The sequence below is a fragment of the Rhizobium sp. NLR16a genome, assembly GCF_017948245.1.
GTDB lineage: Bacteria > Pseudomonadota > Alphaproteobacteria > Rhizobiales > Rhizobiaceae > Rhizobium.
Genome location: NZ_CP072869.1, coordinates 288,358 through 344,818, shown reverse-complemented (window position 1 = coordinate 344,818; position 56,461 = coordinate 288,358). Strand labels below are relative to the sequence as shown.

The following is a 56,461-nucleotide window of genomic DNA, read 5'->3' as shown; positions in this document are numbered from 1 at the left end:
CCTTCAGGTTAGGCGCGGCGAGATCTTCTGTATCATGGGACTGTCGGGCAGCGGCAAGTCCACGCTCATCCGGCTGCTCAACAGACTGATCGAACCGAGCCTTGGCAAGATCCTCGTCAAGGGCAAGGACATCTCCGCCCTGAATGCCGCCGAACTCCGCGACATTCGTGCCCGCAACATCGGGATGGTTTTCCAGAGCGTCGCCCTGCTTCCGCACCGCACCGTTCTGGAGAATGCCGCCTTCGGACTTGAGGTTCGCGGCGTCGGCAAGGAAGAACGATACAAGACAGCCCGCGCGGCGCTGGACAAGGTTGGCCTGTCCGACTGGACGACACGATACCCTTCCGAATTGTCCGGCGGCATGCAGCAGCGCGTCGGCCTTGCCCGCGCCATCGCCGCCGATCCCGAGATCATCCTGATGGACGAACCATTCAGCGCGCTCGATCCGCTGATCCGCCGCCAGCTTCAGGACGAATTCCGGCAACTGACCAAGTCGCTTGGAAAGTCGGCCGTGTTCATCACCCACGATCTTGAGGAAGCCATCCGGATCGGTGACCGCATCGCCATCATGAAGGACGGGGTCATCGTCCAGGTCGGTAATGCCGAGGAGATCGTGACCAAGCCTGCGGACGACTACGTCGCCGAGTTCGTTGCCGGGATTTCCAGGATTCATCTGGTCAAGGCGCACTCCGTCATGATGCCGGTTGCCGAATACACGCGCAGCCACCCGAATGTCGATGTTGGCTCGCTGCTCCGCACCACGCCCGAAGCGGATATCGGCGCCCTGATCGAACTGACCATGCAATCGAGCCGCGATGCCGTCGCTGTTGTCGAGGGTGGCAAGGTGGTCGGCATCGTTACGATACGTGGCCTGCTCTGTGGTGTCGCCGGCAGTCCCGCCACCGTGCCCGCTGCGGCATAGATCGGAGATGGTCATGGACACGTCCCTCATCACTGACAGCTTCGACGAGAAGATCGACGATGCGCTGAACTGGATCAGCGACAATGCCTCGTGGCTATTCGACAGCATCCGCGCCGTTCTGGAGGGCACCTATGACGGCGTCCTCTGGCTCGTGCAGCTTCCACCATTCTATGTGATCGCCCTTGTCGCGGCGGCGCTGGGATGGCGGCTGATCAACGTGCCGGCCGGGCTTTTGGTAGGCGTCGCCCTGCTCGGATGCGCGGTGATGGGACTGTGGGCCGAGACCATGAGCACGCTGGCCTTGGTGATCACGGCCACGTTCATGGCGCTGCTCATCGGTATCCCTCTTGGCGTCGTGGCCGGCTTCGTCAAATCTTTCGACAGGTTCGTCGAACCGATCCTCGATCTCATCCAGACCCTTCCGCCCTACATCTACCTTCTGCCGGCGATCGCTTTGATGGGATACGGACCGGCCACGGCTCTTCTGGCGACCGTCATCGTTGCCATGCCTCCGGCAATCCGCCTGACATCGCTCGGCATCCGCCGAACCCCGCGCGAGTTCATCGAGCTCGGGCAGGCAAGTGGCCTGACGCCGTGGCAGATGTTCGTCAAGATCAGGCTGCCCTTCGCAATCCCGAGCGTCATGGCAGGGATCAACCAGAGCCTGATGATGGCGTTTGGGATGGTGGTGATCGCAGGCATCGTCGGTTCCGGCGGGCTTGGCGAAACCATCTACAGCGCGGTGAGAACGCTCGATATCGCCACCTCGATCAACGCCGCCATCGCCATCGTCATCCTCACCATGGTGATCGACCGACTGACCCAGAGTGCGGCGCGCCGCGCCAATGGAGGCAAGTGATGGACCTGGACCTTGTTCGTTTCTCCCCCGGCGCTTACCTCGCCCCGGTCATCGACTGGCTGAACGCCAATTTCCATCCCTTTTTCGACATGGTGACGAAAGTGATCGAGGCCGTTCTGGGCGGCCTTGAATCGAGCCTGCTTTACCTGCCCTTCTACGCGGTCATCCTCATTGCCGTGGTTTTCGCTGCCGTCGTCGTTAATGTTCGCGTCGCGGTAACCAGCGCGATCGCGCTGACCTTCTGCTTTCTGGCGGGCCTGTGGGAGGCATCGATGCAGACGCTCGCTCTGGTGACGGTGTCGGTGTGTATCTCGGTGTTGATTGCGTTTCCGCTCGGCATCCTGGCATCCCGTTACCGCAAGTTCGAGGCGGCCATCCGTCCCGTGCTCGACATCATGCAGACGGTCCCGCCTTGGGTTTATCTCATCCCTGCCGTGATGATCTTCAGCCTCGGCCGCGTGCCTGCCATCATCGCCACGATCGTCTACGGCGTGCCACCGATGCTGCGATTGACGACGCTGGCCTTCAGTCAGGTTCCGAAGGACCTGCTGGAACTCGGGCAGGCCACAGGCGCCTCGCCCCGCGCCATCCTGTTCAAGATCGAAATCCCCGCGGCGACGCCAACACTGCTGGTGGGGCTGAACCAGTGCATTCTTCTATCGCTCGCCATCGTCGTTCTTGCAGGTCTCGTCGGAGCGGGTGGTCTTGGTGCCGAGGTGACGCGCGGCCTGACACGAATGGAAATGGGGCTTGGCCTTCGTGCGGGCCTTGCCATCGTCGCGGTCGCAATCTTCCTCGACCGGCTGTCGCGTGGTGCCCTTCAGCGCAAAGCACCGGCTACGGCCGGAAACTGACATATTCGAAAGGTCTTATCATGCGGCGCAGCTTCTTCTGCATTGACAGCCACACCTGCGGCAATCCGGTCCGTCTCGTTGCCGCGGGCGGCCCGCTTCTTCCGCATCTTCCGATCACTGAGCGCCGGGAACTGTTTGTCCGCGATCATGACTGGGTGCGACAGGCTCTGATGTTTGAACCGCGAGGCCATGACATCATGTCCGGCGCGATCATCTATCCGGCCTATCGCGAGGATTGCGACTTCGCGGTCATCTTCATCGAAGTCAGCGGATGCCTGCCCATGTGTGGCGCCGGCACGATCGGTCTCGTGACCGCCGGCATCGAGGAAGGCCTGATCACGCCGCGGGTAGAAGGCAGGCTTTCCATCGAGACCCCGGCGGGCCGTGTCGATATCCAGTATGAGAAGCCCGGCGAATTCGTGGAATCGGTGCGGATGTTCAACGTGCCGAGCTATCTCCACGCCGCAGACATTGCCGTCGATGTCGCAGGCATCGGGCGCCTGATCGTCGATATCGCCTATGGTGGGAATTACTACGCCGTGGTGGAGCCGCAGGCCGCGTGGTCGGGACTGGGCGGCATGTCCGCCAGCGATATCGTCGATCTCAGCGTCAAACTGCGCGACGCATTGGCCAAGATCTGCGATCCGGAACATCCGGATGACCCAAGGATCAGGGGCGTGCATCACGCTCTGTGGTGCGACACGCCGACCAGCGACAAAGCCGACGGGCGTGGCGCTGTCTTCTACGGCGACAAGGCCATCGACCGGTCTCCTGGGGGTACCGGCACCTCGGCACGCATGGCCCAGCTTCACGGCAAAGGTCGCTTGCCTGCCGGCGAGACCTTCCGCCAGGAAAGCCTGATTGGTACGGTCTTTGAAGGGCGCATTGAGGCAGAGGTCGACGTCGGTCCGTTCCACGGCATCAAGCCGAGTGTCGGCGGCTGGGCACGGATCATCGGCCACAATACGATCTTTGTAGACGATCGAGATCCTTTGGCGCACGGTTTCCAGATCAGATAAAGGCCAAAGCGCGGTGGAGTTGAGATGAAATCGTTGGAGCCAAACGCGCCTGTCGACCGGCTGAAGATCGGTTTCGTGCTCGCGAAATCGTTCACGCTCTCTGCCTTCGCCCTCTTCGTCGACACGCTCCGCCTGGCGAGCGACGAATTCGACAGGTCAGGCCGGGTACTGGCCGACTGGGAGGTGCTCGGCAGCACGCGGCATCTGACAACGTCCAGTTGCGGCGTCAAGCTCGCGCCGACATCGGACTTCGTTGATCCCAGCCAGTTCCAGTACATTGTCGTGGTCGGCGGTCTGCTCAACAACGGTCCATCCGTCGACCAGGAAACGGTCGACTTCCTGAAGAAGGCATCGACAAAAAAGGTCAAGCTGATCGGTGTGTGCACCGGCTCCTTCATCCTTGCCGAAATCGGCCTGATGAAGGAGCACCGGACCTGCGTCAGTTGGCTGCACTACAACACGTTTCGCGAGCGCTTCCCCGACCACCAGGTTCGGTCCGATCGGATTTTCAACCTCGACCGGACAAGGGGCTCCTGCGCCGGCGGCAGCAGCGCCGCCGACATGGCGGCATTGATCGTCCGTCGTCACATCAGCAAGGAAGCCGAGCGCAATGCGCTCGAGGTTCTCCACATTGAAAAGGCGCGAACCGCGCTTGCCATCCAGACCCGCAAGCCGCTCTCCATCGAGTGCAAGGATCCAAGGATTAGGGCCGTGCTGATCATGATGGAGCAGCATATCGAGGGTCGATTGCCGATCGAGGAACTCGCCGCATCGGTCGGGCTCTCCAGACGACAGCTCGAGCGCCTGTTTATGGGGGAAACCAAAAGCTCCCCCGCCCTCGTCTACCGACGGGTGCGGATGGAACGCGCCAAGCAACTGCTCATCAAGACTAAAGCCTCCTTGATCGAAGTAGCGCTCGAAGTCGGCTTTGAAAACGCCTCCCACTTCTCCCGCGCCTTCTCCCAGACATTTGGAAAAAGCCCAACGAGGATGCGCGCTACCGAGTTGAGCTAGCGGGCACTTTGACAATTTGGTGAGATACGTTCCCCAGATTACGATTCATTGATCGCCTTGCAGGGATGCGAAACCGGCGTCCCGTCGCCACATTCGGCTAAGCGCTGAGGAAGATTTGGATACCAGCGACGCAAACAGCACGGTCCTATAACGTCGCAAGGTCGCGCGGCCACATCGCGTTGGCATTCGCTCGGAAGCGACTGAACTACGAGATTTCAATCAACGTGTACAGGACCGGCGATGGAAATAGGTGTTCGCGTCCGGCTGGTTTGGTGTTGTGCAGCTATCTGAAGCTGGCTATTCAGGCAGGCGCGATGGGGAAGCTTTGATGACCACAAATCTCGAGAGGCAGTTCGACACGGCAATGATGTCGATCTACCAGCGGGCCAAGACCGAGGCCAGATACAATGCCAACGTTTTTCTGGGTATGCTGAATGATCGCGGGGGGCTTGCAACGGCGCGCTATCTCATAAATGCCACGTCACCTTCCGAGGGATACACGAACCTTTGGGAGCGCAACAGGCTCGATCTCACCGTGGAGGCACTGGTGCTCGACAACAGCAAGTGGCGTTCGCTCTTTACGGAGAATGAGCTTGCCAAAGCCAGGGCCCGGCTTGTCGCTTATAACTACCAGTTTCCGCATTGAATGCTGAGGCCGTCTCCCTGGCATTGTCACCGCCGCTCAACGATGCACATCCGCAGAATGGGTCGGGATACCGGTTGCCGGGCAAGCTGAAAAGCGCCTGATTGCAGGTCCCGCTTCGACTAGGCCGGGAGATACACGACCTGTCCCTCGGACCGACCGCAACGAGCGTCTTGTCATCGAGGAAAACCAATCCCGGGACCTCGCCCGGAAGCGTCGCGGTGGTTTCGATCTGCTGCACGGCCTGCCCGTCGCGGGTGTCCAGAAGGGCGATGGTGCTTTCATCGGCACCAATCGCAAGAAGCGGGCTTGAAGGCGCAATGGCACAGGCCCTGAGATCCGAATATCTCAGATGCTCTTCCAGATTCCAGATTACTCGGGACCACAGGGCATCGCGGTCGAAGATGTAGCGCCTGATGACGTCGTCTTGCGCAACGGCGAGCAGTGCTGCCCGGGTCCCAGCCGCGGTTTGGGGTCATTGCTGGAGGGGTTCCAGTGGGCGCTTTCGAGCGGTGCAAACGTGATCTCGACGTCGCTCGGCTTCGATTTCCCGAGCTATTGCGAGTGGCTGGTGGAAAAAGGGTACGCACCAGAAGCAGCGACCTCTCAAGCGCTCGAAACCTTCATTCCATCCGATCGGGCCGGGAACATCACCGGGCAATCGTTGGGTGTCGATCGTGGAGAGGTACCGTGGTGAACTCGCTGGCAGGTAAAAGAGCGCTCATCACGGGCGCGGCAAGTGGGATCGGCCTTGATTTGACGACGCACGGCGACGCTTTCGAAATCCTGCCCTGCGATCTAAGCGTTGAGGAGAGGGTGGCCGCCGCGATGCGGCAAGCCGCCGCCGCCAGATTGGCCGGTCTCGATATCCTTGTCAACAATGCGGGCGTCATGGAGGAGGCTCCGCTGGGCGCGATCTCCGCCGCGCAGGTCGACAGAATGTTTGCGGTCAACGTAAGGGGCGCGATCTTCACGACGCGAGAGGCCCTTCCCCATCTGCCTGACGGCGGAAGAATCTTTAACGTCGTGTCGGAACTGGCCTATATCGGCCGCGCCAATGCATCGGTATATTGCGCTACGAAGGCTGCACGTCTGGCGCTTACCCGCTCATGGGCGCGCGAACTTGCGCCGCGCATCCTCGTCAACGCTGTTGCGCCTGGTCCGACCGACACGCCGTTGCTTGGTTTCGAAACCATGGACGATCGTATGCGAGAGATGGAAACAGCAAACCCCCTTGGGCGCATCGGTCGACCGGAGGAGGTCGCAGCCGCGATAGTGTTCCTAACGGGGCCAAGTGCGTCGCTGTTCGTGGGTCAGTGCATTGGCCCGAACGGCGCTGTCATGTTCTGATGCATCGCCAGCGATTGCGCGCGGCGCACAATCTTCGGCTCGGTCTGTCATCTGGTGGTGCGTTTCTAGCGATGGAAGTGAGGTTTGAAGCATTACACGTCAACAGCGCGTTCTCGCGTTTGGGCGGTAATCTCGATCAAACGGAGGAAACCATGGACGAAAGCGGATTGCAAAATTTCCTCAAGAGATTGAGGTCCGGCAAAGCCAACTATATGGGCTGGTCGGGATTGAGTGACCCGATGCTCGTGGGCTACATCGCGCGCGCGGGATACGACGCTGTACTGCTTGATCAACAGCATGGGTTCCACGATACGGCGTCGTGCATCTCGTGTATTTCGGAAGCCGCGCTGACTGGTACCCCCATAATCGTCCGTGTGAGCGTGAATGATTTCGCGCAGGCGGCACGAATGCTGGATTGCGGCGCGGCGGGCGTCGTCGCTCCGATGATCAATTCGGCAGCCGACGCGAGGCGGTTCGTATCGCACGGCAAATATCCTCCACTTGGACAACGTAGCTTTGGACCTGGCCGGGCTATGCAATTGTCTAGTGCAACCGATGACCAAGTATTCGTTCAGTCTGCCAACGGGAATACGTTGGCGATCGCCATGTGCGAGACACGCGAGGCTCTCGATGTCCTCGATGAAATCCTGAATGTTCCCGGCCTCGACGGCGTTCTGGTCGGTCCTGCTGACCTCTCGCTCGCCTTGTGCAGCGGCATCATGGATCCAAACGGAAGCGCAGTGCGGAACGCCACTCTCGATGTTGCCCGCCGCTCCCGCGCGAAGGGAAAGATCGCATGTGCGTTCGCGGGAACCGTTGAACGCTCGCGCGAGCTCGTGCGCGACGGCTTTCAGCTTGTGTCTGTGGAGTACGACGAAAAAGTAATCGCCGACGCGTTCGCGAAAGTCCTGAATGAAGCCAAGCAGGTCTGACTTCGAACCTCTGCCGGGCGCATTGGAATCGGATGAAAACACGATGTCCGTAGAGCGCCACATGCCTGCATCCGCGCCGTTCAGGTGAAAAATCTCGATCCGCTTACTCAAAGGCCATCGCGGTCGCCGTCGCCTGCGCGCCAGGCCGGCCGTCTCGGAAGAACAGGTACGCGTTGGTTTTCACCGCTGAAGCTTACCCCCTTCTATTCGACCCACGCGGGCGGAAAACGGGGAGGGCTGGAAGTCGACCGCGGCTACCGATAATAGGGACTTGATCTGTCTTGGTTCGTGCATGTCGTCCTGCCAGACTCGACCGATGCTATGTGATGGGTCTCTCAAATGTTAGGAGAATGAGACGCCAGAACTATTATTCTGGAAGGCGGCGTAGTCAGTTAGCGCTGAAAGCGCCCCCTATTTCAAGTCTCTCACACACGATCTTTTTCAGGGGTGCTGACCAGCTTCGCGGCGGCGATATTCGCTTTTCGAAGAGCAGAGTTCATCGTTTTCCCAGATGCAATTTCTGCAGCCAACACGCCAATGAACTCGTCACCAGCGCCATGGGTGCTCTCAACAACGATCTTCACGGCCTCAATAAGGATTTCATGGCCTTGGCGGTCTGCAAAAGCGACACCGTCACCACCTGCGGTCACCACGACCTCGGGAAAGACATTCACAAGCTTCCTTGCAGCTTCCAGAGCGCCATCGAGTGTTTCTACGACTGGAACCCCTGACAGCATTTCCGCTTCTATTGCGTTGACGACGAGGATATCGATGAGCGGCTGAAGATCGAACGATAGCGGACGCGCCGGCGCGGCATTGATCAGCACACGGCCGCCGCCTCTTTTTACAGCCCGTGCCGCCGCGACGTTGGCGGCGTCGGGAATTTCGCTCTGCAAAACAAGCAGCGTCGTCCTGTCCAAAAGAACCTGGGCCGCGGCAACATCGCCGTCGCCAAGCGTGAGATTGCTTCCGGAAACGATAACCGCGCCATAGTCTCCCTCCGCGTCGAAGATCGCGACACTCATTCCGGTGGATTGCGATCCATCGCGCCGAACGAAAGTGTGATCAACATTTTTGCGAGCGAGATTGGTGATAAGAAACCGCCCAAAGTCGTCGTCGGCAACCGCCCCTATCATCGCCGTCGCGACACCGGTTCGAGCCGACGAAACAGCCTGGTTGCCGCCCTTACCGCCGCTTTTCGGGTGCCATGATGTTCCCGTCACTGTTTCACCCTTGCGCGGCCGCGCCGGTCCCATCACGGCGATGTCGTAGTGGAGGCTGCCAAAGACGGTAACGAGGGGTGCAGTTGTCATGGGAGTCGATCTTTTCGTTTGGACGTGACGGCGGACATGGTCCGCTCGAGATTGCGTTCGGCAGCTTTGTAGTCACGCTGGGCAACGGCAACGAACACAGCGTCAAGGATGTTGAGCTGCGCGATCCGCGCGGCGGCATTCTCGCCCATCAGAGGAGAACCCTGCGCGGTGGAACAAAGCACCACGTCGGCCGCCTGTGCCAACGCGGACGAGTTGTAGTTGGTGATAGCAATCGTGCGAGCGCCGTTTCGCCGGGCAAGCTGGATCGCCTCGATCACTGCCGTGGTGTTGCCCGAATGGGAAAAGCCGATCGCAATGTCTCCGTCGACCAGCAGCGACGCCGACATCAGCATCATGTGCAAATCATCGAAGACGCTGGCCCGCACGCCGATCCGCAGAAATTTGTGCGACACATCGCGTGCAATCTGCGCGGAGCCGCCCACACCATAGAAATCGCGCTGTTTGGCACGATGGATCAGATCCGCCGCCCTGTCGAACGCCTCCATGTCGAGTATCGACAATGTTTCTTCCAGGGCATTGATCGAGGTGCGAAAAACCTTTTGCACGATCTCCTGCGACGTATCGTCGACGGACAATTCTTGATGCATTTCGGCCGTGGGCTGGCGGTTATACTGGCTGACCGCCGCACGGAAATCCCGATATCCGGCAAAACCGAGTTTCTTGGTGATCTTCACCACCATGGCTTCCGAAACACCCGCATCGTCGGCAATCTGCTTCAGCGATGTGTCGTCGCCGAAGTCGCGCAACGCAAAAACCGTATCGACCACCTTTGCTTCAAGCGGCGTCAGCAAGGGCATCATCATGCGGATGCGAGGGCCGACGGCTTTCGTGTCGAAGTTTTCAGTATTCATTCTCGTCCCCTCGTGGCGCGATCGATCATCATCGCAACGAGGATTATAAGGCCGGTTGCCAGCAGTTGATAGAAGGCCTGGACGTTCATCAACGTGAGGCCGTTGCGCATAGTTCCGAGAATGATGGCGCCCAGGATCGTTCCCAGAATGCTGCCCTTGCCGCCCATCAGCGAGGCTCCGCCGATGGCCGCAGCAGCAATCGCGTCGAGCTCCCAGAGGTTGCCGAGGATCGGTTCGGCAGCGCCTAAGCGCCCGATCAGAATCAGGGACGCAAGAGCTGCAAGCCCACCGGAGATCACGTAAGCCGTGATCTTGGTGCGCGCGATCGGGACACCGGCGACGTAGGCCGCTTCCTCATTGCCGCCGACGGCCAGGAGATATTCGCCGATCGGGGTTTTCTTGAGCAAGACCCAGGCGGCTAGCGCCACGACGGCAACGATCAGAACGGGCATCGGAATACCGAACAGGTTTCCATTAAAGAGCGATCGAAAACCCGCCGGGATGCCGAGAACAGGATTGCCGCCGGTATAGATCAGCGCGAGCGCGCGATACGTGCTCAACGTTCCGAGGGTCACGATGAAGGGCTGCAAACCGACATAGGCAACCAGAATTCCGTTTATGAAACCGCAGGCCATGCCGATCCCGAGGCCCGCCAGGATCGCAAGCGGAACCGGGGTTCCGGAAAGAAGCAGAGTCGCCGTGATGACCGCCGATATCGCAGCAGTCGGGCCGACAGACAGATCGATGCCGCCCGATATGATCACCAATGTCATGCCAAGCGCCAGACAGGCGTTGATGCTCGATTGCTGCAGGATATTGACGAGATTGCGTTCCGACAGGAAGCCAGGGACCAATGTCGAAAACACGGCCATGATAACGACGAGGCCGATCAGCGTGCCGGCGTCTCGCAAAGAAAACGAGAAGCGCGCGAATACGGGCGAAAGTTTCGTGTCGGCGGCGGCCGGTGAATTGCTCATAACGTGTTCCTTTATGTCGCCCACGCCTAGGCGGCCGGAGCTGGCGTGCGGCCAGTATTCGCACCGGGAATGGCATGCGCCACGATGGCGCTTTCTGTGAGGTCAGCACGCGCGATCTCCGCAGCAATCTGCCCGTCGCGCATGACAAGGACACGATCGGAAAGCCGGATAACTTCCGGCAGTTCGGAAGAGACCACCACGATGGAATGCCCATCGGCGGCCAGCGCCTCGATCAGGTGATAGATTTCCGCCTTGGCGCCGACGTCGATGCCGCGGGTCGGCTCGTCGAACAGGAGAATCTGCGATTTGCTTGCCAGCCAGCGCGCGATGATCGCTTTCTGCTGATTGCCACCGCTGAAGAGCCGGATCGGTCTGTCCAACTGGAAAGGCCGGAGATTGACGCGGCGCAGCAGGTCCTGAGCCGTGTTGCGCAACTTGCCGCCCTGAATGATGCCGGCTTTGGAGAAGCTCTCCAGCGAGGCAAGTGCCATGTTGATGGTGACCGAGCGGACGGGAATGATCCCCTCCCGCTTGCGCTCTTCAGGAACGAGGCCGATGCCGGCGGAAATGGCATCGCGGGGATTGCGCAGGTTCACGGTTTTGCCGTCTATATCGATCGTGCCTGCCGTCAATCTGTCCGCACCCGCCAGAAGGCGCAGGAGTTCCGTCCGACCGGATCCGACAAGCCCTGCAATGCCGAGAACTTCACCGCGGTGAAGTTTGAACGACGCGTCCCTGATTTTCGTCAGCGACGAGAGCCCGCGCGCCTCGAGTTTCACCGTCGCGGTCGCGTGTGAGACATGCTGCTCCTGCATCAGCTCACGGCCGACCATCATCGTGATGACATCTTGGTGGGAAGCCGTCTGGACATCCACCGCACCGATAAGCTTGCCGTCGCGCATGACACTGGCGCGCTGGCAGATGCGGAAGACTTCGTCCATCTTGTGCGAGACATAGATAATCGACACGCCACTTGCCGATAATTTTGTTATGACCTCAGCCAGCCGTTCGAACTCACTCGGTGTCAGACTGGATGTCGGTTCATCCATGGCGATGATCCTGGCGCGGTCGAGCAATGCCCGGGCAATCTCGACAATCTGGCGCTGTGCCACCTTGAGCGAAGAGATTGGCGCCGCGGGATCGATGCCGGGTTCGATCATCGACAATGCTTCGGCAGCCCGCCGCTCCTGCTCTCCTCTCGAGACGAACAGCCCGCCAACGGTCGTCAGCGGATGCCCGAGGAACATGTTCTGCGCTACACTCAGATGCGGGACTTGCTGCAGTTCCTGGTGGATCATGGCGATGCCGGCACCACGCGCCTCCATCGGCTTGCGAAAGGAGACATTTTCGCCGTCGACAAACATGGACCCGGAGGTTGGACGAAAGACGCCGGAAAGGATGCGCAGCAGCGTCGACTTTCCCGCGCCGTTTTCACCGAGAAGCCCATGGATTTCGCCGGGCGCGACGTCGAAGGAGACGTCGGACAATGCGTTCACGCCCGGGAAGCTCTTGGATATCGCTTCGAATCTCAGTCTCGGTGTCATTGCGTCACCCTCCCATCGGCAAGAGATGCCGGCCAGAGCGGCCGGCATCTTCGTCAGTTGGCGATCAATTCGCCGCGGCGGCGTCTTCCATCAGCACGGCACGGACATCGACGCCTTCGCCCTGGTATCGAGCGACATTGTCCTTGGTGATAAGCGCCTGCGGCGTGGCGACGACGCGGGGCAGTTTCTGGCCGGCGACAAGGCGCAAGGCGGCTTCAAGCGCCACTTCACCGGTCAGTACCGGGAAGCTGTCGACGGTGCCCGTCAATTCGCCGGCCTTGATCGACGTATAGGCATCGGAAATGCCGTCCGTGCCGAACACGGCAACCTTGTCCTGAAGGCCGGCCGCCTTGACCGCCTCGACGATACCCAGTGCCATCCCGTCGTTATTGGCATAGAACCCGATCAGGTCGGGATGCTGCTGCAGGATGTTGGTGGCGGCGTCATAGGATGTCTGGCGATCCCAGTTGCCCGGAACGCTGGCGACGACTTCGAACTTGCCGCTTTCGCTGATCGTCGCCTTGAAGCCGTCGGTACGCTGGACGGCGGCGTAGACACCGGCCTGGCCTTCGACGATCGCAACCTTGCCGCCATCCGGCCGGTTCTCGACAAACCATTTCGCCACGCGCACGCCATTGTCGCGCTGGACGTTGCCGACATAGTGCTCCGCCTGCGGAATGACCGCATCATTGACGTTGACGACCGGAATGCCCGCGGCCTTCGCCTGTTCGATGACCGGCTGAAGATTGGCGTCGGTCTGCGGCGAGACCAAAAGAACATTGTATCCCTGGGTAATCAGGCCCTCGGCGATTGTCAGCTGGCCGAGTTGGTCGCCTTCGCTCTGTGCTGCCTGATAGACCACCGGCACGCCGGCCTTGTCGCCGAATTTGGTGTAGCCTTCACCCAGCGAGCGCCAGTATTCGTTGGTCAGCGTCTTGGAAACTGCACCGGCCTTGGTACCTTCCGGCAGCTTGGGAAACGCGCCGAGCTTGGCTTCGAGCTGCGACCAGTCCATGCGATCCTTTTCGGTGTCGGAGTTGAGTGGCGCAAGTTCCTGCGCGACGGCGGCGCTGAACAGGAAACTGGCAACCAGACCTGCGGCAACGGTCGTCTTCAAAAATGTCTTCATCGGTTCCTCCCGAGTGTGAAATTCACACGCCGTCCGGCGTGCTGCGGTGATGGAGTTCAAGCCCCCGCGCCAAGCATCGCTTCTTGAATGATGGACTGGGCGGAAACGGCATCCTGACGGTCAATCGCGCCAGACAGGCGATTGTCCTGCTCAAGGCGGTCCACGACATCAAGCATGCGCTTGACAGTCTGGATGTTCACCTCGCATTCGTGGACCGGATCGAGTCCGGTCATATCCGGGAATGTGTCGAAGTAGATCGCGCCGTCATAACCGTCCTTGCGGATCTGGCGCAGCAGTTCGATCGTCTGTTGTGTGTGAACGGCGCCGACCATCAGGCCATCGTCACGCTTGGCATAGCCGTCGTTCAGGTGAACGCCGAGAATACGGCTGTAGCGCGCTATCAGCGCCGCCGCGAAGGCCGGCTGCTCATCGGCATAGAGCACATGAGCGAAGTCCAACGTCACACCAAGATTGGGGAGGCCGACTTCCTTGATGGCCAGCAGCGTTGTGGCGCAGTCAGGCATCAGGCTATAGGAGCGCGGCTCGTTCGGCTTGTACTCGATGCTGATCTGGCAATCGGGATCATGCTCGCAAACTTCACGAATTCCAGAAATTTCGTGTTGCCACAAGGTTGCATAGTCGGCCTGGAACGCGTAATCGAATCCATCCTGCCCGAGCCAGATGGTCATCAGATTGCTGCCGGCCTCACGGGTGGCGTCGATGCCCTTCTTCGTCAGGTCGATGGCTTCACGGCGAACCGCTGCATCAGGGTTGGTGAAGGCGCCAATCTTGAAAGCGGGATTAGTGTAGTAACGCATCGCAAAGCCGTTGATCGCAAGGCCCATGTCCCCGATCTGCCGCGCCAATTCGCGCGGGTCTTCGGAGACGTGATCGGGATAATTGAGATCGAGATCCGTCAATCCATCGACCTTTGCAGCACGGGCGACCATCTGCTTGACACTTGGCTTCCCGGAAAGATCAGGCCATTCGGCCTGCGGCCGGGAGGCAAAGGAGTTGAGGCGGGTGGCGAATTTCAATGGGGTCACTGGACTGGGCTCACATCGTTTGGCGTTGCAGTTTACTTCACATAATAATACAATATTGTAAAGTTATGAAATGTTGTGCGGCGCACCATTTCGCGGATCGGGCTCGCCTTCTGTCGGCTACGGGCGCCACGCTATTTCACGGCGCCCGCCGTCAGGCCCTTAACGATGTAGCGCTCGAGGAATATGCCGATGAGCACGAGCGGCAGAATGGCGGCACTGGCGATCGCTGCCATGGACCACCAGTTGATACCCTGCGATCCGGTCTGGCTTGCGACCATCACCGGCAGCGTCTTGGCATCGGTGCTGGTCAGAAGAGCTGCGAAGAAATACTCGTTCCAGCAGAGAATAACGGACAGGATGAATGCCGCGACCATGCCGGGCAGTGCGATGGGCAGCACGATCCGCAGGAACGCGCCCCAGATCGAGCAGCCATCGACAAGCGCCGCCTGCTCCAGCTCCAGAGGGATCGTGTCGAACTGGTCGCGCATGATCCAGATGACGATCGGCAGGACCATCAGCGTGTAGACCAGGATGAGGCCGACAAGCGAGTCCAGCAGCATCAGTTGCTTGTAGAGAACCAGGAATGGCATCGCGAGCACGACCGGTGGCAGGATGAGCTGTGACAGGAAGAAGAAGGAGATGTCCTTGTTGCGCATCCAGAGAAATTTGTAGGAGAACCGGCTGAGGCCGTAGGCCGCGAGCGATCCGAGGACGACAGCGAGAAGCGAGGCGCCCGCCGACGCGACGATGCTGTTGAAGAACCGGCGGATGAACTCGTCACGGACGGTCGATTGCGCAAAGATCGTGTCGGGCGACAGGCCAAGCGAACGCCAGCCTTTCCAGTCCGGCGTAAAATCCACGAAGGGAATGAGGTGGCCCTGGGTCACGTTCACGGCGGTCTTGAATGACGTCGTCACCGTCCAGTAGATCGGAAACAGGGAAACGAAGGCCCAAAAGACCAGGGCGGCGTAGATCAGCATGCTACGGGTCATGAAGCTGGGCAGCGCGAAGCTGCGACGTGCGGGCGCTTTTGGACGTATTGCCCCATGTGCTGTCGACATCGTGTCAGCCCTCAGTTTGTTCTTTGCATCCATCGGCTTGCCCCTTTCAGGATAAGCGCGACGAAAATGATGATGATGACGAGATAGACTTCGGCGAGCATGGTGCCGTAGCCGACATTGGAACGGTCCCGGTATTCCCGAAAGATGAAACTCGAAACCGTGTCCGTCGCGCCGCCCGGGCCGCCTGCCGTCACATTAATGACGATATCGGCGAGTTTCAGCTCGAATATGATGCGCAGGATCAAGGCGGTCATGCTCACCGGCAGCATCAGGGGGAAGGTGATCTCCTTGAACGATTGCCAACCGGTGGCGCCATCGACCCGTGCCGCCTCCTTGATTTCTGCAGGCAATGCCTGCAGGCCGGCCAGCAGCAGAACCATCATGAAGGGAATGGAGACCCACGCATCCATGGCCATGATCGACAATCGCGCCAGCCAGGGGGTGGAGAAGAAGGCGGGATTGTCCCAGCCCAGATAGCGCGCCAGCGTCGCCGCGGGACCGAAACGGTACTCCATCAGCGACTTGCCGATCATCCAGCTGACGGCGACCGGACTCAGCATCAACGGCAACAGAAAAGCGACACGGAAGAACTTGCGTGCCTTGATCTCTGCGTTGAGCAGAAGAGCCAGGCTGAAGGCGATCGCATATTGAACGAGAACCGCCAGAACATAGTAGACCATGTTCAAAAGCGCATTCCAGAAATAGGCATCCGCCAGAAGCGTGCGCAGATTGTCGAGACCGTTGAAGCGTCGTCCCTCGACCGCACTGAGGTTCCAATCGGTAAACGCGATGTAGAGGCCGAAAATGGTCGGAAAGATCACCATGGCGACGGTAAAAAGAACGGCCGGGAGGACGAAGGCCGCGCGCTCGCCCGCCTCACCGCGGATCATCACCTGGGATACGCCGAAGACCACCGCCCAGATAAGATAGACGTAGAGCAGAGGGCGCCAGCTCTCAAAGCCCAACGCGGTGACGCCCATGGCATCGAACGACTGAAGCGCCAGGACCACTAGGAAGGTGATGGTCGCGATCGCCAGCAGAGCCTTGCCGAGCAGGACATGCTTTCCGGCGGGAGCAGCACGGCGCGCTGCGAACGGTTCGTTTGTAACCAGCGTCATTGAGTGAGACATGGCAGCAGACCCTCACGGCCGAAGTTTGAAAATCGTCTCTGCGGTTCCGGCGACACGGGAGAATCATGCCGCCGGACCCCGCGGGGAGCCATGAGGCGATTGACCTCAGGCTCAGACGCCGAGCGATGCATTGTAGAGGGCTATCTGCTTGTCGCGGCCCAGCTGATCGGTGATCTTCTCCCAGGCAACGGCAATCGCATCCGCCCCCTCCTGGGCTGTCATCTGGCCGGCGAACACCTTGGCCAACTCGTCTTCCGCGACGCTGTAATACTGGAAGATGCCGGGGATGCGCGGCTCGATGGCAGCATTGGGGTGGTTGTACGAGTTCGACTGCGAGGCGAGGTAGTTCGAGATGAAGGCCTCGTCGTAGCCAGCCTCGACCCATTCCTTGGTGTCGAACTGGCTCTTGCGATAGCACTGGAAGCCGGACGGATATGCCGCCATCCACAGAGCCAGGTCCTTACCGCCGAGATGGGCCGCCGCGCTCCAGGCTGCCTTCTTCTTTTTTTCGTCGCTGTCGACCCGGGCCATGACGTAGACACCCCATCCGAGGTAGGCCATATTCGGTGCGTGATTCGGACCGCTCGGCAGCTCGTCCCAGTGACCGGTCTTCGAATTGTAGACGTCATCCGAACCAGGCAGGATATCGAAGGCGACAGTGTCGCCGATCACCGACGTGTCGCTGGTGCGCGCGCCCGAGCCGACATCGCCCCACCAGGAAACCATGGATCCGGTACCAGCCAGGAACTGCTGGAAGGCGGTGGTGCCAGGGTCAGCATTGAGCTGATCGCCAGACTCCGACGGCAACGCGTCGATCACGTCCTGAATGGCCCGGACCCAGGCCGGGTTGTTGATCCGCGGCTTCATCGTATCAACGTCGAAGAGCCAGGCCTTGTCGTCCGGATGCTTGGCATAGGCGGTGGCGCGGCTGCCGAGGAAGTAGAAGCCGAACCCACCCCAGGCTTTCGGCGCATCGAGGTAGCCGATCGCTTCCATGCCGCCAATGGTCTTGCCCTTGAGGAATTTGGTGACTTCCTGAACCTTCTGCCAAGTCTTGGGCACGCCCCACTCGCCCTTATGCCCCTCGTCCTTCCAGGCCTTTGCCAGATTGGCATCGGTAAAGTAGTCGGCGCGGTAGTTGAAGTTGTGGCAATCGCCATCGACCGAGATGCGATACGTCTTGCCGTTCCAGGTTCCGACCGGCGCCTTGAGATAGTCGACATAGTCGTCCATGTCGATCTGGGCCTTGACCCAGTCCGGCATCTCGGATGCGAGCCCCTTGCCGCAGACATCGCCTTCGAAAGGCGCCCCCATCTCGAGGATGTCGAAATCCACTGTTCCGGTGGCGATGGCCTGCTGGAGACGCGGATTATAGTCTGCCTGCGCCAGGTCGATCCAAGAGATTTTCGCACCGGTATAATCTTCCCAGGATTTCAGGAAGCCGCGGAAGATCACATTGTGAAGATTCTGGTTGTTGAGCCCCATGAAAGACAGTTCGACGCCAGCGAATTCACCCTGCTTCACGCTGCTCTTGGTCGCGCCGAGGCACAGTTCCCCGACCTTTTGCCAATCCGCATCAGTCGGCGACCCCTTGCCGATGCCGGGAATCTGCAGGATCTTGCTGCGCAAGGACGCGTCCTGCGCGCTGGCGCTGCCGACAGCACCGAGAATGGTGCCGGCGGCGGCAAGAGCCCCCAGACTAGCGCCGGTCTTCAAAATGGCGCGGCGGCTCAGGCCGATCGCCATCATTCTCTCGAAATCACTGACTTTCATAATTCACTCCTCCCGTTGAACAAATCACCACACGTGATGGGTATCGGCCGAGCCCCTGCGTCGCAGGGCATCGGCGAAGCGCTTTCAATCGAGCCGCAATCCGGTTTTCAGATCGAAAAGATTCGCGGATGCCGGGTTTGGCGTCATTGCCATCGGCTGGCCGGATCGGTCCTCCACCCGGTCGCGAAAGACCCCGATAACCTTCTGGTTGCCGATCTGGGCAAAGACCTGCGTCTCCGATCCCGTCGTTTCCACGACAGTGATGTTGGCCGTCACTTCGCCGCCAAGCGCGAAATGCTCCGGCCGGATGCCGTAGAAGGCGGGCCGGCCATCGGAGCCTTCCGGTGCGCGAACAAGCGGCAGGCGGACGCCGTCGTCGGTTTCGAAAAGGGGTGCCCCGGACGTCCGGATGTGGCCTTTCAGCAGGTTCATCGACGGCGAGCCTATGAAATCGGCAACGAAAGTATTGGCCGGCTTGTCATAAAGTTCGAGCGGTGAACCGATCTGCTCGACGCGTCCGTCCCGCAGCACCACGATGCGATCCGCCATCGTCATCGCCTCGACCTGGTCATGGGTGACATAGATCATCGTGGTCGCAAGCCGCCGCTGCAATTCCTTGATCTCCGCGCGCATCTGCACCCGCAGTTTCGCATCCAGATTGGAAAGCGGTTCGTCGAACAGAAAAACCTTTGGATCGCGCACGATCGCCCGTCCCATGGCGACACGTTGTCTCTGCCCCCCGGAGAGTTGACGCGGATAGCGTGCGAGATAGGGAACCAGATCAAGAATCTCGGCCGCTTTTCTCACACGGCCGTCGATATCCGCCTTGGCCTCTCCGCGCATTTTCAGTGCGAAGCCCATGTTCTCGGCGACGGTCTTGTGGGGATAGAGAGCGTAGCTCTGGAACACCATCGCAATGTCGCGATCTTTTGGCGGCAGATCGTTCACTACCTGGCCGTCGATGCGGATATCGCCGAATGTGATCGGCTCCAGCCCCGCGACCATGCGCAGAAGTGTGGATTTGCCGCAGCCCGAAGGACCAACCAGAACCACGAACTCGCCATCGGGTATTTCCACCGAAACCCCATGGACTACGGTCAGGCTTCCGTAGGCTTTGCCGACGTTGACGATATCCATGGATGCCAATGCGAATTCCTCCCTATACGTCGCGCTCCCCACGACGCTTGATCGTCCCTCCAGAAGGCGGCGGCGGGGCGTCCCATCCAGCAACACCCCGCCGGCCGGTCCGCCCTGGGAGGGACATCATTCGGCTAGAAACTTCACATAATGACTCCATAGTGTAAAGTAGTTTATCCCCGCATCCAAAATATTTTTATGCTGCCTCTCATTCTCCGAGTTTTGCTCCTGTTTGTTCCTGTAATAGCCGGTGATTCCCCCTAAATGCCGAATGACGACCCCCTGCTCGACGTTAAAGCATGATTTGCAAACATCACGACGTACGTATACTCTGTGAAGAAAACCACTGCGGCCAAGGGAGGCACCAGGTGCTAAAAGGAATCGATCTGGTCATCAACGCTGAACTGATCCATGCGTTGATGCTGATGGGGCACGGGGACCAGCTGGTCTTGTGCGATATCAACCATCCCGCCCAGACCATCGCCCGGCACACCACCTACGGCCGCCTCATTGACCTCTCCGGCTGTGGTCTTGAGCGTGCAGCGGAAGCGATCCTAAAGCTGTTTCCGCTCGACACATTCGTCGACGCCCCCGTGAAACGGATGCAGGTTGTGGGCGACCCGGAAAAGCAGATGCCAATCTTTTCCGCGATGCAGACGGTTGTCGATCGCGCGGAAGTGCGGCCGATCAGGATGGACGCATTGGAACGCTTCGCATTCTACGAGGCGGCACAAAACTCGTTCGCAATTGTCAGAACCTCAGATCCTGGTCCGTACGGATGCTTTATTTTCAGCAAAGGTGTCATTTAGTCGAACTGACCGCCTTGAACCAATTCGAACTACCGACCGGCACGAAATTTTGTAAGGTACTGAAACACATCCATTTCCTGGTAATTCGAATGACCCATGGTTTTGACGCAACGCAGATTTTAGGATGATGCTCTCGACAAGCGATCGCGCCCCTTATGTGCGCTTAGTTTTCGGCTCGACCATAGCCCAATTGTCGTAAGTTCTCCGCCACCCGCCCTTCGACCGCAAGCGCATCTTCCGACCACAGTTCTGCGATCGCGTCCAATACGCGGTCGAGCTCCCATGGTAGAACAGACCTGCCCTCGATTTGTGTGAATGGTCCGTCAGATTCGGTTAACAGGCGATCACGGGGGATCATTTTGACGATATCCCGGCCCTTCTGACCATAGATCATCCCTGGTCCCACGCTGAACCAACAGCCCATGGAGACGGCGCGATCCAACTCTCGCTTTGTCCCCGAAAACCAATGAAGGATTGGTGTTCCTGCGCCTTTGTGCGCTTCGAGTGCATCCAATACCTGCGTGGCCGCCCGCCGACTATGAATAGTCATTACACGACCGCCCGCCTGGTCGCATAGATCTAAAATGCGATGAAACACCCGCTTTTGCGTTTCCCAATGGGGTCGCAACTCGGGTGAGCCGTCTAACCCGATCTCCCCTACGTATGTGGCTGATGGCAGGAGTCTTTCAAATAAGGGAAGTTCGCCATGGCGTTCATGTGCAATCTGCGGATGCAGCCCAAGCGCCGTTCTGATCCGCTTTGCCTTATGTGAAAGAGCGAGCGTGCCTTCCCAAGCCGAGGGCGTGTTAGTGACAGAGAGAACATAGATATTCCGGTTCACGCAGGACTGCGTGATCGCAACAGGATCCGGGTACAGATCAAGATGGCAATGGAAGTCAATCACTTAACACCATATAGTCGATGCAGCTCACCAAGTTCGTTTAACCCTCGATATAGCATGCCGCGGACACCGTTACGATCACCAATATCCGGAGGCGACAAGGTGTCGCCAAGCCACCGATCGAGGCCGTCAGCTTTCACCGAAGCCAACGCTATGGCAACGGAACGAACATCATCGAACGACGCGTGGTCTTCATCATCCTTTCCCAAAGGCTCGTAGACGTAGTCCGTCGTATCGCGCTTCGTGTCCCATGCGACGAATGCTGCCCGTCTCACTTGACAGGGAACGCAGCGACCGCAGTGCCGGTAATTGAACCGCTGAAAGCGCCCACAGCTGGTCGAATGCGCGGCCTCGGTCTGAAGGAAAATCTGGTCCTTGCATTCGATAAGCATTTCGCCCTTCGTTTTTTGGGCATAGGGATTTTCGATCTTCACGTTGAGGCTTGCGGCATCGAGGATCTTCTGGAACCGCGTTAGGAAGACAGGGTGCGCCGTGCGTGTGCTCAGGCTTCCAAGCCGGGAACCGGTGAGCGGCGGATTGATCGCAATGAACCCATTTTCGCAAACGTAGAGCGGAGCTGTGTTGCCTTTTGCGTATTTCTCCAGCGATGTAGCTACCACCACGCCAAAGGTCAAAAAGATCAGAGAGCGCGCTCGCTGTGACGTTTCCTGCGCGGTGGGGGAAGTCGCAACGTGATTGAGCTGCAGGTGCTTCGTCAGACCAATTTCCTGTGCGAAATCCCGTTGCTTCAGACCGTCCCCTCGAACGTTCTGGCTGACTGCCACCGGCTTCAATCCATCACGAGTCAGATCGATAGCGCCAACGAGACTGTCCAGTCCGCCGGATAACAAGACGACGCAGTCTTCTTTCAGTACCGAAATCTTCCTTGGCGGAGCGGGTAAAACGCCGCCGTCATGAAACCGAAGCTTCCAGCGGTCCGTTGTCAGGAACGCGAGCGCCTGCCGAAATTCGTCGGACATCGTATTCCAGAAAGCTGGGTCGGAAACGGCGACGTCGAGTTCAATCTCTCTAGTCCAGCCATCGGCGCTGTCATCTCGCAGTACCGAAAGGTCGGCGGTGATGATTGAAAGTGCGATCGAAAGCAGATCCCATGCCCGTCGATGGGGGTTCAGTCCCTTTCGCCGAAGCTCTGCCTTGACGGCTTCACCCGCACTTGCCTCCGAGGGGATGCGTGGCTGACCATACAGGACAACACGCAGATCGCCTTCTTCCAATGGAAGCTCGAACGATCCAGGTCCACAAACGAGCCTCATTCTGCGTATCCCTCGAAAACCTGAAAGGTATCCCGTAGTGCATCTCTAACCACCGCGGCGATACGGTTCGAGTTTACGCTCTTGCCCGCCGCTCTGAGTTTGCGAAAGGAAGCAGCTACGGTCTGTTTGATGTAGTCACGCACCTGTTTTAGGCGACTAAGAGCCATTGTGGCGGTGGGCGCTTTCTCGATGATTGTTTTTCCGACATCGAGTTCGAACCGACGAGCAACATCCATTGCGGTGAAACGCTCGATGGCGAATTCACGCTGTTCCGGTGTCAGGGCAGCCAAATCGGCATCAGGGTACTTCACCAAGAGATCCGAAAGCGAGTCCTTGATGGCGGTTCGTTCGGCCTCGGCGTCCTGAGTGCCATCGACGGGTCGAACCGCTTCGACGACAGCATCCATCACCTCGTTCGCGGTGCGGCCCGCAAGAAGCGCCGGATCCAGCGCACTGCCTGCGGGCTGTTGCCCCATAGTTTCGAGGATACCGCCGAGTGCACTGGCGGTGGCAACGGTTCCACCAAATCTGCTGGTCGTCGTCCTCGATCCGCCGTAGCCGTTACGCACGTAGTTACCCAAGCTGCGGCGCATATCACTTAAGTTTCCGGCCTTCGCAAATTCTCCAAGGCTTCGGCGGGTACCAGCGAACCGGTGACCGGGCGCGAGAGGGGCCGCTGGTGGCGGCACGTTAGGCGCAACGGGTTCGTTGGGAGCGGCATCTACCGGCTCCTGCTCTGGCGGATTTAGATCTGGAGCGGGGTCTAGCGGCGCGTCCGGTGGTTGGTCACCCGAAGGCGGATCTTCCGCCGGTGGCGCGGGGGTCCACGCGGGCACCATGGGGACGCCTCCCTTGGGTCCGTTACTCGATTGAGATGTCCCCATTATTGTTCGGCCTTCTCAATCGCTCTTTTGACCACCAGCGGCACACCCGTGCGCTTCCATTTCTCGAAAACGCCGTCCGCCCAAGGCTGGTCTCCGATTTTCGGAACGATCCCCGGGGTAATCTGCGCCGGTGGACGATCGTTCAAAAATGCCGCCAATCGTAGTCCTTGCTGAGGATCGGCTTTCGCAACCGCTAGGCAGGCTTCCAGGATAGCTGGAACTCCCCATTCTTGTTCTTGATGAGCACGGTCCAGGAGACGATCCATAATGATCGAGGTTTCTACGCGCGACACGCGTGCCAATTTGTCGACCAAGGCCGCAGCCATCTCAGGGTGGGTGAGCATTGCGGTCAATATTTCGGCCGCTTCGGTGGTTAATCTGTCACCGGGCGTTATGAGCGGCGCGTGCTCGCGGCTGACATACAAAGCGCCCAACAACTTCGCATCGTGTAGCGGCGGAGGCAAAGCCAGCCATTCCCTCGAGAAAGGAGCATCCCAGGGCGCGGCAAGGCTTAGGTCTTTTCCTTCTGTGGCCGCTTCTTCCCAATCCTTCAGGAATCTGGGTTTGCCGTCATCGTCTTGGCTAACGGCCTTCAATAGTTCGGCGTAAGCCAACGGGCTACCGAGACGTTCGAACAGGAGAAGCTTGGCGAGGACCGCCTCATCCACGCCGACGCCCTGAGCATTGGAGATCGCCATGCGGATAGAAAGTGCATTCAGGAAACGCTTGATCAGTCGGGGATTACCGACGATGCCCGAGGCAGTCGTCATGATAGGCGCAAGCCTTTCAGCCGTATCAAAACGTCCGATAAGATCTGCCGGTATGTTCTCGTGGAGTCCCGTTACATATGCCTTATCGACGCGCGCGCCCTGCCACGTCTTTCGCAACTGATCGATTATTCCAACCCGCAGCTTTTCCTTTACGTCGTCCTTCAAGTCGCTGTTTTCGATGTAGAGCAACATCATGTACGCGCGGACTTCCTGCGTTCCCAAGGGAGGAACGCGGATAGGCACCTGGATCAATTTGTCGAAGTAGCTCGTTACAAGTAGATCGTCGGGAACGCCTTCGAAATGCTTGCGGACGGCGTGTTTGATCATGTCGTTGTCGGCCGCGATGACGAATGCCGTATTTTTCAGAAACAGGAACAGCCGTATGGCCTCAAGGGTCGAGATCGTCGTCTCGGGGAGGCAACGGTCAAGGTCGTCGATCAACACGACAAGAGTTACCCCAAGCTCCTCAAGGGTCTCCTCGAAATTATCCCTGAGGGCTTGGATTTCCTTAGGAGGTGAGGTTTCCTCTGTCGGATTGAGAAGCCCGGAGGCAGCACTTGCCACCTCACCCGCTTTCGATTTGGCGTCTTCGATTAGTTTTTGGTCGACGGAACCACCTAGAAACCGCTGCCCCAGCCCCCACACTTCGCCGATGAGCCCAGTTGGAGGCAGTCCCATCGACACCGCTATCGCCGAGCCGGCAGCGAGCTTCATTGCACGCAGCCAGTTCACGCGTTTGATGAGCGCCTTGGCCTTGTCTACTCCTCTTTCGCGCGCTCTTGCTTCCTGCTCTAGCTTCGTCGCGATGACGTCCATCAATGCGGCGCGAGCGTCGTCATAACCTTGGTAAAGCCAAGCATTGAATTCGACGAAGACGAAGTCCTTCTCGCCTTCTTTCCTCTCTCGGTTAGCGAGGGATGCTTGGGTCAGTTTTATCATGGAGGATTTTCCAATGCCCCATGATCCCGAGACACCGATTGAAATTGGGCGCCCCCGCGCCTGGACGATGATTTCCGCTACGGTGTCGGCCACTCCCGAAAAATTAAGGAAGTCTCTTTCAGTCTCATTATCTGCCCACATTCAAGGCCTCCCACGTCGCGCCTATCGATAGTAAAACCATCGCACCGAAACGTTGCGCCGATGATTCGCGTTACCCTAAATTTGCAACGTATTGTTCGCGCCAAAGCTGTGTCAATTTGGAATTCTTGCGTCGCTGGAAATAGGGAAGTCGATGTATATCGAGAAAGTCAAAATCAAGAACTTCAAATGTTTCGAAAGCTGGTTCGAGGTCGATTTCAATCAGGGCGTCAATATCATTGTTGGTAACAACGAAGCCGGAAAGTCCACACTGCTTGAAGCTATCCATCTATGCCTGACGGGCATGCTGAATGGGAAATACCTGCGCACCGAACTATCTCCCTATCTTTTCAACCGGAAGGTCGAGCGGGCGTATCTTGACAGCATCGCCGCGAAAAAACCTATCGATCCGCCGGAGATCCAGATCGAGCTGTTTTTCGGCGGGGATAGCGATGCGTTGGAAGATCTTCGCGGAAACGGGAATTCCGAGGAAAGCGACAAGGCTCGCGGCCTTCTCTTCTCGATCGAGTTTGACAAGAAATATGACGGTGCCTATGCCGAGCTGCTAAAAAGCGGGGAGATCAACTCGTTACCCTTGGAATTCTATCAGGTGCAATGGTCGGAATTCTCCCGCCAACCGGCCATGGCCCGCACCGTTCCTATAAAGTCGGCCCTCATCGATTCTACGAGCACACGTGTGCAGAGCGGTTCGGATATGTACATCTCCCGCATCGTCAAGGAGTTTCTAGACGACAAGGAACGTGTTGCGATATCCCAGGCCCATCGCAAGCTGAAAGACGCCTTTAAGGCAGATGGCAATGTCGGCGCCATCAATGAAAAGTTGGCGGAAGCGGCGAAGATTAGCCGAAAAAAGGTCAGCATTTCGGTCGATATGTCCTCCCACAATGCCTGGGAAAACAGCCTTATGACGTATATTGAGGATGTGCCTTTCCACTATATCGGCAAGGGCGAGCAGTGCATCGTCAAGACGCGTCTCGCGCTGAGCAGCAAGAAGAATCGCGAAGCGACCGTACTGCTGATCGAGGAGCCGGAAAACCACCTGTCGCACTCGAAGCTCAACCAGCTCATCAGCGATATCAGCACCGACAAGAGCGGCAAACAAGTCATCATGACCACGCATAGTAGCTTCGTCGCGAACAAGCTCGGACTGGACCATCTGATACTGTTGCGGGAAGCGAAGGTCACTCGGATCAAGGATCTGGACGCGAGCGACTTCTTCCATAAGTTGCCTGGTTACGACACCCTGCGTCTTGTGCTGTCGCAGAAGTCGATCCTTGTGGAGGGCGATGCGGATGAACTGGTCGTCCAACGGGCCTACATGGATGCCAACGGGGGAAAACTGCCGATCGACGACGAGATTGATGTCATTTCGGTCGGGCTTTCGTTCCTGCGTTTTCTTGAGCTGGCGGTGGCGCTGAAGATCCCCGTCGTGGTAGCGACCGACAATGACGGGGATGTTGCTGCCCTAAAAGAGAAGTACGCCAAATACCAGGACATCGATCATATCAGAATCTGCTACGACCCTGAGGTGGACAAGGGCGATCTCGTCCTTGGCAAGAAGTCCTTTAACTACAACACTCTTGAGCCGAAACTGGTCAAAGCGAATAACGTTGAGACTTTCAACAAGCTATTCGGCAAAGTCCGTGGTCTTGATGACCTTCATCGTTACATGAAGAATAACAAGACCGAGTGTGCGCTAGCAATTTTCTCGGCAAAAACGAAAATCAATTATCCGAAATATATCCTGGATGCGATCGCCAAATGATGGGCCCGAATAAGCTCGTTATTGCTGCAGCAGGCTCGGGGAAGACCACCTACCTCGTCAGGCAGGCGCTTACGATTGAACAGGAGCGGGTCCTGATCACCACCTATACGGAATCGAACGAAGAAGAGATCCGGCGCAAATTTTTCGAAATCCATGGCTCAGTTCCGGGCAACGTGCATATCCAGACCTGGTTTAGCCTGCTAATCGAGCACGGCATCAAGCCCTTTCAAGGCAAGCTGTTCGATTGGGAAGTTGCCGGCATGCTTCTGGTTTCGCAGAGATCCGGTTTTCGCGGTCGTGACCGGCAAGACCGCCCCGTGTATTGGGGTGAAGAAGATTTCCGGCGCTGCTACTTCGACCGTCGAAATCGCGTCTATTCGGACAAATTGGCGAGGCTGGTGATGCGATGCAACGAGGCAGCAGACGGCGCCGTCATCGAGCGGCTTTCCCGTATTTATCCGTTTATTTTCGTGGATGAAGTCCAGGATCTTGCAGGCTACGACCTCAACATTTTGACCGCTCTCTTCAAGAGCCCTTCTAACGTCGTCATGGTAGGTGATCCCCGGCAGGTCACCTACGTCACTCATCTGGAGGCTCGTCTTAAAAAGTATAGGGATGGGGGGATTGCCGACTTCATTCGGGCGGAACTTCCCCGAAAAGTCACGTGCGATATTGATGTGACCAGCCTCATGGCATCGCATCGCAATAGCACCGCGATCTGCGAACTATCGTCGAAGCTCTATCCAAAATTGACGGCAGCGACTGCATGTAAATGCGCCGACTGTAGGCAGCCGGTCCCTGATGATGCGGGTCTCTACATCGTCCGACGTAACGATCTGCCACGCTATCTCAAGACCGGACGACCGGTACAGCTGCGATGGAGTTCCGCCGTTAAGGTTGCATCTGCAGCACTGCCGTCGCTTACGTTCGGACGCTCCAAGGGGCTCGGTTTTGACCGCGTCATTATCTATCCGACGAAAGAAATGATGGACTGGCTGAAGGGCGCCCAATCGGCGTTGAAAGCCGAAACCCGTGCAAAACTCTATGTTGGCCTAACCCGCGCAAGGCATACGGTAGCGGTGGTCCATGACCTTGCCGATGGTGAAGTCGTTCCAGGATTCACATTGTTCCAGTAGCGAAAATTTCCGAAAATGCACCCTTCATAGATCTATTATTTCATCCTTGGCGGTGGGGCATCATCTTCCGATGATGCCATTTTTCTACGTGGCTTCGTTGAATTCCCGATACAGCTCGATTGTGGGCAGATGTGCATCGATAGTCTCGCGCACCTTCGCGGCCATCGGCAGGTTGTTTTTCTCGTTTTTCCACACATCCATAAACCGTTCGACCGTCTCGCGTGCTGTGTCGAGGACCAGCTTTTCGGACAGCGCCGACTTGGCTGCCAGATGTGCAAGCTCATCCTTGGATAGCTCCGCCATTCTTTTCGTGCGTGAAAAGTTAAGCGCCGCCGTATCCTCTCCCTCGATATAGGGGATGGTCGATAGCAAATCGTAAGCCGGCGAGAGCGCAGGAGTGCGGCGATCGGGGTAGATCAGAGACCAATTTTTCAGATGCATGTCACCATTGCCGATCAGTGTGCTGAAGACCAACCGGCGGATGAACTCCGCCACGTCGGCCGTGCTCGTCTCGATGCCGAGGACGCGGGCGATCATCCGGTAATTGCCCTTGCTGTACTTGTCATCCGGCTTCACGCCGAACACTTGCGCAAAATCCTCGATGTGTACCGGGCCCTCCGGTGTACGGTCGAAACGTCTAATAGCGAGCGCTTGCCCATGCAGTTCGCCCACGCCCTGTGGCAAGCCGCTAACTGCATCCAGCTCGACCAACTGGATCTCCGGCACGTCCATGCCCATCATGCCGGCGATGGTCATCATTGAGAATTCGTTTTCTGGCACGCCGCTATACTGCTGGGAGGGCAGCTTTACGATCCATGATCCACCTGTACCCTCGGCCGGAATAGTCAGGCCACCTCCCTTCGTGGTGTTCTTGAAGGCCGAGAATTTCAGCTGCACCCCGGCCAGCGAAAAGCGCAACGCATTCGGTCGCGCTTCGACAGAAGCCTGCTCATCATCAGGCGGCAGGTCATCGCCGTCGGAGGGGTGTACCGTTACCGCACCAGGCAGGTCGCGGCCGAGCATCCAGAGCAGGAAAAACTCCCGCGTCTGTTTTACGCCGGCGCGCTCGGCGAGGTATTTGCGCAACGGGCCTTCCGGCAACAGGTTCGAAAAGAACGGCGGGACCACCATGTTATACGGACGGAACTTCGTAACCAGTGCGCCGAACGGGTCCTTGAATGACAGGCTGAGTGTGGGCCGCTTCTCGTCTTCGATATAGGCCTCGTTGAATGCGAAGATCGAGCGGCCATCCTGCAGGTTCGTCAGGGTGGCGACTGGTTCGCCGTTTAGCTTGACATCTAGCACCGTGACTTTAGGCATCGTCGTCCTCATCCAGTGCGTAGGCCGAGCGCGGGACCGCGTCATCGCGGTCGCGATGCACTGCGGCGTTGCGCAGCTGTCTTATCTCGCGCGCGATTGCACCCATTTCTTGCCGTGACATCTTATCGGCCCGGGAAGTCTCCAGGCGCTCGGCTGCGCGCTTGAGCATGTCCAGCTCGTCAGGGGTCAAAGGCAAATGCCGAAGGAGGGCCAGGCTATCCTTGAATATGTCCGCGTCGGCCCTTGTTCCAGCCCCATCGCCGAACTGCGCCAACCATCGCTCGAGACGAGCCACAAGTTTGCGCTGGTCGGATGTAAGGACGTCATTTGACGTCGAGCTGCTATCGAGGATATTGCGGATCGCCGGCATCAGCTTCTTTGGCGCAAGTACGATCTCGAGGTCGAGTGCACGCGCCACATCCACCAGGCTGCCTAGTCCGGGCTCCATCGTGCCCCGTTCGATCTGGGAAATATGGCTTTGCGTCAGGCCCGAACGTGCGCTCAGCTCACGCTGGCTTACTTTCTGCCCTTCCCTGGCAGCGCGTAATTGCTGCGTTATATGCTCTGTCTTGTATGCCACGATCATTATCCTGCATCACATGATACCGTCTATACAAGATAATATATAGAAAACTCCGCAGAGGAGTGCAACATTGATATACAGAACCGCATCGCTCAGATGGTTTATATATAATCATATATCGGCGCAACGATGCAGGCTCATAATACGGATCTAGCCTCTGTAACCACCCATCAGGATGCGCAACAGATCGGCCTGTGCAGACCCTGCCGGCATCGTATCCGCTGTGAAAGGGACATTGATATAGGCCTGCCCGTCAGGTTGCGGCTGGCAATGCACGCCGAATTCCTCGAAAAGCTGGAACCCGACCGCACCAACATCGATCAGTGCATCATAGCTCGGCCAGCCCCAACGCGTATCCCATAGGCCGCGCAGCTGCTCCACCAGCCGGCCGATGGCCCTGACAAAAGCCTGATCCTCGGTCGGCAATTCGGGCGCTACCTCGCAGAGGGTGTCGTATTCGTTCATCCCGTCCAGATGGCCGAACAGGTAGGATGCGATCCGCAAGGGCTCAAGGATGACGATACCGACTTCCTCAAAGACCCGCACCACATTACCATGCAGGCGATAGGACCGGATGGCATCGCGCGCCCTGCTACGGCAATCCTTCAGCCGGACGGCCAAATTGTCGCGGAAACGGGCTTCCTCGTTGACCGCGAACCCCGCCGACAAACGGCAGACTGCATATTCACCCCAGCAGGCTTCGGCGAAATGCTGCTCGTGATCGCGGATGAAATATCCGGTCGGCGGACGAAAATGGATGCCAGGGAATTGGTCCTCGCGAAAGGCGTTTTCTTCGACATGCGCGCATTCATGGGCGATGATGGCAATGGCCGTACGGAAATCCTCTTCGTCGCGATCGGCCTCCTCGAGCACAATCGGGCATACCGGACCCGCCGACAAAACGATATGCGTCTTAACGGCGTCGCCACGCATGACCACGATACTCTTTCCGACGCCGGCCAAGTCCTCGTCATTGGTACGGCTCAACGGCGCCAGCCCTTCGACGCCGCGATCGAGGTCACGCAGCGCCTCGTCGTAATCGACCGCTACGGTCACACCGTCGAGCGCGCTGATATCGATATATTCCCCGACCTCGCGCAGAATGTGGAACATCTGCTGCCCGAGGCATTCGGCGCCGTACTGGTTGGTGATGCCCCGTACCGTCACCTGGATCTGCGGAAGCGTGGAGGCAGGCACCTCTTGTCGCGGCGTGTCGCTCGTATCCATATTAGCCCCTCACTCCGCTCGCCTCATGCGGTTTCACCCAGCTGCGCCTGCCCGCCAGCGGCAAGCACCTTATAGCGGGCATGCAGGTCATAGAATGCTTCGTCGCCCACCATGGTGGGTATCATGCGCACAAGGCTGAAGACGCACAGCAAAACGGCGAGGCCGAGTATGTTCAGCGTCTCCTGCAGCTCGTCTTCCTCCAGCAGAGGATCGAGGCTGAACAATGCGGTCCCGTCCGCCAGGAACGAACGATGCCGTAATAGCGAGCTGTAGGTGACATGTGCCGTGTCGGCGGAGATCTCACGATACATGTGCGCCATGCGCGGGAACTGGCTGTCCTTGCTCAGGTCACTCGGCTTTAACTGCGCGCCCTTCTTGTCATTCAGGAATTCCTGCAGCAGCTTACGCGACCCGGCATCAAGGTCCGTCTGCATGTCCTTAAACGCCTTGGCTCTCGACCATTTACTCTTGGCTTCGTCATCCTTGAGCGCCTGCAGATAATCAGGCTTGCGGCGCGCCGCATCCATATGGATCGCGCATTCGACGACCTTGCGGCAGGTACTGCGCACATCGAGCACCTTATCATGCTCAGCGAGCAACAATGCCGTGTCGAACAATGTCAGGGCACGGGCGAACAGCGCGAATTTCACGAACAGCAGTTCGGGCTCTTCGCTTTCCGGCGCATCGAAGCTGTCCACGTCCGCGAGCTTCGACGCAGCCATGCGGAAATCCCTCATCCATCGCAGCCATGCTTCATTTATCTGGGGCTGATCATCATTCATGCGATTCTTCCTGGTTGCCACCGGTACGTGCGGAGTCAAATAGCTATCCCGGAGGATAATCCCACCGCCAAATGGTTCAGCGGAATGCGATGCGACTATGCGATAATCAGGAAGTCGGAAGCCGTCAGCACCAAACCTTTGTCAGAGAGGCGAACTGGACCGCAGCAGCCTTTCCGTACTGTCAGCCTCATACTGGAGAGCACCCGTGTCTTTATGTGGCCATTCCTACATCGTGGCGGACGTGAACGGAATGCGGAAGCCGCAATTACCGTGCCCGTCCCATTGGAAGAAGAAGCCACCCTCGCCCAGCACATCGATGATGATCTCGCCGATCGGTGCGAATTCGCTTCGATCTTCCCATTGCCCGTACCTGGACCACAGTTCTCTTAGCGCGGTGCGCAGCCTTTCGAAAAACGGGGCGAACCAATGCCCTTCCAGCGCCCCGCGGACCGCAGGCACATCGTCTATCGTCAAGCCGTGACCGTCCATATGGCCGAGCAGATAGCTGCCGCTCGTCATCAGGTTCTGGTAATACCGCACGACCTCGGAGAGTATTCGGTCATGGTCGTGATCGGTGCGATAGCGCGGGATACATTCGTTTGCCCGGTTCATCGTCTCGTCGAGATGGGTGATGAATGCATTGGTGTAATCCTGCAGAGGATCTCGGCCGAACGGGGCTGCGATACGGCACGCCGCATACTCATCCCAGCAGGCGTTTTCGGCCTGCCCTTCGCAGGCATCTGCGGCATCATCGTAGATTTTTTTTAGCAGCGTATCGGGGAACGCCTTGTCAGTCGTCATGGTGAGTTCGACATGTGCGCAGTCATGAGCGAGCAGATGCAGGGAATGGGCGTAATGCTCATCTTCCTCGTCCTGCAGTGAATAGATATAGGCAGCGTTCAGTACCAAATGCGATTTGAGAATACCGTCTCGAATGACGCTCGGCGCCATCGCAACGCCTTCGACCAGCTCGGAACTGGGCGTTAGGCGGTGGTCCGTTTCATATCCTCTATCGAGTGCGAGAAGCGCTTCCTTGTAATCGACGGCGATAGTGATGCCGTCCAGCCGCTCGAGATTGATGTAACGGCTCAACTCCCGCACATAATTGCCGACGCAATAGGCGAGCTTCTCTCCTGCTTTTTCTTCCATGCCTTGGACTGAAATACAAATGCTGGGCACGGTGATCGGTCGCTCTTCCTCGATGATCTCAGTCATGCTTCCTCACGCTGCCTACAAGTGCGTCTTGGCCCAGACCAGCGCGGTCAACGCCCCTGCCCTTGCCTCTTCCACGGATGCGAATTCCTTGTTGCCGCTGCGGGTCGCACCGTTCTTGCGGTTCGTTACCACCACGCCAAAGCCTGCATTTTTGGGGAATACCGTCAGATTATACCCTTCGGTGTTGATGTAATCATTGCCCTTGGCCGACCGTTTCCACGAGCGCTCGGCCCATGTCTTACGGCGTTTGGCGAGGCTCCTTAATCCCCTCTCCCGTTCTTTCGGACGGGCATAGTCCTCTTCCATATGTTCGGCACAGACGCAGCCAACGGCCAATGATTCCGTGGTCTGGCCGTGCTCCATATAATGGACGTAGCGGATGTTGACGCTTTCGCACATTTCGCAAAGCTGGGAAGGCTCACCCAAATCCTCGATCCCGACACATGACCATCCCTTTTTGGGCACCCCAGCTTCGGACCATTTGCCATGACTCGTATGATCCCTGGTCATCGCGTCCACTCAATCTTGACCTCTATTTCACGATACTGAGCTTTGAGCGTCGGACTTCACTACCCTCATTGTCGGTACCGTGCTGGGGCAGAATACAAAATAAAAGTCGTTCGACCTCAGTCATTGGAAGCGATAGCTCATCGGCAACGTCCACGAGACTTTTCCGCTCCGCCCAAAGCTGGGATAAAACCTTCCCCCATAGCACAGACGTTTCCCTGGGGATGCCATCAGGTTCGCTCGTGCGATAACCGCGTTTCCCAAGCTCGATACATATGGAACGGTATTGCCATTCGGAGAGCATGGGTCTGGTAAGATGTGCCAGTCGGTATGCCAGCGCCATTGCCGAGACGCGCCACCTTTTCTTCGCCCGTAAAATGAGATCAGCCGTTATAAGACGGGGCATTCTGACCCTAACGTCTTCCTCCGGCATTAGAAAGGCGGAAGCGAAGCGGTTTGCCTCCACCTCGGCCGTGCGTGTATCTTCGTCCGCACCTGAGGTTTGGCCATGCCTGTGCAGGACCAAATGGCCCAGTTCGTGAGCCGCATCAAAAATACTACGCTCCGCCGATTTGAACGAATTCAGAAACACATACGCTTTGTCATTTTGCCAGAACGAGAATGCATCGACATTTGCCGTGGTTTCTTCTAGCCCCAGGACGCGGATGCCTTTGGCCTCCATCAGTTTCATCATGTTTGCGATGGGTTGGTAGCTGAGGCCCCAGTGCTGGCGGAGAGCATCGGCGGCAGCTTCAGGTGTCAATTCCGGGTCGAAATGCGGCAAATCCAACGCCGGTAGATTGTATCGATTTTCAAGCCACTCATAAACTTCGACCCCGTTATCGCCTGCCGAGAGGGCAGCGTTTCGTTCTTTCGCGGTCATGCTCGACAGGCTTCGAAAGCTGACGATTTCTGCTGAAAGGAGTGCCGGGTCTTCCTTGAAGAAAAACTGCACGGGATAACCGAGAACCTCTGCGAGTTTCTCAAGTGTTCCAGAATCAGCCTGGTTCTGACCGGTTTCAAGCCGCGTGATTGTGACCGGCGATACGCCGGCCTTTTCTGCCAGTTCCTTCGCTGTCAGCTTCTGCCGTTTTCTGGCGAGGCTGAGTCTCTTTCCATTGAACATGATTGTTCGGCTTTATTTTCGACTGACGACGATATCCAGATCCGGATCGTTGGTCGGTTCATTGATGCCAAAATCGACCGTGTCCAGATCGCCACCCTCAATCAAAAATACGCGATCGATACAGCGAAGGAATTGGCCATTCTTCACCACAGGTAAGCTGAGTTCCATTGCGCCAAACTGATCGACCATCAGGTAATATGTTTTGTGGTCTCCATGAAACTTGACCACGCTGATAGGGAGGTCGATACCGGCAGCTTCAAACATATCGCCACAAGCCACGCGTTCGGAGCCAGCGCCTTTTCGAGACCGCGCTTTAGGATCCGCTTTGCGGCAGGCTTGATTGACATTTGCAAAGAGAACTCGAAGCTTGAGGACATCATTGCGGATGCCTTCCACACCTTCCTCGCTAAAGATCTCCCAATTTCCACCGAGGTTTTCGGCTCGAAGGCCCTTCACTCCGTCCATATACGCGAACATGCCGGCGGCATTGGTGGGATGCAATGGTGAGGCAGTAGCAGCAGCAGCAAGTGCGTGATGACCTGCCGCGATCAATTTCTCACGCTCAAGTTCCAGACGAGCAAGGTAAAGGTCGCCAATCTCAGGATCAGTGATTGTCTCTGGGCTGATATTTTCCATGCCGCCTACTCATGTTAATTTTCTCAACCTCATTTGTGGAGGAAAAAATTAACATGGTCAAGCTAGAAGAATGAACTCGGCTAATTCACAGGACGCCCCACGCCCGAAACCTCCCCCTCCCCGTCATCTCGCGGAGCCCGAGCTCGCCGACAATCCGCCGCGCCGCCTGCGGCGTCACCCCGAGCGTCTTGGTGACCGTCCCGGCATGAACGAGCGGCGTCGCCATGACGAGATCGACAAGCTCCGGCAGTTTTGAAGACGTTCGTCTCCCCTGCAGCTTCCGCGCCATCATTTTTCGCGCGAGCGCCAGCCGGTCGTGCTCCTTCAGCCCGATCTCGGCGGCAGCGATCAGACCGTCGGCAATGGCCAGCAGCCGGACTTCTCGGCTGCGATGCCGGCGCCGGTCGACCGGGATGGTTTTCAGGCCGAGGTTGATCGCGGTGAGATGCGCGCCGGAGGTGATGCCGGCCTGGCGCAGGATCGAGGCAGCAAGGTGCCGGCCGAGCCAGGGCGCGTGTTACAGCACGTCGAGCGTATTCCAGGTATCGAGGGCGACGATAGCCTGCAGCACCGGCGGCAGATTCTCGGCCTGGCGCAGCACGGTTTGCCATTCCTCCAGCCGTGCGTCCTCGTCCCAGTCGAGGTCATAGGCGAGCGGGTCGCGATCCCGGGACCGACCTTTCGGTGCGACCGCCTCCTTCAGCACGGCGTCCGAGCGCGCCAGCACCGCATCGATGGCAGCCAGCTCGGCGTCGAGGACGCTGGCGTCGTCGCTGTCCTCCCTCTCCCCTTCCCCGGCCGCATCGGCCTGTGCCACGGCGTCTTCGCTCTCGGCCGCGCCATCTCCAAGATGCTACAGGCCACGCCTGCCCGGCAACGACGTTGTGGCGGCGCAGGCTGCGGAGGCCGTCGGGGCTGAGCGCCCAGCCGGACGGCTGTGCGGCAATGCGCCGGCGGGTGCGCATGACATCGCGGGCAATGGTCAGTTCGTGCGTCGGCGTGCGGATGTCGTGGCTGGCATCGTGCAGGACGAGGTCCTCGAGATGCACGAGTTCGCCGTCGATCCACAGCGAGGCGCAGGCATCGGCGAAATGGGATCGTTCGATCCATCCGCTCCCGACCTCCGAACGAGAAATCCGCTCGTCGAGACGGGCAAGCGCGGTTGTGGCTTTTACTTTGTCATTTCAAAACGCAAAATGTTATAAGCCCCGTAGGCTTAGCCGCCGAATGGAGATCAATTTTTAACTAACGATTTCAATGAAGGGCTGTCAACGGGCGGCTGCACAGGAGATCGCGGGAAAGGCCGCGGAATAAACTTGGCGCAGAAATCCAGACCCTGCGATAGCGGCTGAGTTCATTTCGACTCTATGCATTATGAGAAGGACAGATAATGGAGAGAGTTTTCATTGTGGGAAACGGCGGAAGTGGCAAGACCTGGCTGGCCCAGCAGCTGGCGCAAAGGCTCCGATATCCAGTATTCCATCTCGATGACTTTCATTGGCTGCCGAATTTCGCCGGAGAGCGCCCACGCGATGAACGCAATCGATTGGTGGCCGAGGCGGCGGATGGTAACTCGTGGATCATGGAGGGGATCTATGGTTCGATACTGAGGCAGGTGCTTTCGCGAGTGACAGCGTTGATATGGCTCGACATCCCCGACAGTGAATGCATCGCCAACCTTATACAACGTGGTCAAAGCGGTGGCGGAACCGACGAGCAGTTCGAGGAACTGCTAGAATACACGCGCGGTTACCGTCTTCGGAAAAACCATATAAATTCCTTCGATGCCCACGAACAGTTTTTCGAAGGACATTCTTTACAGAAGTTGAAGCTGGGCAGCCGCTCGGATGCTACAGCCTTCCTGGCGACCGTCTGAAGCGCATACAGGCCGGCCTGTAGCGAAATTCCCCATAGCTGCTTCGTCACAGGTTTTGTCGCATAACCTCACCTTGAAGTCAGGTTTTCCGGCAGCAGGTCGAGTAGTTAGTGATTTCTGTGGAGACCGTTGATGGCAGATGAGATCGATATAGAGTTATTTCGACAGCTTGAGCAGGAGTTACACAGGCCAGATATCCGCTCGTCCCGGGAAGCTGTCTCCGCGCGGCTTGCGGACGATTTTCTGGAGTTTGGCAGTTCTGGAAGGGTCTATGACAAGCATCTCACTATCAATTCCCTAGCTCAGGAAGTGCCTTCAGATCGTGTCACGTTGCCGGAGGTTCGCGATTTTGCCGCCCGGATAATCGCCAAAGATGCGGTATTGGTGCTGTATCGCAGCGTGCGGCAGGCGGATGGTGACCTTGCCGAGAGAACAACCCTCCGAAGTTCCCTATGGAAGCTGATCGATGGCCGATGGAGAATGGCCTTCCATCAGGGAACAATCGTGCCAACAGCTGTGCTTCGTTCAGCTCCTGCTATTCCGGGACGCAACGTTCTCCTTCGAACCGCCACCTTTGGTGACATCGACGCCCGCCTCGCCCTCGGGAACGACCTCGAGATTTTTCAAATGTTTGGGATTAGCAAGACGGCCGTGAAACCCATGAGCCGGGAAAAGGCAACAGGGTGGGTCCAAAGCATAATCAGCAACCCGTATGCCTGGGTAATCGAGGTGAATGGTAAGTTTGCCGGCGAAATCAGGTTGGACAGGGTGGATCGAACCGACAGGCGAGCGTCCATGGCAATCGGGATATATGATGCAAACATCCTCGGCAAGGGATATGGGAGCGAAGCTATCCGACTACTTCTGCAATACGCTTTTGCTGACTTGGGCCTGCATCGCATCAGCGTTCGCGTGCTCGCATACAACAAACGGGCAATACGCGCCTACGAGAAATGCGGTTTCATGATCGAGGGGCGGGAGCGGGAAGCAGCTTTTGTCGACGGATCATGGCACGACGACTTAATAATGGGAATTGTTGATCGCGAGTTTGTGAGGCAGCCATCTTCAACTCCCCACTGATCTAAACGCCGCCTGGGTATGGAGGGAGATGTTTTGATTGAGAAAGCCCTAATCTACGCAACTACTTCCCGGGGGCTTCTGGTATTTGACGAACCCGATTTCCCTGAAGTTCCCCTTCAGGTACCGGGAGGCACAGTCGAAGTCGGGGAGCAGATAATTGATGCCGCCCGCCGCGAATTCGGCGAGGAAACCGGACTGGTTGATCGAACGGGGTTTCGGCTGTTGGGAGACAGCCATCGCATCTTCGAGAGAGACGGGCAGCTTCACAACCTTCATCGCACATACTTTCATTTGCCGCTTGAAGAAAATCTTCCTGAGACCTGGACCCATTTCGAGGCCATGCCGTCCGGCGGCGGGACACCTATTTTGTTCCGGTTTTTCTGGATCGACATCGCTCTAGCGCAGGCGCGCCTTGACCTTGGCTCGGGAGAGATGCTGGATCGACTGCCGGCGATAGATCGCTACGATCTCTCTCTTGCCGAGAGCGCCGACGACCAATCAGCTTATCATCGGCTGCGGCGGACGGTGCTCTTTGAAGCCAGAGGGCGGTTCGATTATATCCCAGATGGGCCGGAGGAGATCAAAGAGCGAAATCTTTCCCTGCTTTTCAAGCTTGATGGGCAGGCAATCGGGACCGTTCGTCTCGATCAGAAGCCAGATGGAAGTGCAATCGTGCGTCTGGTGGCGATAGCACCTGATTTACAAAGGCGGGGTCATGGAACAGCCCTTTTGGAGCGGGTTGAACGCCTGGCGCTTGAACGCGGCATCAGGGAACTTCTCGTGCATTCCGCTCCCGACGCAGTCGGATTCTATGAGAAACTCGGCTTTTCAGCTTTCGAATTCGAAGCTGGCAATTTCAAAAGTGTGCAGTTGCACAAAGCGATCCAGTGATGCGCTCTGCCGCTCCGGGCTTTTTGCGAACCTTGATCGCTAGGATGGGTGATGGTCGACAGTAAGCTGGAACTGTTGCTCCTGCATGCGCTTCCTCTGGACGGAACCATGTGGGCCGAGCAGATGGAACTCCTGCCGGGAGCGACCTACGCCCCAACTCTCTATTCATTCTGTCAATCGGCGCGGAAAGTTGGCTCTGACTCACTTTTGATGAAATCAAGTGCTGGCTGATGTTGGTTTCACACAAGGAATCAACACCATGGGCCATTCGCTCCGACCGTCGACGCTCGTCCCTCGCGGCTTTGTAGTCGACAATACGGCCATTGATGACGACGTAATGTTGATCGCAGTCCGGTCGACGAGCAAAGCAAGCCTTTGCCCGATCTGTGGAACAAGGTCGGAACGAATCCACAGTCGATATCAACGACGTCTGGCTGACCTGCCCTTGGTGGGAAAGCCCGTTCGGCTTGTCATTGAAGCGCGCCGGTTCCACTGCGATGCAGTGTTGTGCGGCCGGAGAATCTTCGCCGAGCGCTTCGACGGGGACATTCTCGCGCCTTCGGCGCGGCGAACCGCCAGGCTCGACCACATCGTCCATCATCTCGGGCTTGCACTGGGTGGCAGGCCAGCGGCCACCTTTGCCAAGCGGCTGTGTTGCCGGTAAGCAACGATACGCTGCTGCGCGTCGTGCGACGGCGCGGCAGTCCGCGCTTTGTCCCGCCGACCGTGATCGGGATCGACGATTGGGCGTGGCGACGTAACCAACGCTATGGGACCATCATCTGCGATCTGGAACGGCGCAAAACCATTGCTTCAGACGCTGCACGAAAAAGGACTTGAGGCCGCGTGGTGCGAGTTTTGGAAGCCTCTATTCGCGAACGAGGTTTTGCCTGGAGCAGTCGAGAAGGCGAAGCGCATCACTATGCGCCAGTCTTTGGAAGACGTGGCGCAGGGGGTCACGATTTTTCATACGCGCCCAAGCCGGGATGACATTCTCTCGAGTTTCCCAGGACCAGTGGTTGTTGTCACCGGATCGGAGGATGTTGCTCCGGGGCTCAATACCAGCAGAAAACAGACAAAGATGGCTCAACACGGCCGTCTGCATGTTATCCCGGATTGCGGTCACTACGTGCCGATGGAACAGCCGGAGGCGATCAATTTGATTATTCGCCAAGTTTTGGAGACCGCTTGACGAATCAGGGGCCGCTGGACATCTTCGTTTCGGCGTGGCCTGCGCCTAACCTCCCAGACCTTCCCCAGCATGGTCTTGAACGGAGGCAAAGGGACTTCCGTCTCGGGCCGCTTGTCTTGGTCCGATCGTGCCGGATGGGTTGCTGGGGAACTGCGTCCGGGACGTGAAAGGCCAGATCATGACCCAAAACGGAAATCTCAAACGTCGTGTGCGTGCCCGTGCTGCCAAAACCGGCGAATCTTACACCGCAGCTCTTCAACATATCCGCCAACCTCCGGACGAACCTGCGATCCGTTCAATACGGATGGCTGTAGCCCAAACATCCCTGTTCAATGATCCTCGTGACGTTTCGGCGCTTCACGCCAGTGGAACGGAGATGCGTCGCCTTATGCGTGACGCTCATCAGGCCGGGGCTCGCCTCTTACATTTCCCGGAAGGGACAACGTGCTGGCCACATAAACGGATCATGTCCGAAATCGGACCTAGAGAAATCGGGCCTTCCGATTGGAAGCGCTTCGAATGGGGTGCTTTGCGCGAGGAACTGGAAGCGACCAGAAGACTTGCAAGCGAGCTTAAACTTTGGACGATATTCGGTTCCGTCCATCAGCTCACCTCGCCGCACCGGCCGCACAACAGCCTGTATGTCGTTTCCGATCGTGGGGAACTGGTGACGCGCTACGATGAGCGCCTGTTATCAAACACGAAAATCTCGTTCATGTACTCGCCTGGTAAGAAACCCATAACTTTCGAGGTGGATGGACTGCGCTTCGGCTGCGCGCTGGGCATGGAGGTGCACTATCCGGAAATCTTCGTTGAATACGAGAACCTTGACGTCGATTGTGTCTTGTTTTCGACTGCAGGGGAGACTCCTTCTAACGCTCCGGCATTTGCAGCAGAGGCACTCGGGCATGCCGCAAGTAATACCTATTGGGTCAGTTTTTCCACCCTCGCACCTCAGAGCACGACCGCTCCCTCAGGCATTGCTTCGCCGGATGGTCAGTGGGCCGTGCAGTGCCCTATGACAGGATTACCTGCTATTGCTATCGCGGATCTCAAAACCAACCCGCAGAGTCTTGCGCGGCCGTGGCGGAGAAAGGCTCGCAGCGATCTCTACACTCCTCACCACATAGAAGGTGATTCAAGAAGTGATGACAGAAACCTATTTTAGCTGATCATCGATGATCGGGGCCGGCCTTCGGCCCCGACAACATGTTCATGTCGCGGAAATCCTGAATTTCAGACGCCGCAAAAGGCAGCTATAAAAATCAAGCAAATGTCGGGACTTTTGCGACAGGGGAGCGCCGGCCTCGTACCACAAAACGGGCTCTCGCCCAGCCTAAGATTGACAAGTAAAAAGCGTCTGCGCACAATCGGTGCTCGGTGGATACAGCCTGCTGCTTGCGCCCCGTCGGGGTACGGTGAATGTATCGGGCCACTTATGGCTCCCTTTGCCCGAACGAACGGGTCAGCAACGCAAGCCCCTGACGCTTTCCGTTCGTTTATGCAAAGGATCATCTCATGCGCGATTTCCGCGATGCCAAAGCTATGGCGAAAACGCTACGTGAAGCGCTTCACGCAAAATCTATCACCTTCACCAACAGTGAGAGCCAGGAGCTCGTTGCTCGAATTCTTGGCTATCGAGACTGGAACGTATTGGCCGCAAGGATCCAAGCGACCCAGTTGTCTGGGACCTCGATGAAGGCTAACACGCCTTTTCCAGCCGGGGCGGATATTCCGATCGTTCCTATGCGGGACATGGTCCTGTTTCCGCACATGATCTCGCGGATTTTCGTGGCGCGGGACAAAACTCGGCAAGCCGTGGAACACGCTCTTGTCGGTGATCGGCGGGTTGTCGTTGTCGCCCAGAGGCGTAGTGACGACGATCGTCCCAGCACTCTTGATGCCCTCCATCCGGTGGGCGTCGTAGCGAACGTGGTCGATCGCCAGACACAGGTGGACGGGGCTCTCAAGGTCACCGTCTGTGGGCTTCAGCGAACAGGCATCATTCGCCTTACCGATGGCGAGTTCCTGGCGGCAGAGGTTGCGCCGATTGAAGAGCAGGGCGGCCAGTCGACGGAGGCAGCCGCTCTTTCGAGTGCGGTTCTCGATGCGTACCAGACTTACGCCGAGGTCGATTTTTCCGCGCTTCCCCCGGGATCAAAAGCTCGCTTTGGCCTGCCTTCGATCGGCGATCCGGGCCTGCTGGCCGACACAGTCGCCCCTTTGCTATCGACCAATGTCGAACAGAAGCAACAACTTTTGGAAACCCGTGACGTGGTGACCCGTCTCGAAAGACTCATCGAGTTGATGAGCGCTGGCCGCCCCAAAGCTGTCGCATAAATACTGAATTTCGGATGCTGCAGAAGTCAGCTATAAAGTTCGAACAACCGTAAGCATCCGAGCAGCACCGCCTTGAGAACATAGGATGAAGATGAATCTGTCGTTTTGTCGCTGTGAACAGGCATAAGGATAGTTTTCGGACACCGGTGAGCCGGCTTGAAATCATCGACACGGGTCGTCGGCGGCGTTTTACCGCCGACGCGAAGCTCAAGATTGTCGAAGAGGGCTTCTCTGGCGACGGTCGCCAGGTTTCCGCAACGGCGGAGAAGCATGGAGTTTCCCGCTCGCAATTTATCGCTGGCGTCAGTTGGCGCAGGCCGGCGATTTCCGCGGAATGCGGATTGAGGGGTTCGTACCGGCGTTGATCACGCCGGCAGTAGACGCTAAGGCTTGGCTCGCCGATATCTTGCTCGCATCGCCGACCTGCCTGCTTCTCGCCTCATGGACCTGCTGCTCCGGAATGGAAGCGCCGTCGCCAGGAAGAAGACGCGCGTCATCAGCAGGCAGCCTGAATCTTATGATGATAGAGGAGAGAGAATGCTGAAATCGGATCTCGATGCAATTCTTGCAGAGCTCAGTGCTCGCGAACCGCTCTTTCACCATCGGGAGCTCGGCACCAGTCGCGAAGACCTGCTCAAAATGACTGACGATGATTTTTGGGAGATCGGCGCAAGTGGTAAGGCCTATGACCGCAACTTCGTCGTTGAAAACCTTTTGGAATTCTACAAAGGACCCGAACCGAAGGGCTGGTTATGCTCGGACTTCTCCATCCGATTGCTTGCTGATGGGCTCTACCAGCTCAACTACATTTTGCAGCAGGAAAATCGACGAACACGCAGAACGACGCTTTGGCGAAAAACGGCAGAAGGCTGGAAGATCGTTTTCCACCAAGGGACAGTCATGACCTGACAGACTAAAGCTTATGTCTCATGTGCTCTTGCCACTCAGACCTAACATCACGCGCGTCTTTCAGCCGCGTGGCTGCTCGGATGCTTACGAACAACCTCGGGATTTTTGCGACGACAATTTTTCTCTTGAGCCGGACCCTGCGTCATACCGTAAGGAAGATTCCTGAAGGAGTTTTCAATGCTCGGACGCGGTAAAGAGGTTTTGCTGACGGCCCATGAATGCGCCAGCCGGATCGGCTTGAGCATACGGGCACTTCGGCTCTACGAAAAACATGGTCTGATCTCGCCTCGCCGCACCTCAAAACAGTGGCGGCTCTACGGAAGCGACGAGGTTACCCGGCTGAATGAGATAATAGCCCTAAAATCCATTGGGCTTAGCCTTCGAGATATTTCGAAATTTTTGCGCGGTCAGCCCACCGATCTTGGTCAAATTCTCGACCTGCAACGTGATGCACTGGCGGACACTAGAAGCCGGGCGGAGCGAGGGCTGATTGTAATTGAGGCTTTGCAAACAAAAATCCGTTCTGGAACGCCTGCGTCGGTAGACGACCTTATGACTCTCGCAAAGGAAACAAGCATGGCTGAACCGTTAAAGGATACTGTGGCCTGGCGCCGCTACGAGCAGATGCGCCCGCGAACTGAAATTGCCATCGATACAGCCTTGTACGATGAATATGCGGGAGCTTACGAAACTGCTGATGGGACACTTTCTATCGTGTCCCATCGCGATGGGGGGATTTTCTACCGGATTGTCGGGCAGTCGGATATCGAGATTTTCCCGGAAAGCGAGACCGAATTCTTCATGAAGGTCCTACCCGTTCAAATCACATTTGAGCGCGGACAGGACCAACGGGTGCAACACCTGCGCCACCATCAAAATGGTTTCGAGGATCATGCGTTCAAAACAGACCTTGATCAGGTACGGAATATCGAAGACGCTGTACAGGAACGCATCCGAGAGCAAAAGCCGCTGCCCGAAGGCGAGATCGTCTTGCGTGATGTGATTGAGGAGCATGCTCGAGGTGAGCCCGACCTCGATAGAATGTCGCCCGCTTTAGCTGTACTCGCAGAGGAGCAAAAGGACTTCATTCAGGCCGAATTGGAAAAAGCAGGAAAACTGAAGCACCTTTCATTTAAAGGTGTTTCGCAAGTCGGCCTGGATATTTACGACGCTGATTTTGAGCATGCAACGATCGAATGGGGCTTTGCTCTCACTCATAGAGGCCGGATAAGCCACCTTTATCTTCGACAAACGCCCTAGACAGCTGCGGCCTTGTCGCGAATATACTAACTTTTGATCCGGAAGGGGTTTTGAGGAAAAGCACCGTCGCTTTGGACTAGAAATCCGTGTCTATAGCCAGTTGGCAGCAGCTTCTCCGTTACATTGATGATCGTCCAATGTGCCGCTGATGCTGCCCAATCCGCCATGTCAGTCTTGCCATTCATCCTTCCCGAGCTCGCAAGCGCCGTCTGTCTCGCGACCGCGTAGGCGGCGATTTGCGCCGGAGAGCAAGTGGACAGTCCATAGCCTTCGGCAAACACTGACAGGCGTCGAACCTGTTCTGCTCCGGTGTAATCCGGATTGCCGAGGTCAAGCCAAGCGAAAGCGGAGTAGCCCAGGTCCCATAAACGCAGCCCGGGCGCAATCGTATCAAAATCGATGAGCCCGAAGGGAAGATCCTCATAGAAGACCGCGTTGGGAGGTCCCCAATCATTGTGACATATAACTTCCGCATTCTGTTGTCGTGCAAGCGGCGACTGCGCGGTTGCATCGTGGAAGCGGCGCAAAAGTGACGCGGCTGATCGAAGCTGAACATCGGAAAAGTGGTCTAGATCAAGCGGAACATCACCTGGCAAGAAGCTTAGGATTTCGCGATCGCGTTCGTCGATCCCCAAGAACCGCGGAGTACCATCGAAGCCGATATTTTCCAGTTGCCTCAGTAAATCATGGACATTCGACCGATCGGCCGAGATTGGTCGGCGCACGGTATCGCCGACGCGTACTACTCCGGCAGTTATACGACCGCCGACCAATGGAAGTTCAATTTCGCTCATAATCTGACACTATCGCAATTGCCCTAGAAGAGAAACCGCGTGCTATGTCATCCGATTGGCCACTTTCGCAAATGTCGGGTCGCGAAACTCTGACTTTTGCGAGAGATTTTTCTCTGAGCTTTCAGCGCGGACGATTTTGTCGCGAAACTTAGCTCATATACTCACCCCCTCTGGCGCTTCCCACAGAACGCAGGGAGCAGCAAGACCGTTGCGTCTTGCCATTACAAAACGCCCACATGCGGAACCTTCGCCTGCCTGTTCTCTCACGAAGCCCGAGCTCCTGGACCAGCAACGGTTTCGCTGGGGCATTTACTTTCTCATTTCAAATCGGAAATTGTCATACATGCGTTAGGTTTAGGCTTAAAATGGGCATCGACTTTCCGCTAGCGATTTCAATGAAGCACCCTTGCCAAACCGATTGCACGATCGAAGCTTGCCCACGGCGCGCCCGACTTCAGGCGAGCAGTGGTCAATGGCGCGTCGCGTCGCCCGCGAATTGGACAAGATCCTCGATGGCGGCGACCCAAGACAGGTTGCCGTTGCACGCGCCGCGGCTGAACTGCGGCTGACCACACGACAAATCTACAATCTCCTTGCGCGCTATCGCGCCGATCGCACGGTGACGGCCTTGCTGCCTCGCACTGCCCTCAGTCGTCGCAAACGGCTGCCGGAACAGGTGGAGGAAATCATCGGCACGACACTTCGCGAGCGATGGCTGACGCTCGAACCGACCCCACTTGCTCCCGTGGTCGATGAGATCCGCGCGCGGTGCGAGGAAGCTGGCCTTGCCGTGCCGTCTTATGTGACAGTCGCCCGGCGCATTCCGGTGCTGTTTTCGCCTGAAGAGATCGCGAAGAAGCGATCGGCCAATCCAAAGCACTTGCTGCGGCTGAAACCGCGACCCGGCTACATCCACGCACCGCACCCGCTCGCCGTGTGCCAAATCGACCATACGCCAACCGACATCAATTTCGTGGAGGTGGTCGATGGCGCCGGTATGTTCATCGGCCGCCCTTATCTGACGATCGTCACCGACGTGGCGACTCGCTCCATTCTCGGCTTCTGCCTCACCCTGGAAAAGCCGTCAGTTCTGTCCGTCGCGCTTTGTCTCGCCCACGCCATCTGCCCGAAAGATGCCTGGCTTGCGGCCCACAATCTCAACCATGTCTGGCCGATGTTCGGTCGGCCGCGGCTGCTCGTCACGGACTCGGCAATGGAGTTCAAAGGATACGCCTTCCAACGCGGCTGTGACGATTACGGGATCCGGATCCGCTATCGCGATCGCGGCTGCGTGCATCACGGCGGGGTTGTTGAGCGGCTGCTCGGAAAGCTCAATGCGGTTCTTGCCACTTATCCCGGTTCGTCGGGGCGCTCGGTCGCCCACCGCGACGAATATCCGTGCGAGCGGCGCGCCTGCCTGAGCTTTTCTGACCTGGAACGCTGTATCGCGCTCGCGATCATCGATCATAATCTCCAGGAAAGTTCCAAGACCCTTAAGGTGCCGCTGACTGAATGGCAACGGAATAGCACAGAACTGCCGGATTTTGGCGACGATCCGCAACGCGTCCTGCTGTCGTTTCTGCCGGGGACGGAAAGACGGCTGTCACCGCAAGGGATCAGCATGTTCGCAATGCACTATTATTCGCCGTGGCTGGGCATCTTGGTTCCCGAGCGTGACCGGCTCGAAAAACTCGAAGTGCGATACGATCCGCGCGACATCAGTCACGTCTACGTCCGTGACCCGGAAACAAGACAGTTTCGGCCGGTCGAACGACGCGATGGCCAGCTCACGCCCCAGACGCTGTGGGAACATGAGGCTGAGCGCGTCCGTCGGCGCACAATCAATCAACGGTCACACATCGAGAAGGTGGCGTTCCGCCGCGAGATCGCAGCCATAGCGGAGACCGCAAAGTCTTCAAAGCGCCGGCTACGCGATGCCGTGCGCAACGCCCATGCCGCTACGGCGGAAAAACCTTATGCGGTCATGCAGCCGCCGATGCCTCCTCCCGTAGAGCATCCCCCGCGCCAGAAGCGCCGGCTGCCGGTGGAGGATTGGTAGCCATGGCGGATCATTTACTGGAGCATGTCCGGCCTTATCTTGACCGTGATCAGGAGGAAAGGATCGCCTATATCCGCGCGCCACGGTGGATCGGGCATCATGTCGCCCAGGCCAGCCATCGGCGACTGACCGAGCTCTTGAAACGGCCTCCGTCCTTGCGAACCCAGGGCCTGATGTTGGTTGGGCCCTATGCCAACGGCAAGACGATGATCGCCGAGCGGTTTGCCGTCGAGCACCTCAGAACCGCACCCGAGCAAAAGGTATGGATGGTCCAGACACGCGAAGGCGCCGGCCTCGGCCATTTCTATGCCAGCATTCTGCAGGCGCTGCGCGCTCCCGGCGGCGATATGTGGGATGTCGGTCGCAAGGCGGAGCAACTCGACCACTTGCTGGCCAGCCTCAAACCGAAGGTGCTGGTTCTCGACGAGTTCCACAATGCGCTGCGGGGCCGTGCCCGCGACGTCGAAGCCGTTTTTGCCTTCCTGCGGCGGATCGGCCGCCAGTACGACATTTCGCCAGTGCTCATCGGAGAGGTAGCCGTTTGCGACTTTATCAATGCGACCAGCGAGATGGCGAGCCGATTCGATCTGATAGCAGTTCCTCGATGGCAATATGACGAGACCTATTTCATGCTCCTCGACAGCCTCGAAGCCGCTTTGCCGCTCGCAAAAAGCTCGGATCTGTCGAACGAGGCATTGGCGCGGCGGATATTCGATCTGTCTGAAGGCTTGATCGGCGAGATCGTCACCGTCGTCACCCGGGCCGCCATCGCCGCGATCAGATCAGGGAGCGAACGCATCAGCAAAGCCAGCATCAGCGAGCTGCGCTACGTGCCGATCTCGCAACGGCGCAACTCGGCCCTGCGTGAGAGCCTTCTATGAGAACGGTCAACGCGCACGCGCCGGCAATCAGCATTCGCGAACGGTATCATAACGTCGCTGGTGACCGGTGGCCGGTCACGGTGATGCCGCAGCCGGAGGAATTACTATCGAGTTGGCTGCATCGGCTTGCCTACGCCAACGGAGTACCTCCGAAAGCCTTTGCTCGTGTGCTCGGGCTTAGTCCAGGAATGTGGTCGGCAGCCCTCGATCTAAAGCTCCCGGCCGATATCGCAAACCTGCTGCACGCCAAAACAGGTGTCGCCCCCGATCAGCTCGCCGTAATGACGTTGTCGCGAGATCTGCCGGGGCAACTTCTGTTGCCGCTGCGCTGCAACCGGCATCGCGACGGTTCTGCTTGGCTGCAGTTCTGCAGCCGCTGTTTGACCGAGGATGCGCAGCCATATTTTCGGCGTCGATGGCGCCTGGCCACACGGGTTTCATGCACACAGCATGGCTGTAGGTTGCGCGACCGATGTCCGTCCTGCAACGGCTGCATTACGGTTTTTGACCAGGCCGGACTCGTGCCGCAACACTATTGCGTCGCCTGCGGCTACGACTTGCGCCGCGGACCGGTTCCGTACATCAGCCCAACGACGAGGACGCTCGATCGATGCATCGACAATATCTGCAGTCTGGAAGCAATTGGCCACTCCCCATTTGGCCCTGCGCTCATTCGTCGCCTGCTGAACATGCCCAGTGCTGCTGGCGGCTACTACACGACGATGATGCTCTCCAGTCTGTCGACAGCGGCGCGGACATACTGCGCTGAACGTCTCAGCAGCCCAAGTGAATGGTCGGTGGATTATACTACGGATGATGAAAAGGACCGTAAAGCACGCCGTTTGCGTCGTTCGATCCCGCCGACGAGTGATCACTCTGCCTGGATCGAGCTGCTTGCGAACGCACTTGGACGAAGAAGAGGACGGCCGGTTGTGTCAGAGGGCAATGAATCGGGCATAAAGCTTCTGGATTTGCTCGGCGCCTATGCCAGAATGAGCCCGGGTCCCGGCCGTCGCCTGGTGCAGGACCTGCTTGGAACATAACGAGGCTTGCAGACCATCGTCACTCCTCCAGAACGTCACTCTCAGGCGCAGCGGTCTCGGTCTGCTCCAATGCCTGCCGGCTGAGCAGACCGGCATCCTCCAATCGCTCAAGGTCGGGCAGGTCGCGCAGCGTCTCCATGCCAAAGCTTGAAAGAAAGTGCTTGGTCGTCACATAGGTGTAGGGCGCCCCCGGCGTCGGGCTGCGAGGGCCGGATGCGATAAAACCCGCCCCGCGCAACGCGCCGATCATGTCGCGTGACACCTCCTTGCCGAAAATCTTCGACAGTTCCGTACGGGTGACAGGCTGGAAATATCCCACCGCCATCAGCACCATCGCCTCGAATTCCGACAGTGGTGCCGCGCCTCCCCGCGTCGACGCCGACGAGGCGCCGATCGTCTCTGAAAACCGCACCCGGGTCCGATGCTGCCAGCCGCCGGCGACCGACACGAGTTCATAGGGCCGGTCGCGCAGCTCCTCCTTGAGATCGTCGATCAGCAGGTCGATGCTGCAGTCCTTGCCGACCACTCGCGCCAATGTATCTCGGGTCACCGGCTCGGCGGCGGCAAAGATCACCGCCTCGACCCGCAGCATCCACTCCCGCCAGCGTAGCTCCGTCGGCAGGTCCTCCAGCTCGCGATCGAACAGCAGCTCGTGTGGATCCTTGTCCTGCCGGCGCCTGGTTTTCGCTGCGCTCTGTCCCGACATGCTCACAACCCGTAAATCCGGAAGGACGAGCGGCCCGACAATTCGCGCGCCGCCCCAAAACCTTCGAGCCGCTCGAACAATCGCGTGCTGGCCCACCGCGAAAGACCCGCGCCCGGTGCGGAAGCCGGGATGGCATCTTCATCGAGCAGCTTGCGGATGACTGCCGCGGCACCCTTGGTGCGGAGCTTCGGCGCGACTGCGAGAAGCTGGTCGGCCCGGCGGGCGATTTCCGATGCGGAGCGTATCGTTGCGCGGGCACCGTCGACAACGGCGAGGCAGACAGCCCGCGGGAAAGCCGGATCGCCGGGACGCACCCGTCCCCTGCCCCCGATCGTCCGGAACGCCGGTCCATACCGTTCGGCCATCAGCAGCGGCAGGGAAAAGGGCCATTTCAACATCGCGGCGATCAGCACGTCAGCCAGCGCCCAGGCCAGCCCTTCAGCATCCGGGCGGTCGGCATGAATAGCCGCAATCAGCTCCGCCGCGGCGAAGGGCGCCGGGCGGCCACGCTGCAGCGCGGCGTCGGCATGATCGACCGCAGCGGCGAGACGATGGTCCCAGGCCAGCCCCATCAGATCGGCCAGTTCGGCGACGAGCTTCGACGAGAAGCCGGGTTTTCGCGCGACGAGCCTTTTGTAGGCCGAAAACACCTTGCCGGCGGGACCGGGATCGTCGTCCACTGCGACGAGCAGCACGGCGTCACGAAGCGCCCTCTCGTCCTCGGTTCGGCCCATCAGGCGCACGGCGGCCGCGGCGCATTTCAGGGCCTGGCGGGACCGCCAGCAACCGGACCACGCCGGCTCCGGGCGCACGAGATCGTCAAGTGATTTCAATGCGATGCCAGCGGAGAAGGCGGCGTCCGCTTCCGTCAGCTCGCGCCCGCGCGTCACGGCCCACTCCGGCAGCCGGGGTGGCCAGATCAGGGTCATCGATGTTGGCGTGACGGGCGAATCCATGCGAAAGAGCATAAATCATATGTGCAGTTTAAGCCAGCAAGTTCGCGCCAAACCGCACGCCATGTCGTAAAGCAAAAACGAACGATAAACTTCCATTATCGTTCATTTCTGTCATTATAGTGTAATGACGCAAATCATCGAGCAAAACAGCGAAATTCACGTCGAGGAGAGTTCTGCTCCGCCTCTCAGCACAGCGGCCGACGGTGACATTTCCGCGCCGCACGCGTCGGCCGACATCTCGATGACCAATTCCGGGCTCCCCTCCCCTCTTCCGAAAGCAGGCATCGCATTGCCGGCCCACCTGGAGCAGCTCGCCGATCGGGCGCGGGGTTACGTCGAGGCGGCCAGCTCGGCGAACACGCGGAAAGCCTATGCCTCCGACTGGAAGCATTTTTCCGGCTGGTGCCGCCGGCAAGGGCTGGAGATCCTGCCGCCCAACCCGCACACCGTCGGCCTCTATATCACTGCCTGCGCTTCCGGGGCGGCGATCGCCGGCCGCAAGCCGAATTCGGTCACGACGATCGAGCGACGGCTATCTGCCATAACCTGGAACTATGCCCAGCGCGGCACGCCGCTCGACCGCAAGGACCGCCATATCGCCACGGTACTTGCGGGCATCCGCAACACCCATGCCGCCCCTCCTCGCCAGAAGGAAGCGGTACTTCCCGAACACCTGATCGCCATGCTCGAAACGCTGCCCCGCGGCACGCTGCGGGGCCTGCGCGACCGGGCGATGCTACTGATCGGCTTTGCCGGCGGGCTGCGGCGCTCCGAAATCGTCGGGCTCGACGTCGGTCGTGACCAGACGAAGGACAGCCGCGGCTGGGTCGAGATCCTAGACAAGGGCATGGTCGTCACGGTCCGGGGCAAACGCGGTTGGCGCGAAGTCGAAGTCGGCCGTGGATCCTCGGACGCCACCTGCCCTGTCGTTGCGCTGCAGACCTGGCTGAACCTCGCACGGATCGCGCACGGTCCCCTCTTCCGGCGAGTCACCGGTCAGGGCAAGGATATCGGCCCTGATCGACTGCTCGACCAAGAGGTCGCGCGCTTGGTCAAGAAGGCGGCATTGGCTGCCGGCGTGCGCCCCGACCTTACCGAGACCGAGCGTGCGGAAAAGTTCTCGGGCCACTCGCTGCGTGCCGGCCTCGCCTCCTCGGCTGAAGTCGACGAGCGCTACGTCCAGAAACAGCTCGGTCACGCGTCTGCCGAGATGACCCGAAAATATCAGCGGCGGCGAGACCGGTTTCGGGTGAATCTCACCAAGGCATCCGGACTTTGACAGGCCCCTGCCCTGCCCGAGATGAAGTCGTTATGTCAAAATTGGGTGCCGAGTTTTCAGCTTGGCGCTTCAATTGAAATCGGGAAGTAAAAGCCACACCAGCATCGAAAGCCGGCCGCATCAGCGCTGTCATGCTGATTTTCGAGATATCGTAAGCCATTGAAATTATGGTAAATGATTTCTTACACGAACTCTATATCAATGTTGCGGTTCCTCACATGGTATGATCGCGAGTTGTTGCGCTAACCATCGATAATTATAGGTTATCGATGGTAGTTGATCTGGAGTCGCAAATCAGCAATGTCAGCCGTCCTGGATGACCGGAAACGCCTGGTTTTCCGGCCTTTTAGGCAAATTTCGGCGAGGTTCGGCGGAAACGTCTCTGCTCTACAGACGACTCCGAGCAGCCCTCCCCTTCCGATGAGCTGGGAATTCTCCATCCGCTTCAAGCTCAAACGGGCCTTCGTGGTCGCCCCCTCCTCGGATCTCTCTATTTTCAGCCGTTTCCGCCGCAGATGGCCACCAGAGCGCGTTTCACGCTGGTCACGGCCCGACGCCCGTTCGGCATCCCTTTTCGACTCTGGTGGGGCTGCATTGACTCCATAAAACACGCTTGCAACTGGTCATTTTCTCACGCATTCCTTAACTGTACAAAGCACCGTAAAATCGCGCGAGAAAATCATGGCAAAACGGCAAGCCGCCAATCCAGCGCCGGCCCCCAAACGTCTTATCGGTTATGCACGCGTCTCGACCGACGATCAGGTCCATGATGCGCAGATGGACGAGTTGCGCGCCGCCGGCTGCGAGCGGATTTTTCAGGAGCACGGATCCGGTGCGTCACGGGCCAGACCGGTTCTGACGAGACTCCTCGTCGAGCTCGCGGCTGGCGACGTGCTTGTCGTTGTCCGGCTGGATCGCCTCGCCCGCTCAGTCAGCCATCTGTTGCAGGTGATCGAGGACCTTGAAGAACGCGGCGTCCATTTCCGATCGATCCGCGATCCCATCGACACGTCCACCCCCCAGGGGATGTTTTCTCTTCAGGTTCTCGGAGCTGTCGCGCAGCTCGAACGGGCTTTAATCGCCGAGCGAACCAGAGCTGGCATAAAGGCGGCAAAAGCGCGTGGCAAGCTGCCGGGCAATCCTGGACTTCGAGAGCGGCGGCCAGAAGCGATCAAGGCGGTGTCGAAGGCGCGAGACAAACTCTATCTCGACGAGTTGATCTCGTCCGCCCAAACGTGGCTGCCGATGGTGCGGCAACTCCGGCCTCAGCACAGCTGGGACAATGTCGTCCGGGTGCTAAATCGCCGGGGCCATGACTGGACGGTGGAACGCCTGCGCCGCGCGGTGCATCGGATGGTCCGCGAGAAGCTTGCCGACTCCGAGCTTTTGGGGCGCTCGCCCCGTCGTGCCCCAGAGGATCACCTGATGAAGCTCGTTGCAGCGATTGCCATTGCTGATCCAGATCTGAAGCTGCGCGATATTGCCGCCCAACTGGATCAGATGGGTGAGCGGCCGGCACGCGGTGGGCGCAAATGGCAACCGTCCTCTGTTCGCCACCTGCTGGATGAGGCACATCGGTTTGGTCTCATCCGTCATTGAGGGCACGGAGCATCAACTTGCCGATTGCCCGGTTTCTTGCGCGCCTTGTTTTGGACGGCAGAGATTTCCAGCCTTCGCTTTCGACAATGCCGCGGGCCAACTGCCGGTACTTGGTTTCCGCACGTAGATTTAGAACTGACGCCGCCCGCGTTGGTGGAGGTACCGGATGATACTCTGGGACCGGCCCGCGCTCGAATTGCCGAAAGGCTTCGCGAACGGAGGCAGAGAGTAGAGCCTTCTTGGCGGTCTCCTGAAAGAGGAGGTCTGAAATAGCCGTAATGGTCACGGCTCGCCATGCCGGTGGAAGGCTGGCCAGCGGCGCCGCGCCTGCCGTAACTGACGGCCGTTGACCATAAGGCAGCGATAAACCCGGCGCGGCGATGTATGGTATCCCTTCCGGCCGTAGCGACCAGAGGAAGCGGCTTGCCGTCTCGGTGCATTCAAACTCCGACCCGCCCTTGCCGATGGCCTCGCCTACTAACGATACGACCTGCAGCAAGTCTGTTTGATCGCGGCGCTGGAACCGCCGCGCCCAGACGACCGCATCGCAATCACGGCAAACCAGTCTAACAACACCATCAGGCGTAGACCGAAACTGAAACAGACAGCTGCGGAAACATCCGCCGCAGTTAATCTCGAGGCCAATTCTGTGCCGGGGGCAGACCACTGCTTCGACGCATGGCCACGATTGGCGGCAGTAGTGGTCCCTCCCCTCCTCGGCATCTTCGTCCAGGCATGCCGGACAAACGCCTCGATGCGCCGCATCGCTGACGAAAGACGCTCTGCTGCGCCCGGTAGCCTTCAGAGACAGTTGCTCCAGATCGACTTGCCGCAGGCGACAGGCAAGCGCCCATAGACGCGGACTGGTCGGTCGGAATGTCGTGATTGAAGAATTGTGTGTTCGAGCCTTCCGAAAGTCCACTTATCCGGTTTCCAACCTGCCGGGGTGAGATGGTTGGAGCAATGGCTCGCCACCCGCCAACAACAGCTGAGAAGCTTATCCTCAAAGGGCCGTCGGGCAATAGCCAGCAGCCGCACCGGTCTCACTGGGTTGCATGTCGCTGCAGGCCGCCTTCAGTGCGCCGCGCCATCGGCAACCAGCGGCAGGACAAGGTTGTCACCGTCGAAGCTCTCAAAAGTGATCGTCTCCTTCCCATTTCGGACGGCTTCGACCGCAACTGTCTCGATCAGGCGAAAAATTCGCACCGTGAAGCCATCGGTCATATCCAGAACTTTGCGGCGAACCGCTGCGGTCCCAAGCTGAGATGACTGGCGCAGAGGCATTATGCTTTCGAGACTTGCGAGCAACTGTGCAAACTGCTGTGTATTTGACCACCGCTTAAGGTGAAATGCTTCAAACCTCTCCGCGAGCTGAGGATCCGTCAACAACGCCTGACGGGCGAGATCGGTACCGGCGCAGGTCAACGGGACTTTCAGATCGTTCGCCAGAAAGCGAATGACGTTGAGGAAGACCCGTTGCTGCCGATACGTCCCGGTCAGCAAGGCATGGATCTCATCGATGATCAGCATCCGAGTGCGGCAAGTGGTCTTCAGACGGAAGGTCTCGTCTCCGCTTGGACCCGGTGCGCTCATTGCATTGAGGCGTTCGCCGTATACATCGCCTTCGACGGGTTCGGCCGGCATCTGCATCGCCACGACCGGCATGCTCGTCACCCCGGTTCCACGATCGGAGATGGGCTGGTGATCGCGAAGAAACTTTCGGATGATTTTTGTCTTTCCCATGCCGATATCGCCATAGAGAAGCAGACAAGGCATTCGATCCCGCGGCGGATAGGAGAGCAGATCTTCTAGCCGCGCCAGTGCAGCCCTCGCATCGGCTGTTTCCTGCCAACGATCTGCACGGATCCAGCCGACTCGTTCTTCAATCCCCACCTCGGCATACTGGCGATAGGCTGGCAGGAGGTGGAGATATTCCGTCATGACCATTCACCGATAACGGTGCCAAATCAAAGAAATCGATTTCGTCG

54 protein-coding genes and 3 pseudogenes (1 of these 57 cut by a window edge) are annotated in these 56,461 nt (G+C 58.2%); 28 read left to right on the top strand and 29 right to left on the bottom strand.

The window, feature by feature from the left end; all coding sequences use genetic code 11:
* The 9 genes from J7U39_RS28655 to J7U39_RS28615 form a co-directional block, all read left to right on the top strand.
* A protein-coding gene (locus J7U39_RS28655; RefSeq protein WP_168254693.1) for a glycine betaine/L-proline ABC transporter ATP-binding protein crosses the window boundary here: on the top strand, nucleotides 1–922 show its 3' portion. The gene continues 170 nt to the left of window position 1, outside the view; 922 of the gene's 1,092 nt are visible here — the last part of the coding sequence; its start codon lies beyond the left edge, outside the window; its stop codon occupies nucleotides 920–922.
* Between the two features lie 13 nt (nucleotides 923–935).
* Nucleotides 936–1,781, top strand: coding sequence for a proline/glycine betaine ABC transporter permease (locus tag J7U39_RS28650; protein WP_168254692.1), 846 nt, complete (start codon nucleotides 936–938; stop codon nucleotides 1,779–1,781).
* On the top strand, nucleotides 1,781–2,635 hold the full coding sequence (locus J7U39_RS28645; protein ID WP_085739312.1) for an ABC transporter permease subunit: 855 nt from the start codon (nucleotides 1,781–1,783) through the stop codon (nucleotides 2,633–2,635). Before J7U39_RS28650 ends, J7U39_RS28645 begins: the two co-directional genes overlap by 1 nt.
* 20 nt (nucleotides 2,636–2,655) lie before the next feature.
* Nucleotides 2,656–3,654, top strand: coding sequence for a 4-hydroxyproline epimerase (locus J7U39_RS28640; protein ID WP_168300939.1), 999 nt, complete (start codon nucleotides 2,656–2,658; stop codon nucleotides 3,652–3,654).
* Nucleotides 3,655–3,678: 24 nt separating this feature from the next.
* On the top strand, nucleotides 3,679–4,668 hold the full coding sequence (locus J7U39_RS28635) for a GlxA family transcriptional regulator (RefSeq protein ID WP_168254690.1): 990 nt from the start codon (nucleotides 3,679–3,681) through the stop codon (nucleotides 4,666–4,668).
* Between the two features lie 328 nt (nucleotides 4,669–4,996).
* Nucleotides 4,997–5,314: a hypothetical protein gene (locus J7U39_RS28630; protein WP_168254689.1), complete on the top strand. Its 318-nt coding sequence runs from the start codon at nucleotides 4,997–4,999 to the stop codon at nucleotides 5,312–5,314.
* 349 nt (nucleotides 5,315–5,663) lie between these two features.
* The gene (locus J7U39_RS28625) at nucleotides 5,664–6,008 is read left to right on the top strand and encodes a hypothetical protein (RefSeq protein ID WP_168300890.1); all 345 of its coding nucleotides are present in this window, start codon (nucleotides 5,664–5,666) and stop codon (nucleotides 6,006–6,008) included.
* Nucleotides 6,002–6,661 (top strand): SDR family oxidoreductase, encoded by a 660-nt coding sequence (locus J7U39_RS28620; RefSeq protein ID WP_210633118.1) that lies wholly within the window; start codon nucleotides 6,002–6,004, stop codon nucleotides 6,659–6,661. Before J7U39_RS28625 ends, J7U39_RS28620 begins: the two co-directional genes overlap by 7 nt.
* Before the next feature lie 152 nt (nucleotides 6,662–6,813).
* Complete coding sequence (locus J7U39_RS28615; RefSeq protein ID WP_210633117.1) at nucleotides 6,814–7,593, top strand: aldolase/citrate lyase family protein; 780 nt, start codon at nucleotides 6,814–6,816, stop codon at nucleotides 7,591–7,593.
* A 425-nt stretch (nucleotides 7,594–8,018) separates the two neighbouring features.
* Here J7U39_RS28615 and J7U39_RS28610 read toward each other — a convergent pair whose 3' ends face one another.
* From J7U39_RS28610 to ugpC, 10 genes are all read right to left on the bottom strand, one after another.
* Entirely contained in the window at nucleotides 8,019–8,906 is an 888-nt protein-coding gene (locus J7U39_RS28610) for a ribokinase (protein WP_168254672.1), read from the bottom strand.
* Complete coding sequence (locus J7U39_RS28605) at nucleotides 8,903–9,778, bottom strand: MurR/RpiR family transcriptional regulator (RefSeq protein ID WP_168254671.1); 876 nt, start codon at nucleotides 9,776–9,778, stop codon at nucleotides 8,903–8,905. The genes J7U39_RS28610 and J7U39_RS28605 overlap by 4 nt, the downstream gene beginning before the upstream one ends.
* Nucleotides 9,775–10,755 carry an ABC transporter permease gene (locus J7U39_RS28600; protein ID WP_168300943.1) on the bottom strand — a complete coding sequence of 327 codons (981 nt, stop codon included), beginning with the start codon at nucleotides 10,753–10,755 and terminating at the stop codon, nucleotides 9,775–9,777. The genes J7U39_RS28605 and J7U39_RS28600 overlap by 4 nt, the downstream gene beginning before the upstream one ends.
* A 26-nt stretch (nucleotides 10,756–10,781) precedes the next feature.
* Complete coding sequence (locus J7U39_RS28595; RefSeq protein WP_207246308.1) at nucleotides 10,782–12,299, bottom strand: sugar ABC transporter ATP-binding protein; 1,518 nt, start codon at nucleotides 12,297–12,299, stop codon at nucleotides 10,782–10,784.
* Nucleotides 12,300–12,363: 64 nt separating this feature from the next.
* The gene (locus J7U39_RS28590) at nucleotides 12,364–13,428 is read right to left on the bottom strand and encodes a substrate-binding domain-containing protein (protein ID WP_168300956.1); all 1,065 of its coding nucleotides are present in this window, start codon (nucleotides 13,426–13,428) and stop codon (nucleotides 12,364–12,366) included.
* 56 nt (nucleotides 13,429–13,484) lie between these two features.
* A complete protein-coding gene (locus J7U39_RS28585; RefSeq protein WP_168301011.1) occupies nucleotides 13,485–14,465 on the bottom strand; it encodes a sugar phosphate isomerase/epimerase family protein in 981 nt (326 codons plus the stop codon).
* Nucleotides 14,466–14,605: 140 nt separating this feature from the next.
* A complete protein-coding gene (locus tag J7U39_RS28580; protein WP_246590488.1) occupies nucleotides 14,606–15,466 on the bottom strand; it encodes a carbohydrate ABC transporter permease in 861 nt (286 codons plus the stop codon).
* Nucleotides 15,467–15,546: 80 nt separating this feature from the next.
* Nucleotides 15,547–16,665 (bottom strand): sugar ABC transporter permease, encoded by a 1,119-nt coding sequence (locus J7U39_RS28575; protein WP_246638661.1) that lies wholly within the window; start codon nucleotides 16,663–16,665, stop codon nucleotides 15,547–15,549.
* Between the two features lie 111 nt (nucleotides 16,666–16,776).
* Entirely contained in the window at nucleotides 16,777–18,438 is a 1,662-nt protein-coding gene (locus J7U39_RS28570; RefSeq protein WP_168300958.1) for a sugar ABC transporter substrate-binding protein, read from the bottom strand.
* 84 nt (nucleotides 18,439–18,522) lie between these two features.
* On the bottom strand, nucleotides 18,523–19,584 hold the full coding sequence (gene ugpC, locus J7U39_RS28565; RefSeq protein WP_210633116.1) for a sn-glycerol-3-phosphate ABC transporter ATP-binding protein UgpC: 1,062 nt from the start codon (nucleotides 19,582–19,584) through the stop codon (nucleotides 18,523–18,525).
* Nucleotides 19,585–19,943: 359 nt separating this feature from the next.
* On the opposite strand from ugpC, the gene J7U39_RS28560 reads away from it, so the two are divergent.
* Nucleotides 19,944–20,384, top strand: coding sequence for an RbsD/FucU domain-containing protein (locus J7U39_RS28560; protein WP_168300962.1), 441 nt, complete (start codon nucleotides 19,944–19,946; stop codon nucleotides 20,382–20,384).
* 163 nt (nucleotides 20,385–20,547) lie between these two features.
* On the opposite strand, the gene qatD is transcribed toward J7U39_RS28560, so the two are convergent.
* The 4 genes from qatD to J7U39_RS28540 form a co-directional block, all read right to left on the bottom strand.
* Nucleotides 20,548–21,288: a Qat anti-phage system TatD family nuclease QatD gene (qatD, locus tag J7U39_RS28555; RefSeq protein WP_168300964.1), complete on the bottom strand. Its 741-nt coding sequence runs from the start codon at nucleotides 21,286–21,288 to the stop codon at nucleotides 20,548–20,550.
* Nucleotides 21,285–22,559, bottom strand: coding sequence for a Qat anti-phage system QueC-like protein QatC (gene qatC / locus J7U39_RS28550; RefSeq protein WP_168300966.1), 1,275 nt, complete (start codon nucleotides 22,557–22,559; stop codon nucleotides 21,285–21,287). The genes qatD and qatC overlap by 4 nt, the downstream gene beginning before the upstream one ends.
* A complete protein-coding gene (qatB, locus tag J7U39_RS28545; protein WP_246638659.1) occupies nucleotides 22,556–23,152 on the bottom strand; it encodes a Qat anti-phage system associated protein QatB in 597 nt (198 codons plus the stop codon). Before qatB ends, qatC begins: the two co-directional genes overlap by 4 nt.
* Before the next feature lie 290 nt (nucleotides 23,153–23,442).
* Nucleotides 23,443–25,293, bottom strand: coding sequence for a P-loop NTPase fold protein (locus J7U39_RS28540; protein WP_168300973.1), 1,851 nt, complete (start codon nucleotides 25,291–25,293; stop codon nucleotides 23,443–23,445).
* Between the two features lie 151 nt (nucleotides 25,294–25,444).
* Between J7U39_RS28540 and J7U39_RS28535 the strand changes: the two genes are divergently transcribed.
* Entirely contained in the window at nucleotides 25,445–27,076 is a 1,632-nt protein-coding gene (locus tag J7U39_RS28535) for an AAA family ATPase (RefSeq protein ID WP_168300974.1), read from the top strand.
* On the top strand, nucleotides 27,073–28,212 hold the full coding sequence (locus J7U39_RS28530) for a UvrD-helicase domain-containing protein (protein WP_168300977.1): 1,140 nt from the start codon (nucleotides 27,073–27,075) through the stop codon (nucleotides 28,210–28,212). Before J7U39_RS28535 ends, J7U39_RS28530 begins: the two co-directional genes overlap by 4 nt.
* 84 nt (nucleotides 28,213–28,296) lie before the next feature.
* Here J7U39_RS28530 and J7U39_RS28525 read toward each other — a convergent pair whose 3' ends face one another.
* The 9 genes and pseudogenes from J7U39_RS28525 to J7U39_RS28480 form a co-directional block, all read right to left on the bottom strand.
* Nucleotides 28,297–29,532, bottom strand: coding sequence for a type II toxin-antitoxin system HipA family toxin (locus tag J7U39_RS28525; protein WP_168300979.1), 1,236 nt, complete (start codon nucleotides 29,530–29,532; stop codon nucleotides 28,297–28,299).
* The gene (locus J7U39_RS28520; RefSeq protein ID WP_205919140.1) at nucleotides 29,525–30,118 is read right to left on the bottom strand and encodes a helix-turn-helix transcriptional regulator; all 594 of its coding nucleotides are present in this window, start codon (nucleotides 30,116–30,118) and stop codon (nucleotides 29,525–29,527) included. The genes J7U39_RS28525 and J7U39_RS28520 overlap by 8 nt, the downstream gene beginning before the upstream one ends.
* Nucleotides 30,119–30,265: 147 nt before the next feature.
* On the bottom strand, nucleotides 30,266–31,342 hold the full coding sequence (locus tag J7U39_RS32055; RefSeq protein WP_246826340.1) for a hypothetical protein: 1,077 nt from the start codon (nucleotides 31,340–31,342) through the stop codon (nucleotides 30,266–30,268).
* 23 nt (nucleotides 31,343–31,365) lie between these two features.
* The gene (locus tag J7U39_RS28505; RefSeq protein ID WP_246638656.1) at nucleotides 31,366–32,124 is read right to left on the bottom strand and encodes a DUF5677 domain-containing protein; all 759 of its coding nucleotides are present in this window, start codon (nucleotides 32,122–32,124) and stop codon (nucleotides 31,366–31,368) included.
* Between the two features lie 225 nt (nucleotides 32,125–32,349).
* Nucleotides 32,350–33,339 carry a hypothetical protein gene (locus J7U39_RS28500; RefSeq protein ID WP_168300985.1) on the bottom strand — a complete coding sequence of 330 codons (990 nt, stop codon included), beginning with the start codon at nucleotides 33,337–33,339 and terminating at the stop codon, nucleotides 32,350–32,352.
* A 15-nt stretch (nucleotides 33,340–33,354) separates the two neighbouring features.
* A complete protein-coding gene (locus J7U39_RS28495) occupies nucleotides 33,355–33,849 on the bottom strand; it encodes a hypothetical protein (protein ID WP_105439464.1) in 495 nt (164 codons plus the stop codon).
* Between the two features lie 22 nt (nucleotides 33,850–33,871).
* Nucleotides 33,872–34,972, bottom strand: coding sequence for an XRE family transcriptional regulator (locus J7U39_RS28490; protein ID WP_105439465.1), 1,101 nt, complete (start codon nucleotides 34,970–34,972; stop codon nucleotides 33,872–33,874).
* A gap of 12 nt (nucleotides 34,973–34,984) precedes the next feature.
* Complete coding sequence (locus J7U39_RS28485; protein ID WP_168300991.1) at nucleotides 34,985–35,608, bottom strand: hypothetical protein; 624 nt, start codon at nucleotides 35,606–35,608, stop codon at nucleotides 34,985–34,987.
* A gap of 85 nt (nucleotides 35,609–35,693) precedes the next feature.
* Nucleotides 35,694–36,768, bottom strand: a pseudogene (locus J7U39_RS28480) (RHE_PE00001 family protein); the annotation flags it as partial.
* Between the two features lie 230 nt (nucleotides 36,769–36,998).
* Between J7U39_RS28480 and J7U39_RS28475 the strand changes: the two are divergent.
* From J7U39_RS28475 to J7U39_RS28435, 9 genes and pseudogenes are all read left to right on the top strand, one after another.
* Entirely contained in the window at nucleotides 36,999–37,484 is a 486-nt protein-coding gene (locus J7U39_RS28475; protein WP_210633114.1) for an AAA family ATPase, read from the top strand.
* 132 nt (nucleotides 37,485–37,616) lie between these two features.
* Nucleotides 37,617–38,564: a GNAT family N-acetyltransferase gene (locus J7U39_RS32300; protein ID WP_210633113.1), complete on the top strand. Its 948-nt coding sequence runs from the start codon at nucleotides 37,617–37,619 to the stop codon at nucleotides 38,562–38,564.
* A gap of 18 nt (nucleotides 38,565–38,582) precedes the next feature.
* Nucleotides 38,583–38,978: pseudogene (locus J7U39_RS28465) on the top strand (NUDIX domain-containing protein); the annotation flags it as partial.
* An 18-nt stretch (nucleotides 38,979–38,996) separates the two neighbouring features.
* Nucleotides 38,997–39,455, top strand: coding sequence for a GNAT family N-acetyltransferase (locus tag J7U39_RS28460; RefSeq protein WP_210633221.1), 459 nt, complete (start codon nucleotides 38,997–38,999; stop codon nucleotides 39,453–39,455).
* 51 nt (nucleotides 39,456–39,506) lie between these two features.
* Entirely contained in the window at nucleotides 39,507–39,686 is a 180-nt protein-coding gene (locus tag J7U39_RS28455) for a hypothetical protein (RefSeq protein WP_210633112.1), read from the top strand.
* Between the two features lie 28 nt (nucleotides 39,687–39,714).
* Nucleotides 39,715–40,268 (top strand): annotated as a pseudogene (locus tag J7U39_RS28450) (transposase family protein); the annotation flags it as partial.
* Complete coding sequence (locus tag J7U39_RS28445) at nucleotides 40,225–40,647, top strand: alpha/beta hydrolase (RefSeq protein ID WP_343298374.1); 423 nt, start codon at nucleotides 40,225–40,227, stop codon at nucleotides 40,645–40,647. The pseudogene J7U39_RS28450 and the gene J7U39_RS28445, both read left to right, overlap by 44 nt.
* Nucleotides 40,648–40,825: 178 nt before the next feature.
* On the top strand, nucleotides 40,826–41,815 hold the full coding sequence (locus J7U39_RS28440) for a carbon-nitrogen hydrolase family protein (protein ID WP_210633220.1): 990 nt from the start codon (nucleotides 40,826–40,828) through the stop codon (nucleotides 41,813–41,815).
* A gap of 350 nt (nucleotides 41,816–42,165) precedes the next feature.
* Nucleotides 42,166–42,987 carry an LON peptidase substrate-binding domain-containing protein gene (locus J7U39_RS28435; RefSeq protein WP_210633110.1) on the top strand — a complete coding sequence of 274 codons (822 nt, stop codon included), beginning with the start codon at nucleotides 42,166–42,168 and terminating at the stop codon, nucleotides 42,985–42,987.
* A 26-nt stretch (nucleotides 42,988–43,013) separates the two neighbouring features.
* Here the strand turns inward: J7U39_RS28435 and J7U39_RS32040 are convergent, their stop codons facing one another.
* Nucleotides 43,014–43,259 carry a hypothetical protein gene (locus J7U39_RS32040; RefSeq protein ID WP_246826341.1) on the bottom strand — a complete coding sequence of 82 codons (246 nt, stop codon included), beginning with the start codon at nucleotides 43,257–43,259 and terminating at the stop codon, nucleotides 43,014–43,016.
* Between the two features lie 265 nt (nucleotides 43,260–43,524).
* Between J7U39_RS32040 and J7U39_RS28425 the strand changes: the two genes are divergently transcribed.
* Both J7U39_RS28425 and J7U39_RS28420 read left to right on the top strand, forming a co-directional pair.
* Nucleotides 43,525–43,896: a DUF4440 domain-containing protein gene (locus tag J7U39_RS28425; RefSeq protein ID WP_210633108.1), complete on the top strand. Its 372-nt coding sequence runs from the start codon at nucleotides 43,525–43,527 to the stop codon at nucleotides 43,894–43,896.
* A 177-nt stretch (nucleotides 43,897–44,073) separates the two neighbouring features.
* Nucleotides 44,074–45,156, top strand: coding sequence for a MerR family transcriptional regulator (locus J7U39_RS28420; RefSeq protein ID WP_210633107.1), 1,083 nt, complete (start codon nucleotides 44,074–44,076; stop codon nucleotides 45,154–45,156).
* Nucleotides 45,157–45,182: 26 nt separating this feature from the next.
* Here J7U39_RS28420 and J7U39_RS28415 read toward each other — a convergent pair whose 3' ends face one another.
* The gene (locus J7U39_RS28415) at nucleotides 45,183–45,950 is read right to left on the bottom strand and encodes a phosphotransferase (protein WP_210633106.1); all 768 of its coding nucleotides are present in this window, start codon (nucleotides 45,948–45,950) and stop codon (nucleotides 45,183–45,185) included.
* Nucleotides 45,951–46,422: 472 nt separating this feature from the next.
* Between J7U39_RS28415 and J7U39_RS28405 the strand changes: the two genes are divergently transcribed.
* From J7U39_RS28405 to J7U39_RS28395, 3 genes are read left to right on the top strand one after another with little or no spacing between them, the layout of a single operon-like run.
* Nucleotides 46,423–48,009: a transposase family protein gene (locus tag J7U39_RS28405; RefSeq protein ID WP_246826342.1), complete on the top strand. Its 1,587-nt coding sequence runs from the start codon at nucleotides 46,423–46,425 to the stop codon at nucleotides 48,007–48,009.
* 2 nt (nucleotides 48,010–48,011) lie between these two features.
* Nucleotides 48,012–48,890 (top strand): TniB family NTP-binding protein, encoded by an 879-nt coding sequence (locus tag J7U39_RS28400; protein ID WP_210633103.1) that lies wholly within the window; start codon nucleotides 48,012–48,014, stop codon nucleotides 48,888–48,890.
* The gene (locus J7U39_RS28395; RefSeq protein WP_210633102.1) at nucleotides 48,887–49,933 is read left to right on the top strand and encodes a TniQ family protein; all 1,047 of its coding nucleotides are present in this window, start codon (nucleotides 48,887–48,889) and stop codon (nucleotides 49,931–49,933) included. Before J7U39_RS28400 ends, J7U39_RS28395 begins: the two co-directional genes overlap by 4 nt.
* A 19-nt stretch (nucleotides 49,934–49,952) precedes the next feature.
* On the opposite strand, the gene J7U39_RS28390 is transcribed toward J7U39_RS28395, so the two are convergent.
* Together J7U39_RS28390 and J7U39_RS28385 are read right to left on the bottom strand one after the other, a co-directional pair.
* Nucleotides 49,953–50,639: an SMC-Scp complex subunit ScpB gene (locus tag J7U39_RS28390; protein WP_210633101.1), complete on the bottom strand. Its 687-nt coding sequence runs from the start codon at nucleotides 50,637–50,639 to the stop codon at nucleotides 49,953–49,955.
* A gap of 2 nt (nucleotides 50,640–50,641) precedes the next feature.
* Complete coding sequence (locus J7U39_RS28385) at nucleotides 50,642–51,607, bottom strand: DUF1403 family protein (RefSeq protein WP_210633100.1); 966 nt, start codon at nucleotides 51,605–51,607, stop codon at nucleotides 50,642–50,644.
* Nucleotides 51,608–51,719: 112 nt separating this feature from the next.
* Here J7U39_RS28385 and J7U39_RS28380 point away from each other — a divergent pair, with 112 nt between their 5' ends.
* Together J7U39_RS28380 and J7U39_RS28375 are read left to right on the top strand one after the other, a co-directional pair.
* The gene (locus tag J7U39_RS28380; protein ID WP_210633099.1) at nucleotides 51,720–52,874 is read left to right on the top strand and encodes a site-specific integrase; all 1,155 of its coding nucleotides are present in this window, start codon (nucleotides 51,720–51,722) and stop codon (nucleotides 52,872–52,874) included.
* A 681-nt stretch (nucleotides 52,875–53,555) separates the two neighbouring features.
* Nucleotides 53,556–54,473 carry a recombinase family protein gene (locus J7U39_RS28375; RefSeq protein ID WP_210633098.1) on the top strand — a complete coding sequence of 306 codons (918 nt, stop codon included), beginning with the start codon at nucleotides 53,556–53,558 and terminating at the stop codon, nucleotides 54,471–54,473.
* On the opposite strand, the gene J7U39_RS28370 is transcribed toward J7U39_RS28375, so the two are convergent.
* Both J7U39_RS28370 and J7U39_RS28365 read right to left on the bottom strand, forming a co-directional pair.
* A complete protein-coding gene (locus J7U39_RS28370) occupies nucleotides 54,460–54,972 on the bottom strand; it encodes a hypothetical protein (RefSeq protein ID WP_247241808.1) in 513 nt (170 codons plus the stop codon). The genes J7U39_RS28375 and J7U39_RS28370 overlap by 14 nt on opposite strands.
* A 575-nt stretch (nucleotides 54,973–55,547) precedes the next feature.
* Nucleotides 55,548–56,414 carry a TniB family NTP-binding protein gene (locus J7U39_RS28365; RefSeq protein WP_246638646.1) on the bottom strand — a complete coding sequence of 289 codons (867 nt, stop codon included), beginning with the start codon at nucleotides 56,412–56,414 and terminating at the stop codon, nucleotides 55,548–55,550.
* Between the last annotated feature and the right edge of the window lie 47 nt (nucleotides 56,415–56,461).

Bases quoted from the DNA above. Each gene is read 5' to 3' on its own strand.
- J7U39_RS28650 (WP_168254692.1), top strand. From the start codon at position 936: ATGGACACGTCCCTCATCACTGACAGCTTCGACGAGAAGATCGACGAT.
- J7U39_RS28645 (WP_085739312.1), top strand. From the start codon at position 1,781: ATGGACCTGGACCTTGTTCGTTTCTCCCCCGGCGCTTACCTCGCCCCG.
- J7U39_RS28640 (WP_168300939.1), top strand. From the start codon at position 2,656: ATGCGGCGCAGCTTCTTCTGCATTGACAGCCACACCTGCGGCAATCCG.
- J7U39_RS28635 (WP_168254690.1), top strand. From the start codon at position 3,679: ATGAAATCGTTGGAGCCAAACGCGCCTGTCGACCGGCTGAAGATCGGT.
- J7U39_RS28630 (WP_168254689.1), top strand. From the start codon at position 4,997: ATGACCACAAATCTCGAGAGGCAGTTCGACACGGCAATGATGTCGATC.
- J7U39_RS28625 (WP_168300890.1), top strand. From the start codon at position 5,664: ATGCTCTTCCAGATTCCAGATTACTCGGGACCACAGGGCATCGCGGTC.
- J7U39_RS28615 (WP_210633117.1), top strand. From the start codon at position 6,814: ATGGACGAAAGCGGATTGCAAAATTTCCTCAAGAGATTGAGGTCCGGC.
- J7U39_RS28610 (WP_168254672.1), bottom strand. From the start codon at position 8,906: ATGACAACTGCACCCCTCGTTACCGTCTTTGGCAGCCTCCACTACGAC.
- J7U39_RS28605 (WP_168254671.1), bottom strand. From the start codon at position 9,778: ATGAATACTGAAAACTTCGACACGAAAGCCGTCGGCCCTCGCATCCGC.
- J7U39_RS28600 (WP_168300943.1), bottom strand. From the start codon at position 10,755: ATGAGCAATTCACCGGCCGCCGCCGACACGAAACTTTCGCCCGTATTC.
- J7U39_RS28595 (WP_207246308.1), bottom strand. From the start codon at position 12,299: ATGACACCGAGACTGAGATTCGAAGCGATATCCAAGAGCTTCCCGGGC.
- J7U39_RS28590 (WP_168300956.1), bottom strand. From the start codon at position 13,428: ATGAAGACATTTTTGAAGACGACCGTTGCCGCAGGTCTGGTTGCCAGT.
- J7U39_RS28580 (WP_246590488.1), bottom strand. From the start codon at position 15,466: ATGACCCGTAGCATGCTGATCTACGCCGCCCTGGTCTTTTGGGCCTTC.
- J7U39_RS28575 (WP_246638661.1), bottom strand. From the start codon at position 16,665: ATGTCTCACTCAATGACGCTGGTTACAAACGAACCGTTCGCAGCGCGC.
- J7U39_RS28570 (WP_168300958.1), bottom strand. From the start codon at position 18,438: ATGAAAGTCAGTGATTTCGAGAGAATGATGGCGATCGGCCTGAGCCGC.
- qatC (WP_168300966.1), bottom strand. From the start codon at position 22,559: ATGAGGCTCGTTTGTGGACCTGGATCGTTCGAGCTTCCATTGGAAGAA.
- qatB (WP_246638659.1), bottom strand. From the start codon at position 23,152: ATGCGCCGCAGCTTGGGTAACTACGTGCGTAACGGCTACGGCGGATCG.
- J7U39_RS28540 (WP_168300973.1), bottom strand. From the start codon at position 25,293: ATGTGGGCAGATAATGAGACTGAAAGAGACTTCCTTAATTTTTCGGGA.
- J7U39_RS28535 (WP_168300974.1), top strand. From the start codon at position 25,445: ATGTATATCGAGAAAGTCAAAATCAAGAACTTCAAATGTTTCGAAAGC.
- J7U39_RS28530 (WP_168300977.1), top strand. From the start codon at position 27,073: ATGATGGGCCCGAATAAGCTCGTTATTGCTGCAGCAGGCTCGGGGAAG.
- J7U39_RS28525 (WP_168300979.1), bottom strand. From the start codon at position 29,532: ATGCCTAAAGTCACGGTGCTAGATGTCAAGCTAAACGGCGAACCAGTC.
- J7U39_RS28520 (WP_205919140.1), bottom strand. From the start codon at position 30,118: ATGATCGTGGCATACAAGACAGAGCATATAACGCAGCAATTACGCGCT.
- J7U39_RS32055 (WP_246826340.1), bottom strand. From the start codon at position 31,342: ATGGATACGAGCGACACGCCGCGACAAGAGGTGCCTGCCTCCACGCTT.
- J7U39_RS28505 (WP_246638656.1), bottom strand. From the start codon at position 32,124: ATGAATGATGATCAGCCCCAGATAAATGAAGCATGGCTGCGATGGATG.
- J7U39_RS28500 (WP_168300985.1), bottom strand. From the start codon at position 33,339: ATGACTGAGATCATCGAGGAAGAGCGACCGATCACCGTGCCCAGCATT.
- J7U39_RS28495 (WP_105439464.1), bottom strand. From the start codon at position 33,849: ATGACCAGGGATCATACGAGTCATGGCAAATGGTCCGAAGCTGGGGTG.
- J7U39_RS28490 (WP_105439465.1), bottom strand. From the start codon at position 34,972: ATGTTCAATGGAAAGAGACTCAGCCTCGCCAGAAAACGGCAGAAGCTG.
- J7U39_RS28485 (WP_168300991.1), bottom strand. From the start codon at position 35,608: ATGGAAAATATCAGCCCAGAGACAATCACTGATCCTGAGATTGGCGAC.
- J7U39_RS28475 (WP_210633114.1), top strand. From the start codon at position 36,999: ATGGAGAGAGTTTTCATTGTGGGAAACGGCGGAAGTGGCAAGACCTGG.
- J7U39_RS32300 (WP_210633113.1), top strand. From the start codon at position 37,617: ATGGCAGATGAGATCGATATAGAGTTATTTCGACAGCTTGAGCAGGAG.
- J7U39_RS28460 (WP_210633221.1), top strand. From the start codon at position 38,997: ATGCTGGATCGACTGCCGGCGATAGATCGCTACGATCTCTCTCTTGCC.
- J7U39_RS28455 (WP_210633112.1), top strand. From the start codon at position 39,507: ATGGTCGACAGTAAGCTGGAACTGTTGCTCCTGCATGCGCTTCCTCTG.
- J7U39_RS28445 (WP_343298374.1), top strand. From the start codon at position 40,225: ATGGGACCATCATCTGCGATCTGGAACGGCGCAAAACCATTGCTTCAG.
- J7U39_RS28440 (WP_210633220.1), top strand. From the start codon at position 40,826: ATGACCCAAAACGGAAATCTCAAACGTCGTGTGCGTGCCCGTGCTGCC.
- J7U39_RS28435 (WP_210633110.1), top strand. From the start codon at position 42,166: ATGCGCGATTTCCGCGATGCCAAAGCTATGGCGAAAACGCTACGTGAA.
- J7U39_RS32040 (WP_246826341.1), bottom strand. From the start codon at position 43,259: ATGCTTCTCCGCCGTTGCGGAAACCTGGCGACCGTCGCCAGAGAAGCC.
- J7U39_RS28425 (WP_210633108.1), top strand. From the start codon at position 43,525: ATGCTGAAATCGGATCTCGATGCAATTCTTGCAGAGCTCAGTGCTCGC.
- J7U39_RS28420 (WP_210633107.1), top strand. From the start codon at position 44,074: ATGCTCGGACGCGGTAAAGAGGTTTTGCTGACGGCCCATGAATGCGCC.
- J7U39_RS28415 (WP_210633106.1), bottom strand. From the start codon at position 45,950: ATGAGCGAAATTGAACTTCCATTGGTCGGCGGTCGTATAACTGCCGGA.
- J7U39_RS28405 (WP_246826342.1), top strand. From the start codon at position 46,423: ATGGCGCGTCGCGTCGCCCGCGAATTGGACAAGATCCTCGATGGCGGC.
- J7U39_RS28400 (WP_210633103.1), top strand. From the start codon at position 48,012: ATGGCGGATCATTTACTGGAGCATGTCCGGCCTTATCTTGACCGTGAT.
- J7U39_RS28395 (WP_210633102.1), top strand. From the start codon at position 48,887: ATGAGAACGGTCAACGCGCACGCGCCGGCAATCAGCATTCGCGAACGG.
- J7U39_RS28390 (WP_210633101.1), bottom strand. From the start codon at position 50,639: ATGTCGGGACAGAGCGCAGCGAAAACCAGGCGCCGGCAGGACAAGGAT.
- J7U39_RS28385 (WP_210633100.1), bottom strand. From the start codon at position 51,607: ATGCTCTTTCGCATGGATTCGCCCGTCACGCCAACATCGATGACCCTG.
- J7U39_RS28380 (WP_210633099.1), top strand. From the start codon at position 51,720: ATGACGCAAATCATCGAGCAAAACAGCGAAATTCACGTCGAGGAGAGT.
- J7U39_RS28375 (WP_210633098.1), top strand. From the start codon at position 53,556: ATGGCAAAACGGCAAGCCGCCAATCCAGCGCCGGCCCCCAAACGTCTT.
- J7U39_RS28365 (WP_246638646.1), bottom strand. From the start codon at position 56,414: ATGACGGAATATCTCCACCTCCTGCCAGCCTATCGCCAGTATGCCGAG.